Below are 57671 nucleotides of genomic sequence, written 5' to 3'. Positions count from 1 at the left end.
TCACCTACTAATACTCCCTTAGCTATTCGTGATTGCATGTTAGTAAAAACTTTATGATATGGTTCGTTTTCGATTAATACTAAATTTTCGAAATCATTAGTACCACCATCATCTAGAGATAGTTTATGGTGAACATTATAATTTAGAGGAACATTGCCCTTTCTCATTCTTAAAAGGTCTTCGGCGTTGAATCTTTCAGATGCTTCGGAGGTTTTTGCAAGTTTGATAAGAAAATTTTTTCTTACAGTTTTATTAAACTCCTTTCGTAAGTTAGCTAAGTCTTTTGAAGTTCTCTTAATGTATATTGTTTCTATTATGTCTATACCATCAAGAAGTTTTTGTTGACCTCTAAGTTTGCCTAAGTAACTATTTATTTCTGTATATGTATCAACATTAGAACGCTTTGTTAAAAGAATAGATGCTGTTGCTATCGCTATGCCCGCTGTTTTTTCATTTAGTATTTGATCATAGCCTTTTATTGCATCTCCACCCAGTTTTTCCGCAGTATCTCTGAATCCTTCAATGTTCCCATTGTATACGCCACCAGCAGCAAGTAGCCTGCCAATAGCTTTGCTGTTTAACGTTTTGAAACGATTATTTGTTTGGTTTTTTGAATTTGGTAAAAACAAACAGTTATAATTTTCAGGGAGTGCCAAATAGCTGAACTCGGTATTTGCGATAAGATGTTGACAGAGGATAAATTCATAACTAACAGTTAATGTTTCTGTATCCAGTTGATTTTCAATGATCTGATGATGAATAGCCGATAAAAAAGCGCCTCTTAGTTGTATATAATAATACTTTCCCCATCTACCAAATCTATTTATTCGATAGAAGTCAAATTCCATAAATAATTGTTCATTATTGTTAATGGAATTAATAAATAATGGAGTGCTTTTATCAATTAATTTACAAAATGTTATACCATGGAACTGTGAACCAAGCCCCGTATTAGTAATACTATTTAAGAATGAGAATGTAAATATTTCATCCTCATGCCCGCTCTGCCAGCGATTACCTGTAGACTCAGAAGTCCCACAACCTGCGGAGATGCTTCCTTGTTGTTCTCCCGTTACTGTCAGGTAAACAATATTACTCATCCATGAAAAGTCCTTTTATGGCATGCTATTTTATCAATGGCACTATTATGCTTGTTAATTGTTATTTATTTACTCCAGGAAATTGTAGGCGTATATATTAAAAAATAAAATATTACACTTTAGGACGTAATTATGAGGTAAATCTTATATATTTATTGGGAAAATAAATACATTAAAGGAAGGTATGCCGATTTTGAATGACACCCTTTTTCCATCTCAGAAAAAGGGCACTATCTTACTTCACCCGCGCCATATAATACGCATCGACATATTCACCATTACGTAATGCGTACTTCTTGCCAGTCCCTTCAATCTCAAATCCAAATTTTTTATAGACTTTAATTGCTGGCGCGTTATCGATGAACACCGTTAGCTCAATACGATCTACCCGCAACCAGTTGTCGCACATTTCAATCATCTCTCGCATCAGGGCGCTGGCGACGCCGCGATTCTTCCAACGGGAGTCGACACAAATACCAAAATCTGCAACATGACTGCGGCGTGGGCGCTGTTGCACGTCAATGGTGAGATGGCCCACGACGTCTCCATCAATACAGGCGACGAGTTGCTTGATGCCGGGACGATCGGCGAGTCGCTCCTGCCACATATGATCGGAAGGATGAGGCACCTGTAGCGTGTTGCAATACACCTCCGGCTGGGCGTGAATCTGCCTGATGGCCTCGTAATCGCGCGTTTCAGCATGGCGTATCACTATCTCACTCATTCCTTTGTCCTCTTTGGGGTAAATGTCCCTTTCAACATCATTGACTTTCAAATGCGAGTCAAATGCATTTTTTTTGCAAAAAGTGTTGGACAAGTGCGAATGAGAATGATTATTATTGTCTTGCGATCAGGAAGACCCTCGCGGAGAACCTGAAAGCACGACATTGCTCACATTGCTTCCAGTATTACTTAGCCAGCCGGGTGCTGGCTTTTTTTTTGATCTTTCGTTTTCAATTTATCCACGGGAAGTGCTTGTGTTCGTTATGCGCACTCCAGTAGGAACCACGTCCGCTTTGCGCTAAGGTGTAAATAATCACCTTAAAAAGGACGAAATCATGGTCATCAACTGCGCCTTTATTGGCTTCGGCAAAAGCACCACCCGTTACCATCTGCCGTATGTACTTAACCGCAAGGATAGCTGGCATGTCGCGCATATTTTTCGCCGCCATGCGAAGCCGGAAGAACAGGCCCCCATTTACTCTCATATCCATTTCACCAGCGATCTCGACGAAGTACTAAACGATCCCGATGTTAAGCTGGTTGTGGTCTGCACCCATGCAGACAGCCACTTCGAGTACGCGAAGCGCGCGCTGGAAGCCGGGAAAAATGTGCTGGTCGAAAAACCGTTCACCCCGACGCTTGCCCAGGCGAAGGAGCTGTTTGCGCTGGCGAAAAGCAAAGGACTGACCGTCACGCCGTATCAGAATCGTCGTTTTGATTCCTGCTTCCTGACAGCGAAAAAAGCGATTGAAAGTGGCAAGTTGGGAGAGATTGTCGAAGTGGAAAGCCATTTTGACTATTACCGCCCGGTGGCAGAAACCAAACCTGGGCTGCCGCAGGATGGCGCGTTCTATGGTCTTGGTGTGCATACGATGGACCAGATTATTTCTCTGTTCGGTCGCCCGGATCACGTCGCTTATGACATCCGCAGCCTGCGTAATAAAGCCAATCCTGACGACACCTTTGAAGCGCAGCTGTTTTATGGCGACCTGAAAGCCATCGTCAAAACCAGCCATCTGGTGAAAATCGATTATCCGAAATTTATCGTTCACGGTAAGAAAGGTTCGTTTATTAAATACGGTATCGACCAGCAGGAAACCAGCCTCAAGGCTAATATTATGCCGGGCGAACCGGGATTCGCAGCGGATGATTCGGTCGGTGTGCTGGAGTATGTCAATGACGAGGGTGTGACGGTCAGAGAAGAGATGAAGCCGGAGATGGGCGATTACGGGCGCGTTTATGATGCGTTGTATCAAACCATCACCAACGGTGCGCCAAATTACGTCAAGGAATCTGAAGTTCTTACCAATCTGGAAATCCTTGAACGAGGATTTGAGCAAGCCTCTCCCTCCACAGTGACTCTCGCGAAGTAAGTTTGATGGCCCCTCGAATAGTTCAATTTTTTTGAACAGAGGGGTCAATTTTCACCCTCTATCATCCTAGGCGGATCGGGTCCACACTAAGCCCATCGAAATCATTCAGGGGGCGAATAAAAATGATCTACTTACGCAAAGCAAATGAACGTGGTCATGCAAATCATGGCTGGCTGGACTCCTGGCATACTTTCTCTTTTGCCAACTATTACGATCCGAACTTTATGGGCTTCTCCGCGCTGCGCGTGATTAACGACGACGTGATTGAAGCAGGGCAGGGCTTCGGCACTCACCCGCATAAAGATATGGAAATTTTGACCTACGTGCTGGAAGGTACTGTTGAGCATCAGGACAGCATGGGCAATAAAGAGCAGGTTCCGGCGGGTGAGTTCCAGATTATGAGTGCGGGTACGGGTATTCGTCACTCAGAGTACAACCCAAGCAGCACCGAGCGTCTGCATCTGTATCAAATCTGGATCATGCCTGAAGAAAACGGTATTACGCCGCGTTATGAACAGCGTCGCTTCGATGCCGTACAGGGCAAACAGCTGGTGCTCTCGCCGGATGCGCGTGATGGTTCGCTGAAAGTGTATCAGGATATGGAACTGTACCGCTGGGCGCTGGTAAAAGATGAGCAGTCGGTGCATCAGATTGCCGCTGAACGCCGCGTCTGGATTCAGGTGGTGAAAGGCAATGTCACCATTAACGGCGTGAAAGCCTCGACCAGCGATGGTCTGGCAATCTGGGATGAGCAGGCAATCTCCATTCATGCGGATAGCGACAGCGAAGTGTTACTGTTCGATCTGCCGCCGGTTTAAAACTCAACGGCATCTTTGAAGCCTGCCTTTTTGCAGGCTTCCTCACTCGCTCCGGTCGCGTGCTGATGTACGCTTCCGGGGTTTTGCCGCGTCGTTAGCACAATGCGATGCAATTGATTTAGTGTATATCTAATAATTGTAAACAAGCACTGTTTTCCCCGGGAAGGTTCTGATGCGTCCGTGTTAAACTAAGAGAATCTATCTCTTTTGTACCTTCAGGACGATGAAAAAGAAAAGACCCGTACTTCAGGATGTGGCTGACCGTGTAGGCGTGACCAAAATGACGGTCAGCCGTTTTTTACGCAACCCGGAGCAGGTTTCCGTCGCTCTACGCGGCAAGATTGCCGCCGCTCTTGATGAACTGGGTTATATTCCCAATCGCGCGCCCGATATCCTCTCTAATGCCACCAGCCGGGCGATTGGCGTCCTGTTACCTTCTCTCACCAACCAGGTTTTCGCGGAAGTATTACGCGGAATCGAAAGCGTCACCGACGCGCACGGTTATCAAACTATGCTGGCGCACTACGGTTATAAACCGGAAATGGAGCAAGAACGCCTCGAATCAATGCTCTCATGGAATATCGATGGACTGATCCTCACCGAACGTACCCACACGCCACGCACCTTAAAGATGATTGAAGTGGCGGGGATTCCGGTGGTGGAGTTGATGGACAGCAAGTCGCCGTGCCTCGATATTGCCGTCGGTTTTGATAACTTTGAAGCGGCACGCCAGATGACCACCGCCATTATTGCTCGCGGGCATCGCCACATTGCCTATCTCGGCGCACGTCTCGACGAACGTACTATCATCAAACAGAAGGGATACGAACAGGCGATGCTGGATGCAGGCCTGGTGCCGTATAGCGTGATGGTTGAGCAATCTTCTTCTTACTCTTCCGGTATTGAACTGATTCGCCAGGCGAGGCGGGAATATCCGCAGCTGGATGGCGTGTTCTGTACTAATGATGACCTGGCGGTCGGCGCGGCGTTTGAATGCCAGCGTCTGGGGTTGAAAGTTCCTGACGATATGGCGATTGCCGGTTTCCATGGTCATGACATTGGTCAGGTGATGGAACCACGGTTGGCGAGCGTACTGACGCCGCGTGAGCGGATGGGCAGTATTGGCGCTGAACGCCTGCTGGCGCGTATTCGTGGCGAATCTGTGACACCGAAAATGTTAGATTTAGGTTTCACCTTGTCACCGGGCGGATCTATTTAAGCCCACAAATTTGAAGTAGCTCACACTTATACACTTAAGGCACGGATGGATATTGCTTCTGATATTGTCCGGCCGGACAATGTTACCGATAACAGTTACCCGTAACATTTTTATTTCTTGTATTGTGGGGGCACCACTTTGAGCACGACTAACCATGATCACCACATTTACGTCTTGATGGGCGTATCGGGCAGCGGCAAATCTGCGGTCGCCAGTGAAGTGGCGCATCAACTTCATGCCGCGTTTCTTGATGGCGATTTCCTCCATCCAAGGCGCAATATCGAAAAAATGGCGTCTGGTGAACCGCTGAATGACGACGATCGCAAACCGTGGTTGCAGGCGCTGAACGACGCCGCGTTTGCTATGCAGCGCACCAATAAAGTGTCGCTGATCGTCTGTTCTGCACTGAAAAAACACTATCGCGACTTGCTGCGTGAAGGTAATCCGAATCTCTCGTTCATCTACCTGAAAGGCGATTTTGATGTGATTGAAAGCCGCCTGAAAGCGCGCAAAGGCCATTTCTTTAAAACCCAAATGTTGGTGACGCAGTTTGAAACGCTGCAGGAGCCGGGTGCGGACGAAACCGATGTACTGGTGGTGGATATCGATCAACCGCTGGAAGGTGTTGTGGCAAGCACCATTGAGGTTATTAAAAAAGGCAAATAAGTAGTGACTACATTAACGCTTGTTTTAACAGCAGTAGGGTCTGTTTTACTGCTGCTGTTTTTAGTCATGAAGGCGCGTATGCACGCTTTCCTGGCTTTGATGGTGGTGTCCATGGGGGCTGGCCTTTTTTCCGGTATGCCGCTCGATAAAATCGCAGCGACGATGGAAAAAGGGATGGGAGGCACCCTCGGCTTCCTGGCGGTGGTTGTCGCCCTGGGAGCTATGTTTGGCAAGATCTTACATGAAACCGGCGCAGTCGATCAGATTGCCGTCAAAATGCTCAAATCCTTCGGTCACAGCCGCGCGCATTATGCCATCGGCCTTGCGGGGCTGGTCTGTGCGCTACCGCTGTTCTTTGAAGTGGCGATTGTTCTGCTGATTAGCGTTGCTTTCTCAATGGCGCGCCACACCGGTACGAACCTGGTGAAGCTGGTAATCCCATTATTCGCAGGCGTGGCGGCCGCGGCTGCGTTCCTGGTGCCTGGACCAGCGCCAATGCTGCTGGCATCGCAGATGAATGCCGACTTTGGCTGGATGATCCTGATTGGCCTGTGTGCGGCAATTCCGGGAATGATTATTGCCGGGCCGCTGTGGGGTAATTTCATCAGCCGCTACGTGGAGCTGCATATTCCTGACGACATCAGCGAACCACATCTCGGCGAAGGCAAAATGCCATCTTTCGGATTCAGCCTGTCGCTGATCCTGTTGCCGCTGGTGCTGGTAGGGCTGAAAACCATTGCCGCGCGTTTTGTGCCAGAAGGCTCTACCGCTTACGAATGGTTCGAGTTTATTGGTCATCCGTTTACCGCGATTCTGGTTGCTTGTCTGGTGGCGATTTATGGCCTGGCAATGCGTCAGGGCATGCCAAAAGACAAAGTGATGGAGATTTGCGGTCACGCGCTGCAACCGGCGGGGATCATTCTGCTGGTGATTGGTGCAGGCGGCGTGTTCAAACAGGTGCTGGTTGACTCTGGCGTAGGTCCGGCACTGGGCGAAGCGTTAACCGGCATGGGCCTGCCGATTGCCATCACCTGCTTCGTGCTGGCAGCTGCAGTGCGCATCATTCAGGGTTCTGCCACCGTTGCCTGTTTAACGGCGGTGGGACTGGTGATGCCGGTTATTGAACAACTGAACTACTCCGGTGCGCAAATGGCGGCGCTGTCGATTTGTATCGCCGGTGGTTCGATTGTTGTCAGCCACGTTAACGACGCCGGTTTCTGGTTGTTCGGTAAATTTACCGGCGCGACCGAAGCCGAAACGCTGAAAACCTGGACCATGATGGAAACCATACTCGGCACTGTTGGTGCCATCGTTGGGATGATTGCGTTCCAGCTGTTGAGTTAATTACTGCGACAAATTACTGCGAGCTTGCTCGCAGTAATTCATTTCTCTTATCTCCTCTCTTCATCTTTTTGATCTCTCTCGCAAATTTACCTGCTAATAATCCGTTCTAATCACTGCCTAAAGATCGCAGGAGATAAAGATGGAAAAGCACGGAGCTGAATTGCTTTTACAGCGGATGTTAGGAAATACCACCGCTACTTTCAGGGAAGGGCAATGGGAAGCCATAGATGCAGTGGTTAATCAGCGGCGAAAACTGCTGGTTGTACAGCGCACCGGCTGGGGGAAAAGTGCCGTGTACTTCATCGCCAGTAAAATCTTCCGCGATCGCGGCGCTGGCCCGACAATTATCATCTCTCCTTTGCTTGCCCTGATGCGTAACCAGGTTGCCGCCGCTGAACGGTTAGGTATTACGGCTGAAACGTTGAATTCTACAAACAGGGAAGAATGGCAGCGCATTAGCGATAAGTTGCTGCAAGGTGAGGTCGATTGCTTGCTGGTTTCCCCGGAACGTTTGGCAAACCAGGACTTTATCGAAACGGTTTTATATCCTATAGCCGATCGTATTGGCTTGCTTGTGGTCGACGAGGCGCACTGCATCTCTGATTGGGGCCACGATTTTCGCCCGGATTACCGACGTATATTAGATATTTTGCGCCAACTGCCTGCGAATACCCCTGTTCTGGGTACAACCGCGACAGCGAATAACCGTGTTGTTGAGGATATCCGTCAGCAATTGGGTGACATTGTGATTCAGCGTGGAACGCTGGCTCGCGAAAGTTTGGCGCTTGATGCCTTAGTCTTAGGAGAACAGTCATCCCGTCTGGCATGGTTAGCAACGGTTATCCCTCAGTTTTCCAAATCGGGAATTGTTTATACCCTGACGACTCGCGATGCTGAACTTGTCGCCGAGTGGTTAAGGAAAAATGGTATCAGTGCATTTGCTTACTACAGCGGCGTGACTTGTGAAGGCGCGGAAGATTCTAATACTGCCAGGGAATATCTGGAGCAGGCACTGCTGGCAAATAAAATCAAAGTGCTGGTCGCGACGACGGCATTAGGTATGGGGTTTGATAAACCTGATTTAGGTTTCGTCATTCATTATCAGATGCCGGGGTCTATTGTCGGTTACTACCAACAGGTGGGGCGTGCCGGGCGTGCTATAGATTCCGCAGTTGGCATATTGCTTTGTGGTGGTGAAGACCGCGCTATTCATCAATTCTTCCGTGAAAGCGCCTTTCCTGCGGAGGCGCAAATTCATGAAATACTCAACGTACTTAGCGAGAATGACGGTCTTACCCTACGAGGCATTGAACAACGGACGAATCTTCGTTATGGGCAAATAGAAAAAGCACTGAAATTATTGGTAGCGGAAAATCCATCGCCTGTGGTGTATACCGAGAAATTATGGCGCAGAACTATCGTCAGTTTTTCTCCTGATCATGAACGAATTAACCATTTGATGAATCAGAGAAAAAGTGAACTGGCAGACGTTGAAAGCTATATCACGACCAAGGAGTGCAAAATGCAATTTCTGCGCCGTGCACTCGATGAGCCAAGTGCCGAACGTTGTGGTAAATGTAGCAGTTGTCTTCAGCATCCGTTATTGTCGCCCGACATTGATAGCGGCTTACTCCATGCGGCAAATTTATTTATTAAACACGCTGACCTGCCGTTAAATCTCAATAAACAGGTGGCAGCTGGGGCTTTTACGCAATACGGATTTAAAGGGAACTTGCCTGCGGGTTTACAAGGATCTACGGGGCGAATCCTTTCTCGTTGGGGAGATTCCGGGTGGGGAAAGCAGGTAGCACAGGAGAAAAAAACGGGGCGCTTAAGTGATGAGCTGGTAGAAGCATGTGCGGAAATGGTTCGCCAACGCTGGAATCCGCATCCTGAACCAACCTGGGTATGCTGCGTTCCTTCATTAAGGCACCTCGACCTGGTTCCTGATTTTGCCCGGCGACTGGCGGCGAAACTTGGCTTACCTTTTATTGATGCCATTGAAAAAGTCGTGGACAATCCACCGCAGAAAATGCAGCAAAACCGTTTTCACCAGTGTCAAAATCTCGACGGGGCGTTTGTGATTACCCCTCCTTTGATGCCAGGTCCGGCGTTGCTGGTTGACGATATCGTGGATTCTGCATGGACGCTGACAGTTCTGACAGCACTGTTACGCCAGGCAGGTTGCCCGACGGTTTATCCTCTTGCCCTTGCTTCTACCTCGGTAAAAAATTGATGAATCTTTCAGCCAATGCACAAGCGACTCTCCTGCTAACCAGCGATTTTTCTCGCGCGGCGGCGAGTGAGTATAAACCTCTTAGTAATAGTGAATGGGGGAAGTTTGCATTATGGCTGAAGCACCAACGTATCAGTCCCGCCGATCTTCTGGTGCCGCAACCGCAAGAGAAACTTACAGGCTGGAGCGATCCGCGTATTTCTCAGGAGCGTATTCTTGGCTTGCTGGCGCGTGGTCATAGTCTGGCGTTGGCGGTAGATAAGTGGCAACGCGCCGGTTTATGGATCTTAACCCGCGGAGATGCCGATTATCCCGTTCGCTTGAAAAACCGATTGCGAACGGATGCACCTCCCGTTTTATTTGGCTGCGGGAATAAAGCATTACTGCAAGCGGAAGGTATGGCGATTGTTGGCTCGCGAGATGCTCCGACTGCCGATTTGCGCTATACCCAACAACTGGCAGCGAAACTGGCCCAACAGGGGATTTGCGTTATCTCTGGTGGTGCGCGAGGTATTGATGAATGTGCAATAGCGTCGGCGCTGGAGGCCGGAGGAACTGCCGTTGGCGTATTAGCTGATAGCTTGTTAAAAACGAGCACGTTAGTGAAATGGCGTGAAGGGCTTATAGCAGGCAACCTGGTGTTGATTTCACCGTTTTACCCAGAGGTACGTTTCACCGTCGGCAATGCGATGGCGCGGAATAAATATATTTATTGCCTTGCTGAAAGCGCAATGGTTGTACGTGCGGGAATGACCGGTGGAACGATAACCGGAGCGATGGAGGCGTTAAAACATCAGTGGCTGCCTGTTCTGGTTAAACCAAATCAGGATGTGCAATCAGCCAATTCACGATTAGTAGAAAATGGGGCGTCATGGAGTGCTGAACAGGCTGAGAATGTGACGATCAGACTGCCAGACGTTCCTGGGCTGATGTATGACAGAGCACTCCGTAACGCTCAACCAGAATTGTTTTCGCTGCACGAAGATGACGCAAATTACGCAGTGATGCCCTCGCATACCCCTGTCGATTTTTATCAACTTTTTGTGGCGGAACTGGCGATCCTTGCAAAGGAATCGATAAGTATTGAAAGGCTGGCGTCTTGTACTGGTTTAACCATCGAACAAATTAGTATGTGGCTGAACCGCGCAGAAGAAGAGGGAAGGGTTATCCGATTGGGCGAAGGTCATTATCAGTTCAGGTAATAAAACAGGTGCCGCCTCTGGTTGTGTGCAGCACCTGTTTGAACCTTACCCCTTCATCCACATTCGAATGCCGTCGAGGAACATCTGGGTTGCCATCATCACCAGAATCAATCCCATCAGGCGTTCAAGTGCGTTCACCCCTTTCTCGCCCAGCAGACGTAAAAATAGCGAAGACTGTAGCAGGATGACAAAGGTGCCACCCCAGGCCAGCAGCAGAGCAATTACCAAATGTCCCATCTGATTCGGGTACTGATGAGACAACAACATCAGCGTGGCGAGAATAGTCGGCCCGGCGACTAACGGAATTGCCAACGGCACGATAAACGGCTCTTCACCTGCCGGAAGCCCGCTGCTATTTCCTGAAGCACTGGGGAAAATCATCTTAATGGCGATCAGAAACAGAATGATGCCGCCAGAAATGGAGACGGTTTCTGCCCGCAGGCTAAGAAATGCCAGAATTTTCTCACCCGCAAACAGGAACACCAGCATCACCAGGAGAGCAATAAGCAACTCTCGCACCATGATTGCCCGCCGTCTTTTCGGTTCAGTATGTTTCAGTACGGACATGAAAATAGGTAGGTTTCCGAGCGGATCCATAATCAGGATCAATAAAACTGCTGCAGAAATGATTTCATTCATAACTCAAATTCCCTGATAATTGCCGCGGACTTTCTGCGTGCTAACAAAGCAGGATAAGTCGCATTACTGATGGCTTCGCTATCATTGATTAATTTCACTTGCGACTTTGGCTGCTTTTTGTATGGTGAAAGATGTGCCAAGAGGAGACCGGCACATTTATACAGCACACATCTTTGCAGGAAAAAACGCTTATGAAAAATGTTGGTTTTATCGGCTGGCGCGGTATGGTCGGCTCCGTTCTCATGCAACGCATGGTTGAAGAGCGCGACTTCGACGCCATTCGCCCTGTCTTCTTTTCTACTTCTCAGCTTGGTCAGGCTGCGCCGTCTTTTGGCGGAACCACTGGCACACTTCAGGATGCCTTTGATCTGGAGGCGCTAAAGGCCCTCGATATCATTGTGACCTGTCAGGGCGGCGATTATACCAACGAAATCTATCCAAAGCTTCGTGAAAGCGGATGGCAAGGTTACTGGATTGACGCAGCATCGTCTCTGCGCATGAAAGATGACGCCATCATCATTCTTGACCCCGTCAATCAGGACGTCATTACCGACGGATTAAATAATGGCATCAGGACTTTTGTTGGCGGTAACTGTACCGTAAGCCTGATGTTGATGTCGTTGGGTGGTTTATTCGCCAATGATCTTGTTGATTGGGTGTCCGTTGCAACCTACCAGGCCGCTTCCGGCGGTGGTGCGCGACATATGCGTGAGTTATTAACCCAGATGGGCCATCTGTATAGCCATGTGGCAGATGAACTCGCGACCCCGTCCTCTGCTATTCTCGATATCGAACGCAAAGTCACAACCTTAACCCGTAGCGGTGAGCTGCCGGTGGATAACTTTGGCGTGCCGCTGGCGGGTAGCCTGATTCCGTGGATCGACAAACAGCTTGATAACGGTCAGAGCCGCGAAGAGTGGAAAGGGCAGGCGGAAACCAACAAGATCCTCAACACATCTTCCGTAATTCCGGTAGATGGTTTATGTGTGCGTGTCGGGGCATTGCGCTGCCACAGCCAGGCATTCACTATTAAATTGAAAAAAGATGTGTCTATTCCGACCGTGGAAGAACTGCTGGCTGCGCACAATCCGTGGGCGAAAGTCGTTCCGAACGATCGGGAAATCACTATGCGTGAGCTAACCCCAGCTGCCGTTACCGGCACGCTGACCACGCCGGTAGGCCGCCTGCGTAAGCTGAATATGGGACCAGAGTTCCTGTCAGCCTTTACCGTGGGCGACCAGCTGCTGTGGGGGGCCGCGGAGCCGCTGCGTCGGATGCTTCGTCAACTGGCGTAATCTTTATTCATTAAATCTGGGGCGCGATGCCGCCCCTGCTAGTGCGTAATACAGGAGTAAGCGCAGATGTTTCATGATTTACCGGGAGTTAAATAGAGCATTGGCTATTCTTTAAGGGTGGCTGAATACATGAGTATTCACAGCCTTACCTGAAGTGAGGACGACGCAGAGAGGATGCACAGAGTGCTGCGCCGTTCAGGTCAAAAAAATGTCACAACCAGAAGTCAAAAATCCAGTTGGATGGGGTGACACAATAAAACAGGAAGACAAGCATGTCCGATCGTATCGATAGAGACGTGATTAACGCGCTAATTGCAGGCCATTTTGCGGATCCTTTTTCCGTACTGGGGATGCATAAAACCACCGCGGGACTGGAAGTCCGTGCCCTTTTACCCGACGCTACCGATGTGTGGGTGATTGAACCGAAAACCGGGCGCAAACTCGCAAAACTGGAGTGTCTCGACTCCCGTGGATTCTTTAGCGGTGTCATTCCGCGACGTAAGAATTTTTTCCGCTATCAGTTGGCTGTTGTCTGGCATGGTCAGCAAAACCTGATAGATGATCCTTACCGTTTTGGTCCGCTAATCCAGGAAATGGATGCCTGGCTATTATCTGAAGGTACTCACCTGCGCCCGTATGAAACCTTAGGCGCGCATGCAGATACTATGGATGGCGTCACAGGTACGCGTTTTTCTGTCTGGGCTCCAAACGCCCGTCGGGTCTCGGTGGTTGGGCAATTCAACTACTGGGACGGTCGCCGTCATCCGATGCGCCTGCGTAAAGAGAGCGGCATCTGGGAACTGTTTATCCCTGGGGCGCATAACGGTCAGCTCTATAAATATGAGATGATTGATGCCAATGGCAACTTGCGTCTGAAGTCCGACCCTTATGCCTTCGAAGCGCAAATGCGCCCGGAAACCGCGTCTCTTATTTGCGGTCTGCCGGAAAAGGTTGTGCAGACTGAAGAGCGCAAAAAAGCGAATCAGTTTGATGCGCCAATCTCTATTTATGAAGTTCACCTGGGCTCCTGGCGTCGCCACACCGACAACAATTTCTGGTTGAGCTACCGCGAGCTGGCCGATCAACTGGTGCCTTATGCTAAATGGATGGGCTTTACCCACCTCGAACTGCTGCCCATTAACGAGCATCCCTTCGATGGCAGTTGGGGTTATCAGCCAACCGGCCTGTATGCACCGACCCGCCGTTTTGGTACTCGCGACGACTTCCGTTATTTCATTGATGCCGCACACGCAGCTGGTCTGAACGTGATTCTCGACTGGGTGCCAGGCCACTTCCCGACCGATGACTTTGCGCTTGCCGAATTTGATGGCACGAACTTGTATGAACACAGCGATCCGCGCGAAGGCTATCATCAGGACTGGAATACGCTGATCTACAACTATGGTCGCCGTGAAGTCAGTAACTTCCTTGTCGGTAACGCGCTTTACTGGATTGAACGTTTTGGTATTGATGCGCTGCGCGTCGATGCGGTGGCGTCAATGATTTATCGCGACTACAGCCGTAAAGAGGGGGAGTGGATCCCGAACGAATTTGGCGGGCGCGAGAATCTTGAAGCGATTGAATTCTTGCGTAATACCAACCGTATTCTTGGTGAGCAGGTTTCCGGTGCGGTGACAATGGCGGAGGAGTCTACCGATTTCCCTGGCGTTTCTCGTCCGCAGGACATGGGCGGTCTGGGCTTCTGGTACAAGTGGAACCTGGGATGGATGCATGACACCCTGGACTACATGAAGCTCGACCCGGTTTATCGTCAGTATCATCACGATAAACTGACCTTCGGGATGCTCTACAACTACACTGAAAACTTCGTCCTGCCGTTGTCGCATGATGAAGTGGTCCACGGTAAAAAATCGATTCTCGACCGGATGCCGGGCGACGCATGGCAGAAATTCGCTAACCTGCGCGCCTACTACGGCTGGATGTGGGCATTCCCGGGCAAGAAACTGCTGTTCATGGGGAACGAATTTGCCCAGGGCCGCGAGTGGAACCATGACGCCAGCCTCGACTGGCATCTGTTGGAAGGCGGCGATAACTGGCACCACGGTGTCCAGCGTCTGGTGCGCGATCTGAACCTCACCTACCGCCACCATAAAGCAATGCATGAACTGGATTTTGACCCGTACGGCTTTGAATGGCTGGTGGTGGATGACAAAGAACGCTCGGTGCTGATCTTTGTGCGTCGCGATAAAGAGGGTAACGAAATCATCGTTGCCAGTAACTTTACTCCGGTGCCGCGTCATGATTATCGCTTCGGCATTAACCAGCCGGGCAAATGGCGTGAAATCCTTAATACCGATTCCATGCACTATCACGGCAGTAATGTCGGCAATGGCGGCACGGTACACAGCGATGAGATTGCCAGCCACGGTCGTCAGCATTCATTAAGCCTGACACTACCACCGCTGGCCACTATTTGGCTGGTTCGGGAGGCAGAATGACACAACTCGCCATTGGCAAACCCGCACCCCTCGGCGCGCATTACGACGGTCAGGGCGTCAACTTCACACTTTTCTCCGCTCATGCCGAGCGGGTAGAACTGTGTATCTTTGACGCCAATGGCCAGGAACATCGCTATGACTTGCCAGGGCACAGTGGCGACATTTGGCACGGTTATCTGCCGGATGCGCGTCCGGGTTTGCGTTATGGTTATCGCGTTCATGGCCCCTGGCAACCCGCCGAGGGGCATCGCTTTAACCCGGCGAAGTTGTTGATTGATCCTTGCGCGCGGCAAATTGACGGGGAATTTAAAGATAACCCGCTGCTGCACGCCGGTCATAATGAACCTGACTATCGCGACAACGCCGCCATTGCGCCGAAATGCGTAGTGGTGGTTGATCACTATGACTGGGAAGATGATGCCCCGCCGCGCACGCCGTGGGGCAGCACCATCATTTATGAAGCCCATGTCAAAGGATTAACGTACCTGCATCCGGAGATCCCGGTCGAGATCCGTGGCACTTATAAAGCCCTGGGGCATCCGGTGATGATCAACTATTTGAAACAGTTGGGCATTACCGCGCTGGAACTGCTGCCGGTGGCGCAGTTTGCCAGCGAACCACGCCTGCAACGTATGGGTCTAAGTAACTACTGGGGTTATAACCCGGTGGCGATGTTTGCGCTGCATCCGGCGTATGCCTGCTCCCCAGAAACGGCGCTGGATGAGTTTCGCGATGCAATCAAAGCACTGCATAAAGCGGGTATCGAAGTCATTCTTGATATCGTGCTCAACCATAGTGCGGAACTGGACCTCGACGGTCCGTTATTCTCTCTGCGTGGGATCGACAACCGTAGCTATTATTGGATAAGAGAAGACGGCGATTATCACAACTGGACCGGTTGTGGCAACACGCTCAATTTGAGTCATCCGGCGGTAGTGGATTATGCCAGCGCTTGCCTGCGTTATTGGGTAGAAACCTGCCACGTCGATGGTTTCCGCTTTGATCTGGCGGCAGTCATGGGCCGTACGCCAGAGTTCCGTCAGGATGCGCCGTTGTTTACCGCTATCCAGAACTGCCCGGTGCTCTCGCAGGTGAAGTTAATTGCTGAACCGTGGGATATTGCTCCTGGTGGTTATCAGGTGGGAAATTTCCCGCCGCTGTTTGCCGAGTGGAACGATCATTTCCGCGATGCTGCCCGTCGTTTCTGGCTTCATTATGATTTGCCTCTGGGGGCGTTTGCCGGGCGTTTTGCTGCCTCCAGCGATGTTTTTAAACGTAATGGTCGTCTGCCGAGTGCCGCGATTAATCTCGTCACCGCGCATGACGGTTTTACGCTTCGCGACTGCGTTTGCTTCAACCATAAACATAATGAAGCAAACGGAGAAGAAAATCGCGACGGGACCAACAACAATTATAGTAACAATCATGGTAAAGAAGGGTTAGGCGGTACTCTTGACCTGGTTGAACGGCGTCGCGACAGCATTCACGCCCTGTTAACAACGTTGTTGCTCTCCCAGGGTACGCCGATGTTACTGGCCGGTGACGAACATGGTCACAGCCAGCATGGCAATAACAATGCCTACTGTCAGGATAACCAATTAACCTGGTTGGACTGGTCGCAGGCAAGCAGTGGTTTAACCGCATTTACCGCCGCGTTAATCCATCTGCGCAAGCGCATTCCCGCTTTGGTGGAGAATCGCTGGTGGGAAGAAGGCGACGGCAATGTCCGTTGGCTAAATCGATATGCTCAACCTTTAAGCACGGATGAGTGGCAAAACGGGCCGAAACAGCTGCAAATTCTGCTCTCGGATCGCTTTTTGATCGCAATTAACGCCACGCTTGAGGTAACAGAGATTGTTTTACCTGCTGGGGAGTGGCACGCCATTCCCCCATTCGCTGGAGAGGATAACCCAGTGATTACGGCTGTCTGGCAGGGACCTGCACACGGATTGTGTGTGTTCCAGAGATGATAAAAAAGGAGTTAGTCATGGTTAGTTTAGAGAAGAACGATCACTTAATGTTGGCGCGCCAGCTGCCATTGAAATCTGTTGCCCTGATACTGGCGGGAGGACGTGGTACCCGCCTGAAGGATTTAACCAATAAGCGAGCAAAACCGGCCGTACACTTCGGCGGTAAGTTCCGCATTATCGACTTTGCGCTGTCTAACTGCATCAACTCCGGGATCCGTCGTATGGGCGTGATCACCCAGTACCAGTCCCACACTCTGGTGCAGCACATTCAGCGCGGCTGGTCATTCTTCAATGAAGAAATGAACGAGTTTGTCGATCTGCTGCCAGCACAGCAGAGAATGAAAGGGGAAAACTGGTATCGCGGCACCGCAGATGCAGTTACCCAAAACCTCGACATTATCCGCCGTTATAAAGCGGAATACGTGGTGATCCTGGCGGGCGACCATATCTACAAGCAAGACTACTCGCGTATGCTTATCGACCACGTCGAAAAAGGCGCACGTTGCACCGTTGCTTGTATGCCAGTACCGATTGAAGAAGCCTCCGCATTTGGCGTTATGGCGGTTGATGAGAACGATAAAATTATCGAATTCGTTGAAAAACCAGCTAACCCGCCGTCAATGCCGAACGATCCGAGCAAATCTCTGGCGAGTATGGGTATCTACGTCTTTGACGCCGACTATCTGTATGAACTGCTGGAAGAAGACGATCGCGATGAGAACTCCAGCCACGACTTTGGCAAAGATTTGATTCCCAAGATCACCGAAGCCGGTCTGGCCTATGCACACCCATTCCCGCTCTCTTGCGTACAATCCGACCCGGATGCCGAGCCGTACTGGCGCGATGTGGGTACGCTGGAAGCTTACTGGAAAGCGAACCTCGATCTGGCCTCTGTGGTGCCGGAACTGGATATGTACGATCGCAATTGGCCAATTCGCACCTACAATGAATCATTACCGCCAGCGAAATTCGTGCAGGATCGCTCCGGTAGCCACGGGATGACCCTTAACTCACTGGTATCCGGCGGTTGTGTGATCTCCGGTTCGGTGGTGGTGCAGTCCGTTCTGTTCTCGCGCGTTCGCGTGAATTCATTCTGCAACATTGATTCCGCCGTATTGTTACCGGAAGTATGGGTAGGTCGCTCGTGCCGTCTGCGCCGCTGCGTCATCGATCGTGCTTGTGTTATTCCGGAAGGCATGGTGATTGGTGAAAACGCAGAGGAAGATGCACGTCGTTTCTATCGTTCAGAAGAAGGCATCGTGCTGGTAACGCGCGAAATGCTACGGAAGTTAGGGCATAAACAGGAGCGATAATGCAGGTTTTACATGTATGTTCAGAGATGTTCCCGCTGCTTAAAACCGGCGGTCTGGCTGATGTTATTGGGGCATTACCCGCAGCACAAATCGCAGACGGCGTTGACGCTCGCGTACTGTTGCCTGCATTTCCCGATATTCGCCGTGGCGTGACCGATGCGCAGGTAGTATCCCGTCGTGATACCTTCGCCGGACATATCACGCTGTTGTTCGGTCATTACAACGGGGTTGGCATTTACCTGATTGACGCGCCGCATCTCTATGATCGTCCGGGAAGCCCGTATCACGATACCAACTTATTTGCCTATACCGACAACGTGTTGCGTTTTGCGCTGCTGGGGTGGGTTGGGGCAGAAATGGCCAGCGGGCTTGACCCATTCTGGCGTCCTGATGTGGTGCATGCGCACGACTGGCATGCAGGCCTTGCGCCTGCGTATCTGGCGGCGCGCGGGCGTCCGGCGAAGTCGGTGTTTACTGTGCACAACCTGGCCTATCAAGGCATGTTTTATGCACATCACATGAATGACATCCAATTGCCATGGTCGTTCTTTAATATTCATGGGCTGGAATTCAACGGACAAATCTCTTTCCTGAAGGCCGGTCTGTACTATGCCGATCACATTACGGCAGTCAGCCCAACCTACGCTCGCGAGATCACCGAACCGCAGTTTGCCTACGGTATGGAAGGTCTGTTGCAACAGCGTCACCGTGAAGGGCGTCTTTCCGGCGTACTGAACGGCGTGGACGAGAAAATCTGGAGTCCAGAGACGGACTTACTGTTGGCCTCGCGTTACACCCGCGATACGTTGGAAGATAAAGCGGAAAATAAGCGCCAGTTACAAATCGCAATGGGGCTTAAGGTTGACGATAAAGTGCCGCTTTTTGCAGTGGTGAGCCGTCTGACCAGCCAGAAAGGTCTCGACCTGGTGCTGGAGGCCTTACCGGGTCTTCTGGAGCAGGGCGGGCAACTGGCGCTACTCGGCGCGGGCGATCCGGTGCTGCAGGAAGGTTTCCTTGCGGCGGCAGCGGAATACCCCGGCCAGGTGGGCGTTCAGATTGGCTATCACGAAGCATTTTCGCATCGCATTATGGGCGGCGCGGACGTCATTCTGGTGCCCAGTCGTTTTGAACCGTGCGGCTTAACGCAACTTTATGGATTGAAGTACGGTACGCTGCCGTTAGTGCGGCGCACCGGTGGGCTTGCTGATACGGTTTCTGATTGTTCTCTTGAGAACCTTGCAGATGGCGTCGCCAGTGGGTTTGTCTTTGAAGATAGTAATGCCTGGTCGCTGTTACGGGCTATTCGACGTGCTTTTGTACTGTGGTCTCGTCCTTCACTGTGGCGGTTTGTGCAACGTCAGGCTATGGCAATGGATTTTAGCTGGCAGGTCGCGGCGAAGTCGTACCGTGAGCTTTACTATCGCTTGAAATAGTTTTCAGGAAACGCCTATATGAATGCTCCGTTTACATATTCATCGCCCACGCTTAGCGTAGAAGCTCTTAAGCACTCTATCGCTTACAAGCTGATGTTTACGATTGGAAAGGACCCGGTCGTCGCCAATAAACATGAATGGCTGAACGCAACGTTATTTGCTGTGCGCGATCGTCTCGTGGAGCGCTGGTTACGTTCAAACCGTGCCCAGTTGTCGCAAGAAACTCGTCAGGTTTACTACCTGTCGATGGAGTTTTTGATTGGCCGTACGCTTTCCAACGCCATGTTGTCGCTAGGAATTTACGAAGATGTACAGGGCGCACTGGAAGCGATGGGGTTAAATCTCGAAGAGCTGATTGATGAAGAAAATGACCCGGGCCTCGGTAACGGTGGCCTGGGACGTCTGGCGGCTTGCTTCCTTGATTCTCTGGCGACGTTAGGGTTGCCGGGGCGCGGTTACGGCATCCGCTATGACTACGGTATGTTCAAGCAGAACATCGTTAACGGTAGCCAGAAAGAGTCGCCTGACTACTGGCTGGAATACGGTAACCCGTGGGAATTCAAACGCCACAACACGCGCTATAAAGTCCGTTTTGGCGGTCGCATTCAGCAGGAAGGTAAAAAAACGCGCTGGATTGAAACCGAAGAGATTCTGGGCGTAGCTTACGATCAGATAATCCCAGGTTACGACACCGACGCGACCAACACGTTGCGTTTGTGGAGTGCCCAAGCCAGTAGCGAAATTAACCTCGGTAAATTCAACCAGGGCGACTACTTCGCGGCAGTGGAAGATAAAAACCACTCCGAGAACGTATCTCGCGTACTGTATCCGGACGACTCCACCTACTCCGGGCGTGAGCTGCGACTGCGTCAGGAATACTTCCTGGTTTCCTCGACCATTCAGGACATTTTAAGCCGCCATTATCAGTTGCATAAAACCTACGATAACCTGGCGGATAAAATTGCGATTCACCTCAACGATACCCATCCGGTGCTGTCGATTCCTGAGATGATGCGTCTGCTGATCGATGAGCACCAATTTAGCTGGGACGACGCGTTTGAAGTGTGTTGTCAGGTCTTCTCCTACACCAACCACACGCTAATGAGCGAGGCGCTGGAAACCTGGCCAGTCGATATGCTGGGTAAAATTCTGCCGCGTCACCTGCAGATCATCTTTGAAATCAACGACTATTTCCTTAAAACCTTGCAGGAACAGTATCCGAACGATACCGATCTGCTGGGACGGGCGTCGATCATTGATGAATCCAACGGTCGTCGTGTGCGTATGGCCTGGCTGGCGGTTGTGGTGAGCCACAAAGTTAACGGTGTATCGGAACTGCACTCTAACCTGATGGTGCAATCGTTGTTTGCCGACTTTGCGAAAATCTTCCCGGGTCGTTTCACCAACGTTACCAACGGTGTGACCCCGCGTCGCTGGCTGGCGGTAGCGAACCCATCGCTTTCAGCTGTGCTGGACGAACACCTGGGCCGTAACTGGCGCACCGACCTTAGCCTGCTTAATGAGCTGCAACAACACTGTGATTTCCCAATGGTTAATCACGCGGTGCATCAGGCGAAGCTGGAGAACAAAAAGCGTCTGGCGGAGTATATCGCCCAGCAGCTGAATGTGGTGGTAAATCCGAAAGCGCTGTTCGATGTGCAAATTAAACGTATTCACGAATACAAACGTCAATTGATGAATGTGTTGCACGTGATCACCCGCTATAACCGCATCAAGGCCGACCCGGATGCGAAGTGGGTACCGCGCGTGAATATTTTTGGCGGTAAGGCGGCTTCGGCCTATTACATGGCGAAGCACATTATTCATTTGATCAATGACGTAGCGAAAGTGATCAACAACGATCCGCAGATTGGCGACAAGCTGAAAGTCGTGTTCATCCCGAACTACAGTGTTAGCCTGGCGCAGTTGATCATTCCGGCGGCCGATCTATCTGAACAGATTTCGCTGGCGGGGACGGAAGCTTCCGGCACCAGTAACATGAAGTTTGCGCTTAACGGCGCGCTGACTATCGGTACGCTGGACGGTGCGAATGTCGAGATGCTGGATCATGTCGGTGCTGACAATATCTTTATCTTTGGTAACACAGCGGAAGAAGTGGAAGAACTGCGTCGTCAGGGCTACAAACCGCGTGAATACTACGAGAAAGATGAGGAGCTGCATCAGGTGCTGACGCAAATCGGCAGCGGTGTATTCAGTCCGGAAGATCCGGGTCGCTATCGCGATCTGGTCGATTCGCTGATCAACTTCGGCGATCACTACCAGGTACTGGCGGATTATCGCAGCTATGTCGATTGTCAGGATAAAGTCGACGAACTCTACGAGCGTCAGGAAGAGTGGACCGCAAAAGCGATGCTGAACATTGCCAATATGGGCTACTTCTCTTCTGACCGTACGATCAAAGAGTACGCCGATCATATCTGGCATATTGATCCGGTGAGATTGTAAGTTCGCTAAAAAACAGAACGGGGCCAAAAGGTCCCGTTTTTTTTCGCCTTTATTTAGGAAAAGTGTCCAGAGGGGGCGAGGGTTATCGGGGAGTATAATTTCGCCATTCAGCAAGAATGGAAAGAATAATGCAAAACGGAAAATGGATTTTGACCTCGCTGGTAATGACTTTTTTTGGCATCCCCATACTGGCGCAATTTTTGGCAGCGGTTGTTGCCATGCTGGGGGCCGGGCTTGCCGCTATTCTTGAGTTTTGCAATTTACTCTTTACACCAACAATTTATCTTCTACTCAACGTCTTTATGCTGACGCTGGGCGCATTACTGCTATTTTTCTCTGGGCGAGTGTGGGCGGGCGATAGCGCACCAGAAAACAGAGAAATAGCCGCCTGGCGACAATGTCTTTTTTTAGTTCCCGCTTTATTAACCCTGGTTGGCTGGATAATCACGCTACATCTGGCAGATTATCAATTTCGCCAGATGGGAGCCGGTTGGTTGGCAAACCTTATGCTTCCCTGGTTGGGCGTTTTTACAGTCTCATTCGTCGGTGGTGAGTACTGGTGGATAGTCATTATTCCCGTTGGCGCGCATATCAGTTTTTCACTGGGATACGGCTGGCCGACCAGACACCCTTTAACCGGCACCTCCGGTCTACGTTGCCGTAATTTACTTCTGTTCATTCTTCTCTTACTGGGTATTGTCGCTGGTTATCAGGCTTATTTATATAAACAGCTTAATCCCGGCGTCGGTGTGCGTGAAAATATTGATACCTGGGCCTGGCGACCCGATAAACTTAATAATCAACTGACGCCACTGCGTGGTAAACCACAAATTCAATTTACGCAAAACTGGCCGCGACTCGATGGCGCTACGGCGGCGTACCCCATTTATGCCTCTGCATTTTATGCATTAAGTGTAATACCAGAGGATTTTCACGTTTGGGATTATCTGGATAACTCTCGTACGCAAGAAGCATATAACAAAATCGTTAACGGTGATGCCGATATTATTTTCGTGGCGCAACCTTCCGATGGGCAAAAAAAACGCGCTGAGAAATCGGGCGTCACTTTGCTGTACACGCCATTTGCCCGTGAAGCGTTTGTTTTCATCGTCAATGCGGATAATCCGGTTAATTCCCTGACTGAACAACAAGTGCGTGACATTTTTAGTGGCGCAATTACCAACTGGCGCACGGTTGGCGGTAACGATCAGGAGATCCAGACCTGGCAACGCCCGGAAGACTCTGGCAGCCAGACAGTGATGCAATCGCAGGTCATGAAAAATGTCCGCATGATCTCGCCGCAGGAAACCGAAGTGGCAAGCATGATGGAGGGAATGATTAAAGTCGTTGCCGAATACCGTAATACAAACAACGCAATAGGCTACACCTTCCGCTATTACGCAACACAAATGAATGCCGATAAAAATATAAAACTGCTAGCGATTAACGGTATTGCACCGACTGCAGAAAATATTCGCAATGGCAAATATCCCTATGTCGTCGATGCATTTATGGTAACGCGGGACAATATGACGTCAGAAACACAAAAACTGGTTGAATGGTTTTTAACGCCGCAGGGGCAGAGTCTGGTGGAAGATGTGGGCTATGTGCCGCTGTATCCAACAATGAAATAACGCTCGAGAGAAAGGAATCAGCGCAATGAATAAATTCACCTGTGTTTTACTATTAGGTACGGCGCTACTGGCGGGATGTGTCGACCGGGAAGGGTACTATAACAGCGTCAGGGAAGAAGACAGCCATGGACTGACGTCTCTGCGGGGGCAACCTGAATTACGTTACAACGATGATTGGTCAAGATGGCCGAGAGTGTACGGCGCTACAGCCTTATACCCGCTGTATGCCTCCGCGTATTATGAATTAGTACCCGAGCCAAAAGATAAGGATCGAACCTCGCTGGCCTGGCAGGCGTATGGTTTGCAACAAACCCGAACAGCTGAAGCCTACGATAGTCTGATTAAGGGTACCGCGACGGTTATTTTTGTTGCACAACCGTCGGAAGGACAGAAAAAACGTGCAGAAGAAGCAGGTGTTAAACTCAAATATACCGCTTTCGCCCGCGAAGCCTTTGTCTTTATCGTTGATATCAAAAACCCGGTTAATTCACTTAGCGAACAGCAGGTCAAAGACATTTTTAGCGGTAAAGTGAGTCGCTGGAATAAAGTGGGCGGCGGTGACGAAGGTATAAAAATCTGGCAGCGGCCAGAAGATTCTGGAAGCCAAACGGTTATGAAGGGACTGGTTATGCAAGATACTCCAATGCTGCCAGCCAAAAAATCCACTGTTATCGATCTTATGGGCGGTTTAATTACCGAAGTCGCCGACTACCAAAATACACCATCTTCTATTGGATACACCTTCCACTATTACGTCACACGTATGAATGACAATATGCTCAAAATGCGCAAACAGATCAAACTGCTGGCTATAAATGGCGTTGCACCTACAGAGGAAAATATCCGTAACGGCACTTATCCGTACATAATTCATGCTTATATGGTGACGCACGAAAACCCTACGCTGGAAACGCAGAAATTCGTCGACTGGTTTTTAAGCCCGCAGGGACAGCAATTGGTAGAGGATGTGGGCTATGTGCCGATTTATGACGCATCATCCGAATCATCAGGACAATAAAGATGAATAAAATCAGACTTTATATTCCTCCGTTAATTCTTGGTTTTGTTATTGTGCCGTTGTTGGTGTGGCCGACGGTGGTTGCGCTGGCTGCTTGTGTTATCACGCTGAGTTTTATGGGAGAAATACTGTTCTCTATCCCGCTCATGTTCAGGCGTATTTCACTTCTGGAATTCCAACTTGGGTTATTGGCTGAATATGCACTTTTTTTTTCTGTGCCATGTGTTGCGTTGGTTGGCAATTTTCTTGCAGAGCTCAATCTGAACTGAAAAGCAGACTCCATTGTTGGTTGGTATTTGCACCAGTTTATTTCTGGTTGCTCCTGTGGAATATCATTTTCTATGTCGCGCCAGCGCAAATTGCTTTGCTGGAAAATATGCGCAATTTCTTTCTGACCATTGTCTGGTTACCCCTGAATTTTTTCAATTTGGGTCTCAGCCGTGGACTGACTTTATCGGTCCGATAAGCGCCCAGCTTGGTTTTGCATTGGGATATTATTGCCAGTGGCGTAGCAAAAATAGAAGTCAGAGGAAGAAGTGGGGCGAGTGGGTAATGTGTCTGAGTTTTGTTACGTTGGGTATGATTGCGTGGGCTTTGCGGTAATTCCTTGAATCAAAAAGTAGGTCAGATTGTTGACGAAGTGCGCTTTGTTTATGCCGGATGCTGCGTGAACGCCTTATTTTGTCTACAAAATCATGCAAATTCAATATATTGCATAAACCACGTAGGCCTGATAAGCGTAGCGCATCAGGCAGTTTTTTTGTTTATCATCAGTCTCAGGTCAGATTGAAATCTGACCTGACCACCTTACGTTAAATCACGAAGCCAGCGATAACCTCTGCTGCGTATACTCCACTAGCCACTGACTCACACGAGATTGTTGATCCGCATTCAGCCACATGCCTTGTTTTGTGCGACGCCACAGGGCATCGTCGGCACGGCGGACCCATTCGTGATCCACCAGGTATTTCAGTTCCGCTTCGTAGAACTCATGACCGAAATCTTCCCCGAGATCGCCTATCGCCCCCGCATTGCAGAGCAGCAGCTCGCTGTTGCTGCCGTAAGTGCGCGCGTAGTGACGTGCCAGCGATTCGGTCAGGAATGGGTAACGACGGCGCAGACGAGCTGAGTAATCGTCGCGGTCGCCTTCAATGGCACCACCCGGCAGCACGCTCTCTTTCGTCCATGCCGGGCCAATGCCCTGATAATACGGCGTCAGTTTTTCCAGCGCATGTTCCGCCAGTTTGCGGTAGGTGGTCAACTTACCGCCGAATACCGACAGCAGCGGCGCTTTGCCGTTTTCATCATGGATATCAAGGGTGTAATCACGAGTGATAGCCTGCGGCGAATCGGACTCATCATCACACAGCGGACGCACGCCGGAGTAGGTCCAGACGATATCGTCCCGGCTTAACTGCTTTTTAAAGTGCGTGTTATACACTTTCAGCAGGTAATTGATTTCACTCTCTTCAATTTTTACTGCTTTTGGATCACCTTTGTATTCCACATCGGTGGTGCCGATGATGGAAAACTCGTCCATCCACGGGATCACGAAGACAATACGTTTATCTTCGTTTTGCAGAATGTAGGCCTGCTTTTGTGTATGCACACGCGGCACCACAATATGGCTGCCTTTGATCAGGCGAATGCCATAAGGTGAGGGTAGATGCATCCCGTCGTCGAAGAACTGCTTCACCCACGGGCCGGTGGCGTTCACGAGGCCGCGCGCTTGCCAGCTATATTTTTTGCCGGTATCGATATCTTCTGCTTCCACAATCCACAGGCCGTTTTCGCGGCGAGCAGAAGTGGCACGAGTCCGGGTAAGCACTTCACCGCCTTTACGTACCACCATCTGGGCGTTGGCGAGCACCAGACGGGCGTCATCTACCCAACAGTCGGAATATTCGAATCCGCGCTTAATTTCCGGTTTTAATACTGAATTTGCGCCAAAACGCAAACCGGTTGATCCCGGTAGGCTGGTGCGTTTACCCAGATGATCGTACATAAACAGACCAATCCGAATCATCCACGCCGGGCGCAGATGCGGACGATGCGGCAGGCGAAAACGCATCGGGAAGGCGATATGCGGGGCCATTTTCAGTAGCACTTCACGTTCAGCCAGCGCCTCGCTGACCAGGCGGAATTCATAGTGCTCAAGGTAGCGCAGGCCACCGTGAATGAGTTTTGAACTGGCGGAAGAGGTCGCACAAGCGAGATCCTGCGCCTCCAGCATCAGCACGGATAAACCGCGTCCAGCGGCGTCTGCCGCGATACCAGCACCATTGATGCCGCCACCTATCACAATCAGATCTTTGGTTTCCATGCTGCCCTCATTCACTTTCGTTAAAGCTCATAAATGTTCGTTATCGAACATATTAGCAAAGAATCGCGCTTTAGGTAACATTGAAAAAACATTTTAGAGTGATATGTATAACATTATGGCGTTTATCTGCCGCTTCGACGTAAACTGTGCGGTAAATTTGCCCACTTGTTTGTAAAGAAAGAGAGACGCATGGATCAGTTCGAATGTATTAACGTTGCCGACGCGCACCAGAAGTTGCAGGAAAAAGAGGCGGTGCTGGTCGATATTCGCGATCCACAGAGTTTCGCAATGGGGCATGCGGTGCAGGCTTTCCATTTAACCAACGACACACTGGGCGCGTTTATGCGTGATAACGACTTTGACACTCCGGTGATGGTGATGTGTTATCACGGCAATAGCAGCAAAGGGGCGGCGCAGTATCTGCTGCAACAGGGCTACGATGTGGTCTATAGCATTGACGGCGGCTTTGAAGCCTGGCAGCGACAGTTTCCCGCAGAGGTGGCGTACGGCGCGTAACGCTTTATACTGTCCCCTTTTGTGTGGAATAAGCGACAGCAACAATGTTGATGATTACCTCTTTTGCTAACCCCCGCGTGGCGCAGGCGTTTGTTGATTACATGGCGACGCAGGGTGTTATCCTCACGATTCAACAACATAACCAAAGCGACGTCTGGCTGGCGGATGAGTCCCAGGCCGAGCGCGTACGGGCGGAGCTGGCGCGTTTTCTCGAAAACCCGGCAGATTCGCGTTATCTGGCGGCCAGCTGGCAGGCGGGCCATACCGGCAGTGGCCTGCATTATCGCCGTTATCCTTTCTTTGCTGCCTTGCGTGAACGCGCAGGTCCGGTAACCTGGGTGATGATGATCGCCTGCGTGGTGGTGTTTATTGCCATGCAAATTCTCGGCGATCAGGAAGTGATGTTATGGCTGGCCTGGCCATTCGATCCAACACTGAAATTTGAGTTCTGGCGTTACTTCACCCACGCGTTAATGCACTTCTCGCTGATGCATATCCTCTTTAACCTGCTCTGGTGGTGGTATCTCGGCGGTGCGGTGGAAAAACGCCTCGGTAGCGGTAAGCTAATTGTCATTACTCTCATTAGCGCCCTGTTAAGCGGCTATGTGCAGCAAAAATTCAGCGGGCCGTGGTTTGGCGGGCTTTCTGGCGTGGTGTATGCGCTGATGGGCTACGTCTGGCTACGTGGCGAACGCGATCCGCAAAGTGGCATTTACCTGCAACGTGGGTTAATTATCTTTGCGCTGATCTGGATTGTCGCCGGATGGTTTGATTTGTTTGGGATGTCGATGGCGAACGGAGCACACATCGCCGGGTTAGCCGTGGGTTTAGCGATGGCTTTTGTTGATTCGCTCAATGCGCGAAAACGAAAATAATTCCAGGGATTTATAAATGAAACAAACACAACGTCACAACGGTATTATCGAACTGGTTAAACAGCAAGGTTATGTCAGTACCGAGGAACTGGTGGAGCACTTCTCCGTCAGCCCGCAGACTATTCGTCGTGACCTCAATGAGCTGGCAGAGCAAAACCTGATCCTGCGCCATCATGGCGGCGCGGCGCTGCCTTCCAGTTCGGTTAACACCCCGTGGCACGATCGCAAGGCCACCCAGACCGAAGAAAAAGAGCGCATCGCCCGCAAAGTGGCGGAGCAAATCCCCAACGGCTCGACGCTGTTTATCGATATCGGCACCACCCCGGAAGCGGTGGCGCACGCGCTGCTTAATCACAGCAATTTGCGCATTGTCACCAACAATCTCAACGTCGCTAACACGTTGATGGTAAAAGAAGATTTCCGTATTATTCTCGCCGGTGGCGAATTACGTAGCCGCGATGGTGGGATCATAGGCGAAGCGACGCTCGATTTTATCTCCCAGTTCCGCCTTGATTTCGGCATTCTGGGGATCAGCGGCATCGATAGCGACGGCTCGTTGCTGGAATTCGATTACCACGAAGTTCGCACCAAACGCGCTATTATTGAGAACTCGCGCCACGTTATGCTGGTTGTCGATCACTCGAAATTTGGCCGTAATGCGATGGTCAATATGGGGAGCATCAGCATGGTTGATGCTGTCTACACCGACGCCCCGCCGCCAGTAAGCGTCATGCAGGTGCTGACGGACCATCATATTCAACTGGAGCTGTGCTGATCCTGCAAGGCTTCCCACGTCAGACCAAAACGCGCCAGGTATTTGCGTAGCCGATCTGCGTCGTTGACGCTGGCTTTGCCCTGGCGCGAAACGTCAAAAAGCTGGCGTCCGGCAGCAGAAAGCGACTTTGCCTGGCGGCAGATAGCGATAACGTGTTCCAGTTGCATACGGTCGAAGAGATCGATGTTTTCTGCCTCTGCGCCCAGCAGTTGTGTAAGCGCGGAGGGACGGCTCTCCTGCCAGTTATAGCGCAGACGGTTTATCTCATCTTCAACCACGTCCAGAGTGATGCGTCCGCTAGTGGCAAAGGTGGCCATCCGCGTGACGCTGGCAGAAAGTTCGCGAAAGTTACCGCGCCATGTTGCCTGGGGAGATGTCGCAAAGGCCAGCCAGGCGCGCCGCGCTTCGGTGTTAAAACGCACGCTGTCACCAGTGAGTGAGGCGTGGCGCTCCACTTCATAATCCAGGTTCGGTTCAATATCTTCCTGGCGCTGGAGTAGACCCGGCAGGGTGAAGGTCCAGAGATTGATCCGCGCGTACAGATCTTCGCGGAATTTGCCTTCGGCAACCAGCTGACGCAAATCGCGCACCGTTCCGGCGATAAGCTGAAAGTCGCTACTCACCTGGCGATCGCTGCCAAACGGATAAAAGGTTTTCTCTTCAATGGCTTTCAGCAGCATTGCCTGTTCGTCTGCGCCCAATTCGCCAATCTCATCAAGAAATAACATCCCGCCGTTGGCGCTGCGTAATAATCCTTCCCGCGACTCCCGCGCCCCGGTAAACGCGCCTTTCACATGACCAAACAGCGTCGACATGGCGGTATCGCCACGCAGGGTGGCGCAGTTCATTTCCACAAACGCGCCGCTAAACTGATGCCGCGCCTGTTTCAATTCAAAGATGCGTCGCGCCAGAAATGACTTACCCGCCCCGGTCGGGCCGTTAAGCAGGATCGGTGCGCGGGATTTGATCGCCACTTTTTCGATCTGCTCAATCATGCGGTTGAAGTGTGGGTTACGCGTGGCGATGCCTGATTTGAGGAAATCGAGCGTTTGTTGGCGTTCCTCGGCAAAGCGGCTGGCGATAGCGTTATAACGGCTTAAATCGAGATCGATAATCGTCACTTCACCTGCGCCGCGCGGTTGTTCTTTTTTGCGCGGTGGTGAAGATTGTATCAACCGGGCGGGCAGGTAACGCGCTTCTGCCAGTAGAAACCAGCAAATCTGCGCGACGTGGGTGCCGGTGGTGATGTGAATTAAATAATCTTCATTTTCTGGCTGGAACGCGTAACCACGGGCGAAATCATGCAGGCAGGCGTAAACCTCTTCGAAATCCCACGGGTTATGCAGTTCTATCTCAACGCCCACCACTTCTGTTTCTGGCGAAACGCTGGCGATATCGCGTTTAAGCGTTTCGAATAGCGAGCGCGAGCGGGCGTCGTGCAATAATTCCAGCCGATCGATAACTAACGATTCTTGCTGGCATAGACAGAGTGTCGGACGCCATTTTGACCAGCGCTGACTGCCGCGCCCGGCATAATCCAGCACCGTTCCGACAAAACCAAAAGCCACTGTTTTACGCATCTTAGATATCCTTATAAAAGACGATATTTCATTATCGGTAAATTGGCTTTGCGGGAAATCTCCGTTTACGGACGTAAAGGTATAATTTTTTTAAAAACAATGAATTAAAAAATTAAGCTGCTTATTTAATTTTCTGGTACGACGGTTGCAATTATCAGGACATACCAACGAAAAGAGAAAAACAAAATGAATTACGAATTACTGACCACTGAAAATGCCCCGGTAAAAATGTGGACCAAAGGCGTGCCGGTAGAGGCCGATGCGCGTCAGCAACTTATTAATACGGCGAAGATGCCGTTTATTTTCAAACATATTGCGGTAATGCCTGATGTACACCTGGGTAAAGGTTCCACCATTGGTAGCGTGATCCCAACCAAAGGGGCGATTATTCCGGCGGCGGTGGGCGTGGATATCGGTTGTGGAATGAACGCGCTGCGTACCGCGTTAACGGCGGCAGACCTGCCTGAAAACCTGGCGGAGCTGCGTCAGGCGATTGAAACAGCCGTGCCGCACGGACGTACTACCGGACGTTGTAAACGTGATAAAGGCGCATGGGAAAATCCGCCTGTTAACGTCGATGCGAAATGGGCTGAGCTGGAAGCCGGTTATCAGTGGTTAACGCAAAAATATCCCCGTTTCCTGAATACCAATAACTATAAACACCTGGGAACGCTGGGAACGGGTAACCACTTTATTGAAATCTGCCTTGATGAGTCGGACCAGGTGTGGATTATGCTGCACTCCGGTTCACGCGGAATTGGTAACGCCATCGGGACTTACTTTATCGATCTGGCGCAAAAAGAGATGCAGGACCAACTTGAGACGTTGCCGTCGCGTGATCTGGCGTACTTTATGGAAGGTACGGAATACTTTGATGATTACCTGAAAGCCGTGGCCTGGGCGCAGCTTTTTGCCAGCCTTAACCGCGATGCGATGATGGAAAACGTGGTAACGGCGTTGCAGAGCGTTACGCAGAAAACGGTAAGACAGCCACAAACGCTGGCGATGGAAGAGATCAACTGTCATCACAACTATGTGCAAAAAGAACAGCACTTTGGTGAAGAGATCTACGTGACGCGTAAAGGCGCGGTGTCTGCGCGTGCGGGTCAATATGGAATTATTCCAGGGTCGATGGGAGCGAAAAGCTTTATCGTCCGTGGGCTGGGAAATGAAGAATCGTTCTGTTCGTGCAGCCACGGTGCCGGGCGGGTAATGAGCCGTACCAAAGCGAAAAAACTGTTCAGCGTGGAAGATCAAATTCGTGCCACCGCGCATGTGGAATGCCGTAAAGATGCCGAAGTGATCGACGAAATCCCGATGGCGTATAAAGATATTGATGCGGTGATGGCGGCACAAAGCGATCTGGTGGAAGTTATCTATACCCTGCGTCAGGTGGTGTGCGTAAAAGGATAAATGATGAAAAGGATGATTGCGCTGGATGGCGCACAGGGCGAAGGCGGCGGGCAGATCCTGCGCTCGGCGCTGAGCCTGTCGATGATAACTGGCCAGCCATTTACCATCACTGGCATTCGTGCCGGGCGGGCGAAACCGGGGCTGTTGCGCCAGCATCTGACCGCGGTAAAAGCGGCTGCGGAAATTTGTAGGGCAACGGTGGAAGGCGCGGAGCTAGGGTCGCAGCGTCTGGTCTTCCGGCCAGGTACCGTGCACGGCGGCGATTACCGCTTTGCTATCGGTAGCGCCGGAAGTTGTACGCTGGTACTGCAAACGGTGCTGCCCGCGCTGTGGTTTGCTGATGGACCTTCGCGTGTTGAAGTGAGCGGTGGCACCGATAACCCGTCGGCACCGCCTGCGGATTTTATCTGTCGGGTGCTGGAGCCGCTGCTGGCGAAAATGGGCATTCATCAGCAAACCACATTATTACGCCACGGTTTTTATCCTGCTGGAGGCGGGGTGGTGGCAGCGGAAGTCTCGCCCGTGGCATTGTTTAACACCTTGCAACTTGGCGAGCGCGGGAACATTGTGCAGATGCGTGGAGAGGTGCTATTAGCTGGCGTGCCGAGGCATGTTGCTGAGCGTGAAATCGCTACGCTGGTGGCAAGTTTTTCCCTGCATGAGCAGAATATTCATAGCCTGCCGCGCGACCAGGGGCCGGGTAATACCGTCTCGCTGGAAGTCGAAAGTGAAAATATCACTGAACGCTTTTTCGTCGTCGGTGAAAAGCGCGTCAGTGCCGAAGTGGTAGCCGCGCAGTTAGTGAAAGAGGTGAAACGCTACCTGGCAAGCCCGGCGGCAGTGGGGGAATATCTCGCCGACCAGCTGGTGCTACCGATGGCGCTGGCGGGCGCGGGAGAATTTACGGTCGCCCATCCCTCATGCCATCTGCTGACCAATATCGCGGTGGTGGAGCGTTTCTTGCCAGTGCGGTTTAGTCTGGTGGAGGCTGATGGCGTAACGCGGGTGAGCATTGAATGATATAAAGATGTAAGCCGGATCCGACGTAATATCCGGCTGAACTCATACCCCATATCCCATCATCTTCAGCAGTTTCTGCGCGTGTTGTACCGCGGCCTGACGGTGGGCGACACCGAGTTTTTGGTACAGATTGCGGATATGCGTTTTGATGGTGGTTGCCGCCACTTCCAGCTCGCCTGCAATTTGCTCGTTGCTGTAACCGGAGTAAATCAGCCCCAGTACCTGCCATTCACGTTGGGTCAACGGGCTGGTGCGGATCAGTTCTGGCACTTCCGGATGATTTAGCAGACGTTCAACGAAATTCTCATCGAAATGGGCGAATTTATGCCGATGATGTTGATTGATTTCTCGCAGAATACGCTGCGCACGATGCTGTTCCAGTTCCGGCAGCGTATTGAGTTGAATCAGCTGGCGCAGTTGTTGCGCCATCGCTTCGCCTTCGATGACAAAATGACTGATAAATCCGGTGCGATTCGCCAGTTTTAATGCGTCCAGCAACACACGCTGGGCGTCACTTTTACGTCCGGCCTGCCAGTACAGTTGATTAAGCAGCAACAGGTTACGGTTGAGATCGCTCATCAACCGCAGACTGCGGGCGTTTTCATTGAGTTCTTCGAGAACAATTTCTGCCGGTTCAAACTCGCCCAGCAAGATTTGTGCACGGGCAATGTTGCGCCATTGACCTTGCAGGAAGTGGTTGTTCGCAAACTCTGGTTTAGCCGTATGACGCAACCAGTTGGCAGCGGCGGCTTTATCGCCGGTCATTTGCCAGTAAATCACCCGGACTTTGTTGGCGTTAGAGATCCAGTCGCTGTGATATTTGCCATTTCCCAGCAGGTTTTCCAGACGGTTCAGCTGGCTACGGGCGTTATCTAAATCACCACGGGCCAGCGAGCATTGAATCAACATTGCCAGGCACTGAAGCTGTTGCTGTGGCTGATAAGACGACAAGACTTCAATCCCGCTACGCGCCGACGCTTCGGCTTCATCCAGCCGCGCCCAGGCCCATAACAGCTGCGCACGAATGCGCACCAGAAACTCATGCATTGGCAGCTGTTCCAGATGCTGCTCGTTGATCAGCTGGAACGCTTTTTCCTGCGTTTCCCACGCGGTTTGCAGGAACCCTTGGGCAAACAGAATTTCACTTTGCTGGATTAAACTCCATAAGGCGTAGTGCCAGACATCGTGCTGGCGCGCCATCTGTTCGGTTTGCTGCATTAACGCCAGTGAGCGGGTCAATTCGCCTTTGCAGTGCAATACTTCACCCAGCACTGAGGTTGCTACAATGCGGCTATAGAACCAGCCCGGAGGCAGTTCTTCCAGTGCCAGTTTTGCCAGCCGTTCCGCTTCATCCGGATTACCATCGTTAATCGCTACCTGGGCGCGCAGAGCGTTAAATTCTGCGTGCATGGTGCCTTCTCTGATGTCCTTGATTTCATGTTCAGCACGGGCTAGCAGGGTGTTAACTTCGCCGTAGCGATGTTGGCTTTGCATCAGCCACGCCTGCAATAACACTAACTGCGGATTTTCCAGCAAACTGTCCCACGGCAGGGCCTTAAGCGACTCTTCCAGCAGCGACAGTTCGCTATGGTTGAACAGACTCCAGGCGTGATTAAGCAGAATATCGCGCAGCATCAGCGCATCGCCTGCCGCCAGCGCATGATGAATCGCTTCGCTGGGAAATCCCTGGGCCATCCAGCTTTCTGCGGCAGCACGGTGAATTTCCGGCAGCTCCGCCGCCAGTTCCCACTGGCAGCGCTGACGCAGGAAGTTACCAAACAGCGGGTGATAGCAGAACCACTCGCCGGTATCATCCATCCGCTGTAAAAACAGCCCCTGGCGCTCAATCTCTTCGAGGCGCATTTGCCCGTTTTCTTCGCCGGTCACACGGTTGATGAGTGCATCGTTCATTGAGCGCAAAATAGCGCTTTTCAACAGAAAATGGCGCGTTGCGAGATCGACGTTATCCAAAACCTCATCGACCAGATAATCCGAAAGATGGCTGGCATTGATTCCCGCCAGGCGGCGTGCCGACTTATGGGCTGAGTGGGTATTCTGCCGGGCGGAGAGGGCGATTAGCTGTAGTGCCGTCGCCCAACCGGAAACGTCATCGCAAATCCGACTGCTTTCTGCGGCTTCAATCGGCGATGACAGACGGCAATCAAAAAACTGCTTCGCTTCCTGATGGGTAAATGCCAGTTGCTGACTGCCAATTTCCAGCAGTTGATCACGAACACGCAGATTGGCAATGCCCAGTTGCGGAAGGTTGCGTGACAACACCACCAGGGTGAGATTTTCTGGTTGATGGCGAATAAAGAAGCGCATTGACTCGTGGATCACTGGATTAGTGATCAGATGATAGTCATCGATGACCAGATAAAGTGGGCTATGCCATTCCGCCAGCTCAATGAAAAGCTGGGCGAAGAGTGACGTCAGGCTGGCATATTGCCGTTTTTGCGCCATCGTCTCACATATCGCACAGTGACCGTTGGTTGCCTGCTGCACGGCGGCAATGAGATAGCTGGCGAAACGCTCTTGCTGGTTATCACCTTCATCCAGCGAGTACCAGCCGATATCGTTTTTGCCTGCCGCCCACTGGGAAATGAGCGTGGTCTTTCCGTAGCCCGCAGGACTTGTGATCAGCGCCAGCCGGAAGTTGTTCGCGCCGGAAAGTTTAGCCAGCAGGCGCTCACGAACCACGGTATGGTCGAGTCGAACCGGACGACTTAATTTTGACGGAATCAGCATAGTTAATCACTTCACTGTGGAAAATGAGGAAATATTATTTTTTTTGCGCTTCGTAATTAATGGTTATAAGGTCGGCCAGAAACCTTTCTAATGCAAGCGATGACGTTTTTTTATGTGTCTGAATTTGCACTCTGTCACAATTCCAAATCTTTATTAATGACTCACCTAAAACGACGCTGATACAGCGTGAATGCTGGGTTGTACGGTATTTCCCTTATGTTCATCAGATTCATTTAAGCAAGGGTTTCTTCTTCATTCCTGATGAAAGTGCTATCTAAAAAGATGATCTTAATAAATCTATTAAGAATGAGATGGAGCACACTGGATATTTTACTTGTGAAACTGTTTCACTCCTTTACTTAATTTATAGAGTTACCTTCCGCTTTTTGAAAATACGCAACGGCCATTTTTTGCACTTAGATACAGATTTTCTGCGCTGTATGGCATTGATTTGCTGCTAATCCTGTGGTTTGCACTAGCTTTAAGTGGTCGAGATCACATTTCCTTGCTCATCCCCGCAACTCCTCCCTGCCTAATCCCCCGCAGGATGAGGAAGGTCAACATCGAGCCTGGCAAACTAGCGATAACGTTGTGTTGAAAATCTAAGAAAAGTGGAACTCCTATGTCACAACCTATTTTTAACGATAAGCAATTTCAGGAAGCGCTTTCACGTCAGTGGCAGCGTTATGGCTTAAATTCTGCGGCTGAAATGACTCCTCGCCAGTGGTGGCTGGCTGTGAGTGAAGCACTGGCCGAAATGCTGCGTGCTCAGCCATTTGCCAAACCGGTGGCGAATCAGCGACATGTTAACTACATCTCAATGGAGTTTTTGATTGGTCGTCTGACGGGCAACAACCTGTTGAATCTCGGCTGGTATCAGGATGTACAGGATTCGTTGAAGGCTTATGACATCAACCTGACTGACTTGCTGGAAGAAGAGATCGACCCGGCGCTGGGTAACGGTGGTCTGGGACGTCTGGCGGCGTGCTTCCTCGACTCAATGGCAACTGTCGGGCAGTCAGCTACTGGCTACGGCCTTAATTATCAATATGGCTTGTTCCGCCAGTCATTTGTCGATGGCAAACAGGTTGAAGCGCCGGATGACTGGCATCGTGGTAACTATCCGTGGTTCCGCCACAATGAAGCACTGGATGTGCAGGTTGGAATTGGCGGTAAAGTGACGAAAGACGGACGCTGGGAGCCGGAATTTACCATTACTGGTCAAGCGTGGGATCTCCCCGTTGTCGGCTATCGTAATGGCGTGGCGCAGCCACTGCGTCTGTGGCAGGCGACGCATGCGCATCCGTTTGATCTGACTAAATTTAACGATGGTGATTTCCTGCGTGCCGAACAGCAGGGCATCAACGCGGAAAAACTGACCAAAGTTCTCTATCCAAACGACAACCATACTGCCGGTAAAAAGCTGCGCCTGATGCAGCAATACTTCCAGTGTGCCTGTTCGGTAGCGGATATTTTGCGTCGCCATCATCTGGCGGGGCGTAAACTGCACGAACTGGCGGATTATGAAGTTATTCAGCTGAACGATACCCACCCAACTATCGCGATTCCAGAACTGCTGCGCGTGCTGATCGATGAGCACCAGATGAGCTGGGATGACGCCTGGGCCATTACCAGCAAAACATTCGCTTACACCAACCATACCCTGATGCCAGAAGCGCTGGAACGCTGGGATGTGAAACTGGTGAAAGGCTTACTGCCGCGCCACATGCAGATTATTAACGAAATTAATACACGCTTTAAAACGCTGGTGGAAAATACCTGGCCGGGCGATGAAAAAGTGTGGGCCAAACTGGCGGTGGTGCACGACAAACAAGTGCATATGGCGAACCTGTGTGTGGTTGGCGGTTTCGCGGTGAACGGTGTTGCGGCGCTGCACTCGGATCTGGTGGTGAAAGATCTGTTCCCGGAATATCACCAGCTATGGCCGAACAAATTCCATAACGTCACCAACGGTATTACCCCACGTCGCTGGATCAAACAGTGCAACCCGGCACTGGCGGCTCTGTTGGATAAATCACTGAAAAAAGAGTGGGCTAACGATCTCGATCAGCTGATCAATCTGGAAAAATTCGCTGATGATGCGAAATTCCGTCAGCAATATCGCGAGATCAAGCAGGCGAATAAAGTCCGTCTGGCAGAGTTTGTGAAAGTTCGTACCGGTATTGAGATCAATCCACAGGCGATTTTCGATATTCAGATCAAACGTCTGCATGAGTACAAACGCCAGCACCTGAATCTGCTGCATATTCTGGCGTTGTACAAAGAAATTCGTGAAAACCCGCAGGCTGATCGCGTACCGCGCGTCTTCCTCTTCGGCGCGAAAGCAGCACCAGGCTACTACCTGGCGAAAAACATTATCTTTGCGATCAACAAAGTGGCTGACGTGATCAACAACGATCCGCTGGTTGGCGACAAGTTGAAGGTGGTGTTCTTGCCGGATTATTGTGTTTCGGCGGCGGAAAAACTGATCCCGGCGGCGGATATCTCCGAACAAATTTCGACGGCAGGTAAAGAAGCTTCCGGTACCGGCAATATGAAACTGGCGCTCAATGGTGCGCTTACTGTCGGTACGCTGGATGGTGCGAACGTTGAAATCGCTGAGAAAGTCGGTGAAGAAAATATCTTTATTTTTGGTCATACCGTGGAACAAGTGAAGGCAATTCTGGCCAAAGGCTACGACCCGGTGAAATGGCGGAAGAAAGATAAGGTGCTGGACGCAGTATTGAAAGAGCTGGAAAGCGGTAAATACAGCGACGGCGATAAGCATGCCTTCGACCAGATGCTGCACAGTATCGGCAAACAGGGCGGCGATCCGTATCTGGTGATGGCAGATTTCGCCGCTTATGTAGAGGCACAAAAGCAGGTGGATGTGCTGTACCGCGACCAGGAGGCCTGGACCCGCGCGGCGATCCTCAATACCGCCCGCTGCGGTATGTTTAGCTCGGATCGCTCTATTCGCGATTATCAGGCTCGTATCTGGCAGGCAAAACGCTAAGGAAGCTCGATGGAAAGCAAACGTCTGGATAATGCCGCGCTGGCGGCGGGGATTAGCCCCAATTACATCAATGCCCACGGTAAACCGCAGTCGATTAGCGCCGAAACCAAACGGCGTTTGCTTGACGCGATGCATCAACGTACCGCCACGAAAGTGGCGGTAACGCCAGTCCCGAATGTCATGGTTTATACCAGCGGCAAAAAAATGCCGATGGTGGTGGAGGGCAGCGGCGAATATAGCTGGCTGCTGACCACCGAAGAAGGAACGCAGTACAAAGGCCATGTAACGGGGGGCAAAGCGTTCAATCTACCGACGAAGCTGCCGGAAGGTTATCACACGCTGACACTCACCCAGGACGACCAGCGCGCGCATTGCCGGGTGATTGTGGCACCGAAACGCTGTTACGAACCGCAGGCGTTGCTGAATAAACAAAAGCTGTGGGGTGCCTGCGTTCAGCTTTATACGCTGCGATCGGAAAAAAACTGGGGTATTGGGGATTTTGGCGATCTCAAAGCGATGCTTGAGGATGTGGCAAAACGTGGCGGGTCGTTCATCGGTCTGAACCCGATTCATGCGCTCTATCCGGCAAATCCGGAAAGTGCCAGCCCGTATAGCCCGTCTTCTCGCCGTTGGCTGAATGTGATTTATATCGACGTTAACGCCGTCGAAGATTTCCATCTTAGCGAAGAGGCTCAGGCCTGGTGGAAGTTGCCGACCACGCAACAGACGCTGCAACAGGCGCGGGATGCCGACTGGGTTGATTACTCCACGGTTACCGCCCTAAAAATGACAGCATTACGAATGGCGTGGAAAGGTTTCGCGCAACGTGATGATGAACAGATGACCGCGTTTCGCCAGTTTGTTGCCGAGCAAGGCGACAGCCTGTTCTGGCAGGCGGCGTTTGACGCACTACATGCCCAGCAAGTGAAAGAGGACGAAATGCGCTGGGGCTGGCCTGCATGGCCAGAGATGTATCAGAACGTGGATTCACCAGAAGTGCGCCAGTTCTGCGAAGAACATCGTGATGACGTCGATTTTTATCTCTGGTTGCAGTGGCTGGCTTACAGCCAGTTTGCCGACTGCTGGGAGATAAGCCAGGGCTATGAAATGCCGATTGGCTTGTATCGTGATCTGGCGGTTGGCGTAGCGGAAGGTGGGGCGGAAACCTGGTGCGACCGTGAACTGTATTGCCTGAAAGCGTCGGTAGGCGCACCGCCGGATATCCTCGGCCCGTTGGGGCAGAACTGGGGATTGCCGCCAATGGACCCGCATATCATCACCGCGCGTGCCTATGAACCGTTTATCGAGCTGTTGCGTGCCAATATGCAAAACTGCGGCGCATTACGAATTGACCATGTGATGTCGATGCTGCGTTTGTGGTGGATACCGTATGGCGAGACGGCGGATCAGGGCGCGTATGTACACTATCCGGTGGATGATCTGCTCTCGATTCTGGCACTCGAAAGTAAACGTCATCGCTGCATGGTGATTGGTGAAGATCTCGGTACCGTACCGGTAGAGATTGTCGGTAAGCTGCGCAGCAGCGGTGTGTACTCCTACAAAGTGCTCTATTTCGAAAACGACCACGAGAAGACATTCCGCTCACCGAAAGCGTACCCAGAGCAGTCGATGGCGGTTGCGGCGACACACGACCTGCCTACGCTACGCGGCTACTGGGAGAGCGGGGATCTAACGCTGGGCAAAACGCTGGGGTTGTATCCGGATGAAGTGGTACTGCGCGGTCTGTATCAGGATCGCGAACTGGCGAAGCAAGGACTGCTGGATGCTCTGCATAAATATGGTTGCCTGCCAAAACGTGCCGGGCATAAGGCATCGTTGATGTCGATGACGCCGACGCTGAATCGTGGTTTGCAACGTTATATCGCTGACAGTAACAGTGCCCTGTTAGGGCTACAGCCAGAAGACTGGCTGGATATGGCGGAACCGGTAAATATTCCCGGCACCAGTTACCAGTATAAAAACTGGCGGCGCAAGCTCTCTGCAACGCTTGAGGCGATGTTTGCCGATGATGGCGTGAACAAGTTGCTGAAGGATTTGGACAGACGGCGCAGAGCGGCAGCGAAGAAGTAGTAGGGTGCGGTTGATGCCGGATGCGATGCATCCGGCAGTCGGTGTTATCAAATCACCATATTCAGCAGCAGACAGCCTACCAGACCGCACACCGAGATAATGGTTTCCAGCATCGACCAGGACTTGATGGTCTCGCCGATAGTCAGGTTAAAGTACTCTTTGAACAGCCAGAAGCCCGGATCGTTCACGTGAGAGAAAATCACACTACCGGAACCAACCGCAATAACCATCAGCTCCGGGCTAACACCCGTCGTTGCAATCAGCGGTGCCGCGATACCACCCGCAGTGATTGCCGCAACGGTTGCGGAACCCAGCGCGATACGCAGTACGGCAGCAATCGACCAGGCCATCAGCAGCGGAGAAATGTTGGTTTCGTGCATCATGGAAGCAATGTATTTGTCCACGCCGCTGTCTACCAGCACCTGCTTGAACGCACCGCCACCACCGATAATCAACAGCATCATCGCAATGATTTTGATGGAAGAAACCAGCGTGTCGTTAATCTGATCCATTGAACGACCACGGTTCAGACCAAAGGTGAACATCGCAATCAGTACGGCAATCAGCGTAGCCATTACCGGGTCACCGAGGAACTCCGCTACCGGCAGGAAAGCGTGACCTTTCGGCAGGATCATTTCGGCAATCGCACGCATCGCCATCAGCACAACCGGGACCAGAGAGGTCCAGACGCTTACGCCAAAACTCGGCATCTCTTCTTCGCTGAAGGTTTTCGCGCTGTACAGACCTTCCGGGATCGGCTTATCGATACCTTTCAGCACGCGAGCGTAAACCGGACCGGCGAGAATCACGGTCGGGATTGCCAGAATAGTACCGTACAGCAGAGTTTTACCCATATCGGCATTGAAAATGGTGGCAATCGCAGTCGGACCCGGATGCGGTGGCAGGAAGCCGTGGGTCACAGACAGTGCAGCCGCCATTGGTACACCAACATACAGCAGTGGAATATTCGCGGAAGCCGCGATGGTAAACACCAGCGGCAGCATCAGCACGAAACCCACTTCATAGAACAGGGCAAAACCAACGGTAAAACCGGTCAGTACCACCGCCCACTGGATGTGTTTTTTACCAAATTTAGCAATCAGCGTGGTGGCGATACGTTGTGCGCCACCACAGTCTGCCAGCATTTTGCCCAGCATTGCGCCAAAACCCATGATCAGGGCAAGGCTACCGAGCGTCCCGCCGACACCGGCTTTGATGGAGCCAATAACTTTATCCAGCGGCATTCCTTGCATTAATCCAACAGCAAGCGCCACGAGGACGAGAGCGATGAAGCCGTTCATTTTGAAGCGGATCATCAGGAGCAACAACAAGATTACACCGATAGCAACAATGACTAATGGCATGATTTACCTGGCCTTTCATTTGTTATGGGTAACGTCAATTTTCTGACGACAAACTCTAATTATCCCAATCGGGAACAGAGATATTGCGGCACCACGACTGATACCCACCAAAACTAATTATTGTAGTCAGATGTCAGGAGTATGTTTGGTACCCACGTGAATGATACGGGTAACATCCGGCGTTTGAGAATCACCAGAGCGGGGTAAATTTAAATTATGAGAGGTTGGTCATATTATCGCGAGGAAACGAAGGGAGGGATTTGCCAAAGCAATGCTGCGCCAACGTCTGGCACATGTTCAACGTAGGCCCGAAATGACGCTTTAGCGTCGCATCGGGCAATCTACAAAAGAGGGGATAACTTAGTAGTAGGAGTGCTCGCCGCGCTGGTGTTCGGTGAGATCGCGCACACCTTTCAGCTCCGGGAATTCGTTCAGCAGCTGCTTCTCGATCCCTTCTTTCAGCGTCACATCTACCATGGAACAACCGTTACAGCCGCCGCCAAATTGCAGAATGGCGTAACCGTCTTCGGTGATTTCCATCAGCGAAACGCGACCACCGTGACCAGCAAGCTGTGGGTTGATCTGCGACTGCAGCATATACTCCACGCGCTCCATCAGCGGTGCATCGTCTGCGACTTTACGCATTTTGGCGTTAGGCGCTTTCAGCGTTAACTGGGAACCCAACTGGTCTGTAACAAAGTCGATCTCTGCATCTTCCAGGTAAGGAGCGCTTAACTCATCAACATACGCGGTCAGCAGGTCAAATTTCAGGGCAGTGTCGGTGGCTTCTACAGCGTCCGGCGGACAATAAGAAACGCCACATTCAGCGTTAGGCGTGCCAGGGTTAATCACAAATACGCGGATTTGTGTCCCTTCTTCCTGATTTGCCAGCAGTTTGGCAAAGTGCGCTTGTGCAGCATCGGAAATACGGATCATAGTAATGGCCTAATAGTTGACTATTTTAGTTGGTTATAATACGCCCATCATCGAGGCTCTACAAGGTTCGACAAAGGCACCAGACCTGGACAGTCGCCGCACCATTGCGTAAAAGCAGCTGCGCAATCTCTGCGACGGTACTTCCGGTGGTGACGACATCATCCACTATCACCATATGGCGACCTTGCACAGGCAATTCAAGGCGAAAGGCATTTTTCAGGTTGCGCTTGCGCAGCCGGGCACTGAGAAAATGCTGGGTCGCAGTGGCCCGTGTTCGTGTGACGGCTTCGCTATCCCATCGGCAGTGCAACAAGCGTGATAACGGCTGACACAGCAAATCGCTCTGATTAAATCCCCGACGCCAGTGACGTCGCTGCCATAACGGAACGCTGATGATGCGATCCGGCAGTTGCAAGCCAGTGGTGCGACGAGCGTGTAAGACTTCCAATAGTAACAGACGTGCCAGGGCGCTGGCGATTTCGCTGCGCCGGGAAAACTTAAGCTGGTGGATAAGCGGACTTAACGGCGGCGCATAGTCGGCAACCGTGACCAGTCTTTGCCAGGGCGGCGGTTTTTGCAGGCAGCGGCCGCAGGGAAGATGGGCGTGTGTAGCGGGTAATCCACATTGTGGGCATAACGTTTTATCGCTACGGGCGGCGCGTGAGCAGACCGAACAAATCCCCCAATGACCTAACGCCAGCGGCATTCGGCATAGCCAGCATAATCCCGGTACTGTTAGCATATGTTCATCCTTGTAAGTCAAAAGAGAACAATAACGGATGAATAACATCTGGTGGCAGACCAAAGGTCAGGGGAATGTTCATCTTGTGCTGTTGCACGGATGGGGACTGAATGCCGAAGTGTGGCGTTGCATTGACGAGGAACTTAGCTCGCATTTTACGCTGCACCTTGTTGACCTGCCCGGCTTCGGGCGTAGCCGGGGATTTGGTGCGATGTCACTTGCTGATATGGCCGAAGCCGTGCTGCGACAGGCACCTGATAAAGCCATTTGGTTAGGCTGGAGTCTGGGCGGGCTGGTGGCAAGCCAGATTGCGTTAACCCATCCCGAGCGTGTTCAGGCGCTGGTCACCGTGGCGTCGTCACCTTGTTTTAGTGCTCGTGACGAGTGGCCGGGGATAAAACCGGACGTGCTGGCGGGATTTCAGCAGCAACTCAGTGATGATTTTCAGCGTACAGTGGAGCGGTTCCTGGCGTTACAAACCATGGGTACTGAAACGGCCCGCCAGGATGCGCGGGCGCTGAAGAAAACCGTTCTGGCGTTACCGATGCCGGAGGTTGACGTGCTTAATGGCGGGCTGGAAATCCTGAAAACGGTCGATCTCCGTCAGTCGCTGCAAAACGTGTCCATGCCGTTTTTGCGATTGTATGGCTATCTCGACGGTCTGGTGCCGCGCAAAGTGGTGCCGATGCTGGATAAACTTTGGCCTCACAGCGAATCATACATCTTCGCCAAAGCGGCCCATGCGCCGTTTATTTCGCATCCGGCCGAGTTTTGTCGCATGTTGGTGGCGTTGAAGCAGAGGGTGTAGGTGGCTTTTGAAATGGCGAGACAGAACTTTACTGACTCGCCGCAGCCAACTCTTCTTCTGACACCCCGGTAAAACGCAGGGTGTCTGCAAGATGGACTCCGGATTACAGCATTCTTTTGGCGATATCCAGGGCTTCCAGGCGTCGATCCAATAAATAACCAATCAGGTAACTAATAAGATATTCTCTTTCTGCATCTGTCATTAAAACCATCCTTTACGTTATTGATGATTTATTTCAGCAAGGTCTTCAACCGTCAGGCTGGTAAATCGCAGAACGTCCTCAAGAGAGACTCCGGCATCCAGCATGGTTTTGGCAATATTTAGGGCGTTGGTACGTATACCTTTCTGAAACCCCTCCTGCCGCAATCTTTCCGCAATAGTCATTAAACTCTCCTTGTGTTTCGGTGAACGTTCGGCCACACCGTCGATAAAATCGTTAAAACGTACCGCATCGCCAGTTTGCAGTATGTAATTAAACAGCCCTTTGATTTGTCTGTCATTAGCGTATCCACTACTTAATAAGCAGGCCATTTGCTCTACCAGCCCCATCAGGTCGCGTTGACGAATATGTTTTTGAATTAACTCCAGCAGTGCCATACGTCGGTGCTGCATGATTTCATCATCAGGCATGACGGTGACATCAATCAGCGGAAATGCAGAGGCATAAAGCTGCCTTGCCAGGTTGGGATCGGCGAAACAATCAAGCCAACACAGCGAATAGGGATAGGGGCTTTCAATACCGTGGTAAAACAACAATGGCACCACCATCGGCAAGGTTTTGTATCCGGCATCCAGGTGATTTTGCATTGCGGCAATGGCGTAGCGCATCATGCGAAATGCGATCAGTTTGTTTGAGGTGCTTTGATGTTCAATCAGACAATAGATGTATCCTGGCCCTTGTTCCGTTTTCACCGACCACAGCACGTCGGAATAGCTTTCACGCAGATCGTCATCAATAAAGCTGCTCGACTCCAGCTTGAGGGTTTTCATATCACAGAGCGCGTGAATGGGTGCCGGTAAATGAAACGCAAGAAAATCGCGTGCCGTCTCCGGTTGGCGTAAAAAGAGTTTGAACAGCGCATCGTGTGGGGTGGAACTCTGCTTTTTGCTCATGGCGTTCCTTCACCTGTTATTTGAATGCCGCGACTCTACGCGCCACTCCACACCTGTGCATTAGCCAGTTTTCATCCCTGCGAGACGCTTTCAGAGGAACTTACGTCGCGCTGCAAGAATTGCATTTTTATGGAAAGCCGCACGCAAAAAAGCCCGGATGCAAACGCATACCGGGCTTTTCAAAACAGGCGATGGAGTATGGTTAACGCAGCGCCCACCACTCGCGCAGACAGACTTTGCCTTCCGGGCAGCTTTTACAACTGCCAGAGAGGCAGCCGTCAGGTTCTTCCTGAATCCGCACGGCTTTGCCCATGCTTTCCAGCTGTTGCAGCATGGCGTTAATCATTGGCTGCGGCGTATTCAATGCCTGGCTTATCTGGGCCGCTTCCATACGGCCCCGTAACGCCAGCAAATCACGTACCTGAATAAGTGAAGCCATTAATGGCAATCACCGGTGGTGCTGGCTGCGCAGCAACTGCTTACCGATTTGCGCGTTGCCAGCAGTTCGATATTCACCCGGCTACGCGCGCGGCGCAGCAGACCGATAACCACGATGTTAAACAGGATAACCGCCAGAATGCACACCAGGCTGTAAGTTGGATGCTGGCTGTAGCTGGCGACTTGATAGAACAATGTTGCCAGCGAGTAAGCGATATTCAGCCCCCACAGGATGGAGAAGCCCATCCAGCCACGGCTTGATTCACGGGCGATAGCACCCATCACCGAGATGCACGGTACGTACAGCAGGACGAAAATCAGGTAGCTGTATGCGGCAGCTGCGCTACCGAATTTCTGATCCATCACACCCATCGCCCCGGTACCCATTTCGCCGTCGCCTTTGCTCGCTTCAATCGGGTTCATCAGTACGCTAAGGCTGAAGGTGTCTTTCAGGCTCTGCCAGGTTTCATCTACCGCACTGAACAGCTCTTCACCGAGGTTAAATTCCGCCGGATTGAACTCTTCGTCCTGAATATTTTCTGCGGTGTAGAGGGTGTTGAGCGTACCCACCACCACTTCTTTCGCCATTGCGCCTGTAAACAGGCCAACCGTTGCCTGCCAGTTATCTTCATGCACGCCAATCGGCTTGAAGACTGGGGTGATCACCCGGCTGACGGAAGCCAGCGCCGAGTCGTTGATGTTATCGACGATTTTCCCGCTCAGAGAGAAGCTGTTGAAAGCACTCAGGAAAATGCTGACGATGATAATCACTTTACCAGCACGCAGAACGAAGCCTTTCAGACGCTGCCAGGTCTGGATAATCAGGCTTTTAACGTGTGGTACATGGTAGACCGGCAGCTCCATGACAAACGGCGTCGCTTCACCGCGCATGATGGTGTACTTGAGCATCAGGCCCGTCAGCACCGCCATTACGATACCGAGCATATACAGCGAGAAGACCGCCAGCGCACCGTTCTGCCCGAAGAAGGCAGCCGCAAATACTGCGAAGATAGCCAGACGCGCGCCGCAGGACATAAACGGTGCCATCATGATGGTCATCAGACGTTCACGCGGTGCATCAAGCGTACGTGCGCCCATTACCGACGGTACGTTACAACCGAAACCAACGATCAGCGGTACAAAGGATTTCCCCGGCAAGCCCAGCGCCTGCATCAGACGGTCCATCACAAACGCCGCACGCGCCATATAGCCGGAGTCCTCAAGGAAGGAGAGGAACAGGTACATCATGCCGATCTGCGGCACCAGTGGCAGCACGGTGTTAATACCGCCACCCAGGCCCTGGGCGAGGAAGATAGTCAGCCAGTCCGGGAAGTGGAGCGTGTAGCCAATCCATTGAATACCATGCACAAATAGCGCCACGGAGCCGACGTCAAACAGCGGCTGTAACGCCCCGCCGATGTTGATAGCCAGCAGGAACATCAGGTACATCACAAAGAGGAAAATCGGCAGACCGAGGAAACGGTTGAGCACGATTTTATCTACCGCAGTGGTGAAACGGCTGGGTTCTGCCGTCAGGGTGTTGCTTACCACATCACAGATGGCAGCAATGCACTGGTAACGCGCATCGGCAATGTGCAGCGCCGGATCATCCATCTCATTACGCAGACGGGCGAGGGCGGCATCAAGATGCTGCGACGCTTCACCGGCGTAGGCGCGGCTGTAGATATCGCCTTCCAGCATTTGCAGGCCCAGCCAGCGACGTTGTTTCAGCGGGATGTCGGAAGGCATCACTTTTGCCAGTGAATCTGCTTCGTTGAGTAGCGGCTGTGCGTAATGCACCAGTTCCACATTCTCGTTAGCTTTATAGCGATCAATCGCCAGCTTGAGCGCTTCAATACCGCGACCACGGGTTGAAACCAGCGGGATCACCGGGCAGCCAAGACGCGCCGACAGAGCATCAATTTCAATACGAATATTTTGCTTCTCGGCAATGTCGAGCATGTTCAGTGCCACGATGCAGGGAATGCCGAGTTCCAGCAGTTGCAGCGTCAGGTACAGGTTACGCTCAAGGTTAGACGCATCCACCACGTTAATCAGCAGGTCGGCGTCGCCACTCAGAATATAGTGACAGGCGATTTGCTCATCGAGCGAGGTCTGCGATGAGATGGTGGTCAGAGAATAGGTGCCGGGCAGGTCCACCAGCGTGACCTGATGATCGGTGGTGGAGAATTGCCCTTCTTTACGTTCGACGGTAACACCAGCCCAGTTACCTACACGCTGACGTGCGCCAGTGAGCTGGTTAAATAAGGTTGTCTTGCCAGAATTTGGATTACCAATTAAGCCAATGGTTAATTTTTTCATTGTTGTTATCACCGTATTAACAGGAAACCGCTTCCACTTCTAATAAGGCCAGATCTTTTTTGCGTAATACCAGGCTCACACGACGGGTTTCGATATGAATGGGGTCGCCGAGTGGAGCGACGCGCACCACATTAAAAGAGGAGCCAGGTAACATGCCTAGAGAAAGCAGTTTTTGGCGATATGCCGGGCTGATTTCACGGGAAAAGCCAGTGATTTTCCACGCAGTATCTGGAGTGTATTGCATAGGTGCCTACTTGTTTCTCATTAACTGGATAACTACCTCATGGGGCGTTTGACAGCGACATGAGACCAGATGATTTGCCAACGAAGGAGAGATTAAATAATCAACAACACAATGATAATGAGAATGGTTTCTATCAGCAATACTTAAAATGTGTGCGAATGTTGGTTTGAATAATAATCTGACTCAATGTTGATGTGGCTCAAGGTTATATCGCAGCGAAAATATAATTCGAATAGCGAATTACCAGGACTGGTTAATGTTTAATTAAGGTTTCAGTTGTTAATGAAGTGATAAATATTAACGGGATATATTGAGAGTTTGGTTGTGGAATAAAAAGGCCGGAGATATTCTCCGGCACTTTTATGTCAGGCAAGGCGTTCGTTGCCAGATGCGGCGTGAACGCTTTATCTGGCAGGTTTACGTTTGTCTATCAGGGCGTTTAACGTTTTTTGCCCATTGCCGCCGCCAGCGCATCCATCATCGCGCTGTTACCGGCAGGCTGCGCTTCACGCCCACGCGGTTTGGCTGCCGGGCGGTTGTTTTGCGGGCGTTCATTACCGCCGCCGCGACGGGCGTTGGTTTCGCCAGGCTGCTCGTCCAGACGCATAGTCAGGGCGATACGTTTACGCTGAAGATCGACTTCGAGCACTTTCACCTTCACAATGTCGCCCGCTTTCACCACGGTATGCGGATCTTCCACAAACTTGTTCGACAATGAAGAGATGTGAACCAGGCCGTCCTGATGCACGCCAATATCGACAAACGCGCCAAAGTTGGTGACGTTGGTCACCGCGCCTTCGAGGATCATACCCGGTTGCAGGTCGTTCATTGTCTCGACGCCATCGGCAAACTGAGCGGTTTTAAATTCCGGACGCGGATCGCGACCTGGTTTTTCCAGCTCTTTGATGATGTCAGTTACTGTCGGCACACCGAATTTCTCATCAGTAAAGTCAGACGCTTTCAGGTTACGCAGCTCGCTGCTGTTACCCATCAGATCTTTCAGTGCCTGCTGCGTCGCCGCCAGAATGCGTTCCACCACCGGATAGGCTTCCGGGTGAACGGTAGAGGCGTCCAGCGGGTTATCACCATGGTTAATGCGCAAGAAGCCCGCACACTGTTCGAAGGCTTTCGGCCCCAGACGGCTCACTTTTAACAGTTGCTGACGGTTCTGGAACTGCCCGTTCTCATCGCGCCAGGCAACGATGTTTTGCGCCATCATGCGCGTCAGGCCCGCCACGCGAGTTAACAGCGGAACAGAAGCAGTGTTGAGATCGACGCCAACGGCGTTTACGCAGTCTTCTACTACTGCATCCAGTTTGCGGGCCAGCTGCGTCTGGCTGACGTCATGCTGATACTGACCTACGCCGATAGATTTCGGATCGATTTTCACCAGCTCCGCTAGCGGATCCTGCAAACGACGGGCGATAGACACCGCGCCACGCAGCGAAACGTCGAGATCCGGGAACTCCTGCGCTGCCAGCTCGGAAGCCGAGTAAACCGACGCGCCAGCTTCGCTGACGATCACTTTCTGCGCGGTCACTTTCGGGAACTGCTTCTGCACGTCGAGATAGAAACGCTCAGTTTCGCGGGAAGCTGTACCGTTGCCGATCGCCACCAGTTCAACATTATGCTTTTCACACAGGGCAGCAACGGTCATCGCTGCTTTTGCGGCTTGTCCGGTGTGCGGGTAAATGGTATCGGTCGCCACCAGTTTGCCAGTTGCATCGACCACCGCTACTTTTACCCCGGTACGCAGACCCGGATCGAGGCCCATCGTTGCACGCAGTCCGGCTGGGGCCGCCATCAGCAGATCGTGCAGGTTACGGGCAAAGACGTTGATTGCTTCATCTTCCGCGCGTTCGCGCACGGTGCCCATCAGTTCGGTTTCCAGATGCATCAGCACCTTGATGCGCCACGTCCAGCTCACCACGCCTTTGCGCCAGCTATCCGCCGGGGCATTGTTCAGGCGCAGGCCGAGATGATCCATAATGATTTGCTCGCAATAGCTCTCTTTTGGCGGCTCATCGAACTGCGGATCGGCATTCAGCGAAAGCTGAAGTACGCCTTCGTTACGACCACGGAACATCGCCAGCGCGCGGTGAGAAGGCACCGTTGACAGCGGTTCGTGATGATCGAAATAGTCGCGGAATTTCGCCCCTTCCTCTTCTTTACCACTCACCACCGTAGAAACTAAATGCGCGTTCTTCCACAGATAATCACGTACTTTTGCCAGCAGCGCGGCATCTTCGGCAAACCGTTCCATCAGGATATAGCGCGCGCCGTCCAGCGCGGCTTTGGTATCTGCCACGCCTTTATCGGCATCAATATATTGTGCAGCGGCGACTTCTGGCGTGTGTGACGGATCGCTCCACAGCAGATCGGCCAACGGCTCAAGCCCTGCTTCAATGGCGATTTGCCCGCGGGTGCGGCGTTTAGGTTTGTAGGGCAGGTAGAGGTCTTCGAGTTCGGTTTTGCTTAAGGTGGCGTTGATGGCATTCGCCAGCTCGTCAGTGAGTTTGCCTTGCTCGGAAATGGATTTGAGGATCGCCTGACGTCTCTCTTCCAGCTCGCGCAGATAGCTCAGACGCGTTTCCAGATTACGCAGCTGCGTGTCATCCAGACCGCCGGTGATTTCCTTACGATAACGTGCGATAAACGGCACGGTATTCCCTTCGTCAAGCAGGCGAACGGCAGCGTCAACCTGTTCCGGGCGCGCCTGAATTTCACCCGCAATAATGCGGCAGAACGAATCATTCATCATGGTTTGAGTTCATCTTTTCGGATCAAAAATCAGGGGATAGTTATACGGACTGGCTGGCAAAAATGCCAGCCATCGGCAGGAGGTTAAGACTCTTCCTTACGGTTTCACGTACTCGATAGCATTAACATACCAGCTCGCTTCCCCGGCAGGGGTATTCACCACCGCCAAATCGCCCACCTCTTTTTTCAACAATGCGCGAGCCATCGGGGAATCGATAGAGATGTAATCTTTACGACCAAAAATTTCATCGTAGCCGACAATACGGAAACGGTGAGTCACGCCATCGTCGTTTTCAATCTCCACCCACGCACCAAAAAAGACTTTGCCTTCCTGCTGCGGGGAGTAATCGACGATTTTGAGATTTTCCATGCATTTAGTGAGATAGCGCACGCGACGGTCGATTTCACGCAGGCGCTTTTTATTATACTGATAGTCAGCATTTTCGCTGCGGTCGCCCAGACTTGCGGCCCAGGTCACCTTTTTTGTGACCTCCGGGCGTTCTTCACGCCAGAGATAATTAAGCTCTTGTTTGAGTTTTTCATACCCTTCCCGGGTAACCAGGGGCGTTTTCATCTCGTTGATTCCCTTTGTCTGTTTGATAATGCGCACATTGGGTATAACGTGATCATATCAACAGAATCAATAATGTTTCGCCGAATAAATTGTATACTTAAGCTGCTGTTTAATATGCTTTGTAACAATTTAGGCTGAAATTCATACCAGATTTAGCTGGTGACGAACGTGAGCTTTTTTAAGAATACACGCTTACAAATTGTTGCGAACCTTTGGGAGTACAAACAATGCAAGAGAACTACAAGATTCTGGTGGTCGATGACGATATGCGCCTGCGCGCGCTGCTGGAACGTTATCTCACCGAACAAGGCTTCCAGGTTCGAAGCGTCGCTAATGCAGAACAGATGGATCGCCTGCTGACTCGTGAATCTTTCCATCTTATGGTACTGGATTTGATGTTACCTGGTGAAGATGGCTTGTCGATTTGCCGACGTCTTCGTAGCCAGAGCAACCCGATGCCGATCATTATGGTGACGGCGAAAGGGGAAGAAGTGGACCGTATCGTTGGCCTGGAGATTGGCGCTGACGACTACATTCCAAAACCGTTTAACCCGCGTGAATTGCTGGCCCGCATTCGTGCGGTGCTGCGTCGTCAGGCCAACGAACTGCCGGGCGCGCCGTCACAGGAAGAGGCGGTAATTGCTTTCGGTAAGTTCAAACTTAACCTCGGTACGCGTGAAATGTTCCGCGAAGATGAGCCGATGCCGCTCACCAGCGGTGAGTTTGCGGTACTGAAGGCATTGGTCAGCCATCCGCGTGAGCCGCTCTCCCGCGATAAGCTGATGAACCTTGCCCGTGGCCGTGAATACTCCGCAATGGAACGCTCCATCGACGTGCAGATTTCGCGTCTACGCCGCATGGTGGAAGAAGATCCGGCGCATCCGCGTTACATTCAGACCGTCTGGGGTCTGGGCTACGTCTTTGTACCGGACGGTTCTAAAGCATGAGGCGATTGCGCTTCTCGCCACGAAGTTCATTTGCCCGTACGTTATTGCTCATCGTCACCTTGCTGTTCGTCAGCCTGGTGACGACTTATCTGGTGGTGCTGAACTTCGCGATTTTGCCGAGCCTCCAGCAGTTTAATAAAGTCCTCGCGTACGAAGTGCGTATGTTGATGACCGACAAACTGCAACTGGAGGACGGTACGCAGTTGGTTGTGCCTCCCGCTTTCCGTCGGGAGATCTACCGTGAGCTGGGGATCTCTCTCTACTCCAACGAAGCTGCTGAAGAGGCAGGTCTGCGTTGGGCACAACACTATGAATTCTTAAGCCATCAGATGGCGCAGCAACTGGGCGGCCCGACGGAAGTACGCGTTGAGGTCAACAAAAGTTCGCCTGTCGTCTGGCTGAAAACCTGGCTGTCGCCCAATATCTGGGTGCGCGTGCCGCTGACCGAAATTCATCAGGGCGATTTTTCTCCGCTGTTCCGCTATACGCTGGCGATTATGCTATTGGCGATAGGCGGGGCGTGGTTGTTTATTCGTATCCAGAACCGACCGTTGGTTGATCTCGAACATGCTGCTTTGCAGGTCGGTAAAGGGATTATACCGCCACCGCTGCGTGAATATGGCGCTTCGGAGGTGCGTTCCGTTACCCGCGCCTTTAACCATATGGCGGCTGGTGTTAAGCAACTGGCGGATGATCGCACGCTGCTGATGGCGGGGGTAAGTCATGATCTGCGCACGCCGCTGACGCGCATTCGTCTGGCTACCGAGATGATGAGCGAACAGGATGGCTACCTGGCAGAATCGATCAATAAAGATATCGAAGAGTGCAACGCCATCATTGAGCAGTTTATCGACTACCTGCGCACCGGGCAGGAGATGCCGATGGAAATGGCGGATCTCAACGCAGTGCTCGGTGAGGTGATTGCCGCCGAAAGTGGCTATGAGCGGGAAATTGAAACCGCGCTTTACCCCGGCAGCATTGAGGTGAAAATGCACCCGCTGTCGATCAAACGTGCGGTGGCGAATATGGTGGTCAACGCCGCCCGTTACGGCAATGGCTGGATCAAAGTCAGCAGCGGAACGGAGCCGAATCGCGCCTGGTTCCAGGTGGAAGATGACGGTCCGGGAATTGCGCCGGAACAACGTAAGCACCTGTTCCAGCCGTTTGTTCGCGGCGACAGTGCGCGCACCATTAGCGGCACGGGATTAGGGCTGGCGATTGTGCAGCGTATCGTGGATAACCATAACGGGATGCTGGAGCTTGGCACCAGCGAACGGGGCGGGCTTTCCATTCGCGCCTGGCTGCCTGTGCCGGTAACGCGGGCGCAGGGTGCGACAAAAGAAGGGTAAATAAAACGGGAGGCGAAGGTGCCTCCTGTTTTTAGATTGTTTTCAATTGATTGATAATGAAAGGATTCGCTTGCAAAAGCAGGAGCAATTTTCGGGGTGCTCCGGTAGGTTGACGGCGTTTGGTTTCCCAGCTTTTGACCAGGTCATAACTTACCCCTACGGCGACAGCAAAATCTTGCTGACGTAAACCCGTTGCTTCACGGATCGCTTTTACATCGATTTCGCTAAAAGTATGGACGTGCTCTGGTTCAGGCGCTTCTTCACCCTTTTCGATGCGTACCATTTCTTCTGCGCTGGCAAGAAGATCAGCAAATAATTCGTCTTTCATCTGTTTTCAATGCCTCCGTTGGCATTTCGGCCATGGTGGAATTTGTGGAGCTTCAACATTAAAGCAGCTTCTCGGACAATAGTTTCAATGCCTTTCTTTGTTCTTCTGTTAAATCATCCTGTTCATTTTTAGGATAAATCAACGCCAGATAAATTCGGCCATTGCGTGTTACGTTGTAATAAATTATCCGAATGCCACCCCGTTTCCCCATTCCAGAACGGTTCCAGCGAATTTTTCTAAAACTGCCTGTGCCTGCGATAATGTCACCGGCAGTGGGATCTTGAATGAGTAGTTCCTGAAAAGCCCGGAACTCATCATCAGGTAACAATAACTGGCGGCGTTTGCTAAATCCTTGTAGTTCAATAAACGTGAACATAATGCATCCTGCGGTCTATTGATAATTATAAGTGTACCGTGTACATGTTGGTAGCTAATTAGATATAAAAAAACCCCTTATCCGTTTGGATAAGGGGTCAATGAGATTTCAGCTGATTACAGCTTCGGACCAGCCGCTACCAGCGCGGCACCCGCAGGGGTGTCGGTGTATTTATCGAAGTTGTCGATAAACAGTTTCGCCAGCGTTTCAGCTTTTTCCTGCCACTGTTCCGGAGAGGCGTAGGTGTTACGCGGATCGAGAATCTTCGTGTCTACGCCCGGCAGTTCTGTTGGGATCGCCAGGTTAAACATCGGCAGAGTGAAGGTTTCTGCGTTATCCAGCGAACCGTTGAGGATGGCGTCGATAATGGCGCGGGTATCTTTAATGGAGATACGTTTGCCAGTGCCGTTCCAGCCGGTGTTAACCAGATACGCCTGCGCGCCTGCCGCCTGCATACGTTTCACCAGCACTTCTGCGTACTGAGTCGGGTGCAGCGACAGGAATGCCGCGCCGAAGCAGGCGGAGAAAGTTGGCGTCGGTTCGGTGATGCCGCGCTCTGTACCAGCCAGTTTGGCGGTGAAGCCAGAGAGGAAGTGGTACTGGGTTTGATCGGCAGTCAGACGAGAAACCGGCGGCAGCACACCAAAGGCGTCTGCGGTCAGGAAGATAACTTTAGTTGCGTGGCCCGCTTTGGAAACCGGCTTAACGATGTTTTCGATGTGATAGATCGGATAAGAAACGCGGGTGTTCTCGGTTTTTGAACCATCATCAAAGTCGATAGTGCCATCTTCACGCACGGTGACGTTTTCCAGCAGCGCATCACGACGGATAGCGTTGTAGATTTCAGGTTCCGCTTCTTTCGACAGCTTGATAGTTTTTGCGTAGCAGCCGCCTTCGAAGTTAAATACGCCGTCATCGTCCCAGCCGTGCTCGTCATCGCCAATCAGGCGGCGTTTTGGGTCGGTGGAAAGGGTGGTTTTACCGGTGCCGGAAAGGCCGAAGAACACCGCAACATCGCCTTTCTCGCCAACGTTGGCGGAGCAGTGCATAGAAGCGATACCTTTCAGCGGCAGCAGGTAGTTCATCATCGAGAACATCCCTTTCTTCATTTCGCCGCCGTACCAGGTGCCGCCAATCAGCTGCATGCGCTCGGTCAGGTTAAACGCCACGAAGTTTTCGGAATTCAGACCCTGTTCTTTCCACTGCGGGTTAGTGCACTTCGCGCCGTTCATAACGATAAAGTCTGGTTTGAAACCTGCCAGCTCTTCATCGCTCGGGCGAATAAACATGTTTTTGACAAAATGCGCCTGCCAGGCCACTTCGGTGATGAAACGGACGGAAAGACGAGTATCCGGGTTCGCACCACAGAAAGCATCGACAACGAACAGACGTTTGCCGGAAAGCTGTTTGGTCACCAGGCTTTTAAGATGCTGCCAGGTTTCCGGAGAGAGAGGTTTGTTGTCGTTCTTACCTTTGCCTTTGTCTGCCCACCAGAAAGTATCGCGAGTGGTATCGTCACGGACGATATACTTATCTTTTGGTGAACGACCGGTGAAGATCCCGGTATCGACGGCAACGGCACCCAGATTAGTTAACACCCCGCGCTCATAACCTGTCAGGCTCGGATCGAGCTCTTCCTGATACAGCAGGTCGTAGCTTGGGTTGTAAACGATATCATGTACGTCACTGATACCATAAGCCTCGAGTTCTTGCGGGGTCAAACCATTGTTAACGCGCATTTCACTGCTCCTTAGCCAATATGTATTGCCTGAATAGTAAAGTCTTTTTGGGGGTGTTAACCGCGACAAGGCTCATAGATTTACGTATCTGGAGAAATTCATATTTGACAAAAAACTCCGTGATTCCTGTCACGAAACGGTTGCTATTATCGCAGAAATAGCATTTTAGGTGTGGAAAATGTTCTCAAAAGGTTAAATCTTGGTTTATGTGGCGGGAATATTGTGAGTGGAATCGCATTCCTGAATGAAATTGATGCAAATTCAATCGGTAAAGTATCGATTCACCACGCTAACTTTTTTGATTATTTTCTGAAAAAAGCAAAATACTACGGCCCGGATGCGATAATTAACCCACTTTTTGATTCT

At 51.5% G+C, this 57671-nt stretch carries 44 protein-coding genes and 1 pseudogene (2 of these 45 only partly in view); 27 read left to right on the top strand and 18 right to left on the bottom strand.

All coding sequences use genetic code 11. The annotated features are described in order from the left end of the window. Together tssD and yhhY are read right to left on the bottom strand one after the other, a co-directional pair. Positions 1–1100: the 5' portion of an Hcp1 family type VI secretion system effector gene (tssD, locus tag ACJHYD_RS16450; protein WP_001596269.1), read on the bottom strand. The gene continues 79 nt to the left of window position 1, outside the view; 1100 of the gene's 1179 nt are visible here — the first part of the coding sequence; the start codon lies at positions 1098–1100; the stop codon falls past the left edge of the window. Positions 1101–1335: 235 nt separating this feature from the next. Further along, on the bottom strand, positions 1336–1824 hold the full coding sequence (yhhY, locus tag ACJHYD_RS16445) for an N-acetyltransferase (RefSeq protein WP_001445779.1): 489 nt from the start codon (positions 1822–1824) through the stop codon (positions 1336–1338). A gap of 334 nt (positions 1825–2158) precedes the next feature. On the opposite strand from yhhY, the gene ACJHYD_RS16440 reads away from it, so the two are divergent. The 7 genes from ACJHYD_RS16440 (at position 2159) to ACJHYD_RS16410 (ending at position 10681) form a co-directional block, all read left to right on the top strand. After that, positions 2159–3196 (top strand): oxidoreductase, encoded by a 1038-nt coding sequence (locus tag ACJHYD_RS16440; protein ID WP_000236295.1) that lies wholly within the window; start codon positions 2159–2161, stop codon positions 3194–3196. Positions 3197–3318: 122 nt separating this feature from the next. Continuing rightward, complete coding sequence (gene yhhW, locus ACJHYD_RS16435) at positions 3319–4014, top strand: quercetin 2,3-dioxygenase (RefSeq protein WP_000639821.1); 696 nt, start codon at positions 3319–3321, stop codon at positions 4012–4014. 223 nt (positions 4015–4237) lie between these two features. After that, positions 4238–5233, top strand: a complete 996-nt coding sequence (gntR, locus tag ACJHYD_RS16430; protein ID WP_000730252.1) for a gluconate operon transcriptional repressor GntR — start codon at positions 4238–4240, stop codon at positions 5231–5233. A 138-nt stretch (positions 5234–5371) separates the two neighbouring features. Further along, the gene (gntK, locus tag ACJHYD_RS16425; RefSeq protein WP_000108330.1) at positions 5372–5899 is read left to right on the top strand and encodes a gluconokinase; all 528 of its coding nucleotides are present in this window, start codon (positions 5372–5374) and stop codon (positions 5897–5899) included. A 3-nt stretch (positions 5900–5902) separates the two neighbouring features. After that, positions 5903–7243, top strand: a complete 1341-nt coding sequence (gntU, locus tag ACJHYD_RS16420; protein WP_000210111.1) for a gluconate transporter — start codon at positions 5903–5905, stop codon at positions 7241–7243. A gap of 139 nt (positions 7244–7382) precedes the next feature. Further along, positions 7383–9479 (top strand): RecQ family ATP-dependent DNA helicase, encoded by a 2097-nt coding sequence (locus ACJHYD_RS16415; protein ID WP_001551777.1) that lies wholly within the window; start codon positions 7383–7385, stop codon positions 9477–9479. Next, positions 9386–10681 (top strand): DNA-processing protein DprA, encoded by a 1296-nt coding sequence (locus ACJHYD_RS16410; protein ID WP_019842341.1) that lies wholly within the window; start codon positions 9386–9388, stop codon positions 10679–10681. Before ACJHYD_RS16415 ends, ACJHYD_RS16410 begins: the two co-directional genes overlap by 94 nt. Positions 10682–10726: 45 nt before the next feature. On the opposite strand, the gene yhgN is transcribed toward ACJHYD_RS16410, so the two are convergent. Continuing rightward, a complete protein-coding gene (gene yhgN / locus ACJHYD_RS16405; protein WP_001002544.1) occupies positions 10727–11320 on the bottom strand; it encodes an NAAT family transporter YhgN in 594 nt (197 codons plus the stop codon). 191 nt (positions 11321–11511) lie between these two features. Between yhgN and asd the strand changes: the two genes are divergently transcribed. The 9 genes and pseudogenes from asd to ACJHYD_RS16360 all read left to right on the top strand — a co-directional run bounded on the left by asd (position 11512) and on the right by ACJHYD_RS16360 (position 25511). Further along, positions 11512–12615: an aspartate-semialdehyde dehydrogenase gene (gene asd / locus ACJHYD_RS16400; RefSeq protein WP_000799961.1), complete on the top strand. Its 1104-nt coding sequence runs from the start codon at positions 11512–11514 to the stop codon at positions 12613–12615. Positions 12616–12887: 272 nt separating this feature from the next. Then, positions 12888–15074 carry a 1,4-alpha-glucan branching enzyme gene (gene glgB, locus ACJHYD_RS16395; protein WP_001283727.1) on the top strand — a complete coding sequence of 729 codons (2187 nt, stop codon included), beginning with the start codon at positions 12888–12890 and terminating at the stop codon, positions 15072–15074. Beyond that, entirely contained in the window at positions 15071–17044 is a 1974-nt protein-coding gene (glgX, locus tag ACJHYD_RS16390; RefSeq protein ID WP_000192508.1) for a glycogen debranching protein GlgX, read from the top strand. Before glgB ends, glgX begins: the two co-directional genes overlap by 4 nt. Before the next feature lie 17 nt (positions 17045–17061). Then, on the top strand, positions 17062–18357 hold the full coding sequence (glgC, locus tag ACJHYD_RS16385) for a glucose-1-phosphate adenylyltransferase (protein WP_000253975.1): 1296 nt from the start codon (positions 17062–17064) through the stop codon (positions 18355–18357). After that, a complete protein-coding gene (gene glgA / locus ACJHYD_RS16380) occupies positions 18357–19790 on the top strand; it encodes a glycogen synthase GlgA (RefSeq protein ID WP_001197646.1) in 1434 nt (477 codons plus the stop codon). The genes glgC and glgA overlap by 1 nt, the downstream gene beginning before the upstream one ends. Before the next feature lie 18 nt (positions 19791–19808). Further along, the gene (gene glgP, locus ACJHYD_RS16375; protein WP_000993450.1) at positions 19809–22256 is read left to right on the top strand and encodes a glycogen phosphorylase; all 2448 of its coding nucleotides are present in this window, start codon (positions 19809–19811) and stop codon (positions 22254–22256) included. A gap of 125 nt (positions 22257–22381) precedes the next feature. Then, positions 22382–23890 (top strand): PstS family phosphate ABC transporter substrate-binding protein, encoded by a 1509-nt coding sequence (locus tag ACJHYD_RS16370; RefSeq protein ID WP_122989436.1) that lies wholly within the window; start codon positions 22382–22384, stop codon positions 23888–23890. A 25-nt stretch (positions 23891–23915) separates the two neighbouring features. Further along, complete coding sequence (locus ACJHYD_RS16365; protein ID WP_001032207.1) at positions 23916–24908, top strand: PstS family phosphate ABC transporter substrate-binding protein; 993 nt, start codon at positions 23916–23918, stop codon at positions 24906–24908. Positions 24909–24910: 2 nt separating this feature from the next. Next, a pseudogene (locus ACJHYD_RS16360) lies at positions 24911–25511 on the top strand (hypothetical protein). A gap of 214 nt (positions 25512–25725) precedes the next feature. Here ACJHYD_RS16360 and glpD read toward each other — a convergent pair. After that, a complete protein-coding gene (gene glpD, locus ACJHYD_RS16355) occupies positions 25726–27231 on the bottom strand; it encodes a glycerol-3-phosphate dehydrogenase (RefSeq protein ID WP_001551774.1) in 1506 nt (501 codons plus the stop codon). Between the two features lie 189 nt (positions 27232–27420). Between glpD and glpE the strand changes: the two genes are divergently transcribed. Genes glpE through ACJHYD_RS16340 form a run of 3 tightly spaced genes read left to right on the top strand, consistent with a single transcriptional unit; the run spans position 27421 to position 29397 of the window. Further along, on the top strand, positions 27421–27747 hold the full coding sequence (gene glpE, locus ACJHYD_RS16350; RefSeq protein WP_000371928.1) for a thiosulfate sulfurtransferase GlpE: 327 nt from the start codon (positions 27421–27423) through the stop codon (positions 27745–27747). Positions 27748–27791: 44 nt separating this feature from the next. Next, positions 27792–28622: a rhomboid family intramembrane serine protease GlpG gene (gene glpG, locus ACJHYD_RS16345; protein WP_001551773.1), complete on the top strand. Its 831-nt coding sequence runs from the start codon at positions 27792–27794 to the stop codon at positions 28620–28622. 16 nt (positions 28623–28638) lie between these two features. Beyond that, the gene (locus ACJHYD_RS16340; RefSeq protein ID WP_000815099.1) at positions 28639–29397 is read left to right on the top strand and encodes a DeoR/GlpR family transcriptional regulator; all 759 of its coding nucleotides are present in this window, start codon (positions 28639–28641) and stop codon (positions 29395–29397) included. On the opposite strand, the gene rtcR is transcribed toward ACJHYD_RS16340, so the two are convergent. Next, positions 29379–30977 carry a DNA-binding transcriptional regulator RtcR gene (gene rtcR, locus ACJHYD_RS16335; RefSeq protein ID WP_001551771.1) on the bottom strand — a complete coding sequence of 533 codons (1599 nt, stop codon included), beginning with the start codon at positions 30975–30977 and terminating at the stop codon, positions 29379–29381. The two genes, ACJHYD_RS16340 and rtcR, sit on opposite strands and share 19 nt — an antisense overlap. Before the next feature lie 186 nt (positions 30978–31163). Here rtcR and rtcB point away from each other — a divergent pair, with 186 nt between their 5' ends. Both rtcB and rtcA read left to right on the top strand, forming a co-directional pair. Further along, positions 31164–32390 (top strand): RNA-splicing ligase RtcB, encoded by a 1227-nt coding sequence (gene rtcB, locus ACJHYD_RS16330; protein ID WP_001551770.1) that lies wholly within the window; start codon positions 31164–31166, stop codon positions 32388–32390. A 3-nt stretch (positions 32391–32393) separates the two neighbouring features. Next, positions 32394–33410 carry an RNA 3'-terminal phosphate cyclase gene (gene rtcA / locus ACJHYD_RS16325; protein WP_001521479.1) on the top strand — a complete coding sequence of 339 codons (1017 nt, stop codon included), beginning with the start codon at positions 32394–32396 and terminating at the stop codon, positions 33408–33410. A 42-nt stretch (positions 33411–33452) separates the two neighbouring features. On the opposite strand, the gene malT is transcribed toward rtcA, so the two are convergent. Beyond that, positions 33453–36158, bottom strand: a complete 2706-nt coding sequence (malT, locus tag ACJHYD_RS16320) for an HTH-type transcriptional regulator MalT (protein ID WP_000906949.1) — start codon at positions 36156–36158, stop codon at positions 33453–33455. A 622-nt stretch (positions 36159–36780) separates the two neighbouring features. On the opposite strand from malT, the gene malP reads away from it, so the two are divergent. Together malP and malQ are read left to right on the top strand one after the other, a co-directional pair. Next, positions 36781–39174, top strand: a complete 2394-nt coding sequence (gene malP, locus ACJHYD_RS16315) for a maltodextrin phosphorylase (RefSeq protein ID WP_001551766.1) — start codon at positions 36781–36783, stop codon at positions 39172–39174. A 9-nt stretch (positions 39175–39183) separates the two neighbouring features. Next, a complete protein-coding gene (gene malQ, locus ACJHYD_RS16310; protein ID WP_001521477.1) occupies positions 39184–41265 on the top strand; it encodes a 4-alpha-glucanotransferase in 2082 nt (693 codons plus the stop codon). A 47-nt stretch (positions 41266–41312) separates the two neighbouring features. Here the strand turns inward: malQ and gntT are convergent, their stop codons facing one another. The 3 genes from gntT to gntX all read right to left on the bottom strand — a co-directional run bounded on the left by gntT (position 41313) and on the right by gntX (position 44307). Next, positions 41313–42629, bottom strand: coding sequence for a gluconate transporter (gene gntT / locus ACJHYD_RS16305; protein WP_001131758.1), 1317 nt, complete (start codon positions 42627–42629; stop codon positions 41313–41315). Between the two features lie 360 nt (positions 42630–42989). Continuing rightward, positions 42990–43565 (bottom strand): Fe-S biogenesis protein NfuA, encoded by a 576-nt coding sequence (gene nfuA, locus ACJHYD_RS16300; RefSeq protein WP_000619389.1) that lies wholly within the window; start codon positions 43563–43565, stop codon positions 42990–42992. 58 nt (positions 43566–43623) lie between these two features. Then, the gene (gene gntX, locus ACJHYD_RS16295; protein WP_001551765.1) at positions 43624–44307 is read right to left on the bottom strand and encodes a DNA utilization protein GntX; all 684 of its coding nucleotides are present in this window, start codon (positions 44305–44307) and stop codon (positions 43624–43626) included. A gap of 37 nt (positions 44308–44344) precedes the next feature. Between gntX and bioH the strand changes: the two genes are divergently transcribed. Then, on the top strand, positions 44345–45115 hold the full coding sequence (bioH, locus tag ACJHYD_RS16290; protein ID WP_001060099.1) for a pimeloyl-ACP methyl ester esterase BioH: 771 nt from the start codon (positions 44345–44347) through the stop codon (positions 45113–45115). Positions 45116–45334: 219 nt separating this feature from the next. Here bioH and rpnA read toward each other — a convergent pair whose 3' ends face one another. The 6 genes from rpnA to greB all read right to left on the bottom strand — a co-directional run bounded on the left by rpnA (position 45335) and on the right by greB (position 52566). Further along, positions 45335–46228, bottom strand: coding sequence for a recombination-promoting nuclease RpnA (gene rpnA / locus ACJHYD_RS16285; protein WP_000039100.1), 894 nt, complete (start codon positions 46226–46228; stop codon positions 45335–45337). A gap of 202 nt (positions 46229–46430) precedes the next feature. Further along, the gene (gene feoC, locus ACJHYD_RS16280) at positions 46431–46667 is read right to left on the bottom strand and encodes a [Fe-S]-dependent transcriptional repressor FeoC (protein ID WP_001551764.1); all 237 of its coding nucleotides are present in this window, start codon (positions 46665–46667) and stop codon (positions 46431–46433) included. After that, the gene (gene feoB, locus ACJHYD_RS16275) at positions 46667–48988 is read right to left on the bottom strand and encodes a Fe(2+) transporter permease subunit FeoB (protein WP_000737015.1); all 2322 of its coding nucleotides are present in this window, start codon (positions 48986–48988) and stop codon (positions 46667–46669) included. Before feoB ends, feoC begins: the two co-directional genes overlap by 1 nt. 16 nt (positions 48989–49004) lie before the next feature. Beyond that, the gene (gene feoA / locus ACJHYD_RS16270; RefSeq protein WP_001200455.1) at positions 49005–49232 is read right to left on the bottom strand and encodes a ferrous iron transporter A; all 228 of its coding nucleotides are present in this window, start codon (positions 49230–49232) and stop codon (positions 49005–49007) included. 439 nt (positions 49233–49671) lie between these two features. Beyond that, positions 49672–51993 (bottom strand): Tex family protein, encoded by a 2322-nt coding sequence (locus ACJHYD_RS16265; RefSeq protein WP_001551763.1) that lies wholly within the window; start codon positions 51991–51993, stop codon positions 49672–49674. Between the two features lie 96 nt (positions 51994–52089). Continuing rightward, entirely contained in the window at positions 52090–52566 is a 477-nt protein-coding gene (gene greB, locus ACJHYD_RS16260) for a transcription elongation factor GreB (protein ID WP_000856744.1), read from the bottom strand. Positions 52567–52793: 227 nt separating this feature from the next. Here greB and ompR point away from each other — a divergent pair, with 227 nt between their 5' ends. Then, a complete protein-coding gene (ompR, locus tag ACJHYD_RS16255) occupies positions 52794–53513 on the top strand; it encodes a two-component system response regulator OmpR (RefSeq protein ID WP_001157751.1) in 720 nt (239 codons plus the stop codon). Further along, positions 53510–54862 carry a two-component system sensor histidine kinase EnvZ gene (gene envZ, locus ACJHYD_RS16250; RefSeq protein ID WP_001253707.1) on the top strand — a complete coding sequence of 451 codons (1353 nt, stop codon included), beginning with the start codon at positions 53510–53512 and terminating at the stop codon, positions 54860–54862. The genes ompR and envZ overlap by 4 nt, the downstream gene beginning before the upstream one ends. Positions 54863–54893: 31 nt before the next feature. Here envZ and nadS read toward each other — a convergent pair whose 3' ends face one another. From nadS to pckA, 3 genes are all read right to left on the bottom strand, one after another. Beyond that, positions 54894–55190, bottom strand: a complete 297-nt coding sequence (nadS, locus tag ACJHYD_RS16245) for a NadS family protein (protein ID WP_000650973.1) — start codon at positions 55188–55190, stop codon at positions 54894–54896. Between the two features lie 58 nt (positions 55191–55248). Beyond that, the gene (locus ACJHYD_RS16240) at positions 55249–55566 is read right to left on the bottom strand and encodes a type II toxin-antitoxin system RelE/ParE family toxin (protein WP_000493756.1); all 318 of its coding nucleotides are present in this window, start codon (positions 55564–55566) and stop codon (positions 55249–55251) included. Positions 55567–55682: 116 nt separating this feature from the next. Beyond that, positions 55683–57305 (bottom strand): phosphoenolpyruvate carboxykinase (ATP), encoded by a 1623-nt coding sequence (gene pckA / locus ACJHYD_RS16235; protein WP_001551762.1) that lies wholly within the window; start codon positions 57303–57305, stop codon positions 55683–55685. Between the two features lie 222 nt (positions 57306–57527). Between pckA and ACJHYD_RS16230 the strand changes: the two genes are divergently transcribed. After that, positions 57528–57671: the 5' portion of a hypothetical protein gene (locus tag ACJHYD_RS16230; protein WP_153302632.1), read on the top strand. 6 nt of this gene lie beyond the right edge of the window; 144 of the gene's 150 nt are visible here — the first part of the coding sequence; its start codon is at positions 57528–57530; its stop codon lies off the right edge, out of view.

This window comes from Escherichia sp. WS1368 (assembly GCF_046487485.1).
Classification (GTDB): domain Bacteria; phylum Pseudomonadota; class Gammaproteobacteria; order Enterobacterales; family Enterobacteriaceae; genus Escherichia; species Escherichia coli.
Note: the sequence above shows the minus strand (reverse complement) of the source record. Positions and strands in the feature narration are given on the sequence as shown.

Bases quoted from the DNA above. Each gene is read 5' to 3' on its own strand.
- yhhY (WP_001445779.1), bottom strand. From the start codon at position 1,824: ATGAGTGAGATAGTGATACGCCATGCTGAAACGCGCGATTACGAGGCC.
- ACJHYD_RS16440 (WP_000236295.1), top strand. From the start codon at position 2,159: ATGGTCATCAACTGCGCCTTTATTGGCTTCGGCAAAAGCACCACCCGT.
- yhhW (WP_000639821.1), top strand. From the start codon at position 3,319: ATGATCTACTTACGCAAAGCAAATGAACGTGGTCATGCAAATCATGGC.
- gntR (WP_000730252.1), top strand. From the start codon at position 4,238: ATGAAAAAGAAAAGACCCGTACTTCAGGATGTGGCTGACCGTGTAGGC.
- ACJHYD_RS16415 (WP_001551777.1), top strand. From the start codon at position 7,383: ATGGAAAAGCACGGAGCTGAATTGCTTTTACAGCGGATGTTAGGAAAT.
- ACJHYD_RS16410 (WP_019842341.1), top strand. From the start codon at position 9,386: ATGGACGCTGACAGTTCTGACAGCACTGTTACGCCAGGCAGGTTGCCC.
- yhgN (WP_001002544.1), bottom strand. From the start codon at position 11,320: ATGAATGAAATCATTTCTGCAGCAGTTTTATTGATCCTGATTATGGAT.
- asd (WP_000799961.1), top strand. From the start codon at position 11,512: ATGAAAAATGTTGGTTTTATCGGCTGGCGCGGTATGGTCGGCTCCGTT.
- glgB (WP_001283727.1), top strand. From the start codon at position 12,888: ATGTCCGATCGTATCGATAGAGACGTGATTAACGCGCTAATTGCAGGC.
- glgX (WP_000192508.1), top strand. From the start codon at position 15,071: ATGACACAACTCGCCATTGGCAAACCCGCACCCCTCGGCGCGCATTAC.
- glgC (WP_000253975.1), top strand. From the start codon at position 17,062: ATGGTTAGTTTAGAGAAGAACGATCACTTAATGTTGGCGCGCCAGCTG.
- glgA (WP_001197646.1), top strand. From the start codon at position 18,357: ATGCAGGTTTTACATGTATGTTCAGAGATGTTCCCGCTGCTTAAAACC.
- glgP (WP_000993450.1), top strand. From the start codon at position 19,809: ATGAATGCTCCGTTTACATATTCATCGCCCACGCTTAGCGTAGAAGCT.
- ACJHYD_RS16365 (WP_001032207.1), top strand. From the start codon at position 23,916: ATGAATAAATTCACCTGTGTTTTACTATTAGGTACGGCGCTACTGGCG.
- glpD (WP_001551774.1), bottom strand. From the start codon at position 27,231: ATGGAAACCAAAGATCTGATTGTGATAGGTGGCGGCATCAATGGTGCT.
- glpE (WP_000371928.1), top strand. From the start codon at position 27,421: ATGGATCAGTTCGAATGTATTAACGTTGCCGACGCGCACCAGAAGTTG.
- glpG (WP_001551773.1), top strand. From the start codon at position 27,792: ATGTTGATGATTACCTCTTTTGCTAACCCCCGCGTGGCGCAGGCGTTT.
- ACJHYD_RS16340 (WP_000815099.1), top strand. From the start codon at position 28,639: ATGAAACAAACACAACGTCACAACGGTATTATCGAACTGGTTAAACAG.
- rtcR (WP_001551771.1), bottom strand. From the start codon at position 30,977: ATGCGTAAAACAGTGGCTTTTGGTTTTGTCGGAACGGTGCTGGATTAT.
- rtcB (WP_001551770.1), top strand. From the start codon at position 31,164: ATGAATTACGAATTACTGACCACTGAAAATGCCCCGGTAAAAATGTGG.
- rtcA (WP_001521479.1), top strand. From the start codon at position 32,394: ATGAAAAGGATGATTGCGCTGGATGGCGCACAGGGCGAAGGCGGCGGG.
- malT (WP_000906949.1), bottom strand. From the start codon at position 36,158: ATGCTGATTCCGTCAAAATTAAGTCGTCCGGTTCGACTCGACCATACC.
- malP (WP_001551766.1), top strand. From the start codon at position 36,781: ATGTCACAACCTATTTTTAACGATAAGCAATTTCAGGAAGCGCTTTCA.
- malQ (WP_001521477.1), top strand. From the start codon at position 39,184: ATGGAAAGCAAACGTCTGGATAATGCCGCGCTGGCGGCGGGGATTAGC.
- gntT (WP_001131758.1), bottom strand. From the start codon at position 42,629: ATGCCATTAGTCATTGTTGCTATCGGTGTAATCTTGTTGTTGCTCCTG.
- nfuA (WP_000619389.1), bottom strand. From the start codon at position 43,565: ATGATCCGTATTTCCGATGCTGCACAAGCGCACTTTGCCAAACTGCTG.
- gntX (WP_001551765.1), bottom strand. From the start codon at position 44,307: ATGCTAACAGTACCGGGATTATGCTGGCTATGCCGAATGCCGCTGGCG.
- bioH (WP_001060099.1), top strand. From the start codon at position 44,345: ATGAATAACATCTGGTGGCAGACCAAAGGTCAGGGGAATGTTCATCTT.
- rpnA (WP_000039100.1), bottom strand. From the start codon at position 46,228: ATGAGCAAAAAGCAGAGTTCCACCCCACACGATGCGCTGTTCAAACTC.
- feoC (WP_001551764.1), bottom strand. From the start codon at position 46,667: ATGGCTTCACTTATTCAGGTACGTGATTTGCTGGCGTTACGGGGCCGT.
- feoB (WP_000737015.1), bottom strand. From the start codon at position 48,988: ATGAAAAAATTAACCATTGGCTTAATTGGTAATCCAAATTCTGGCAAG.
- feoA (WP_001200455.1), bottom strand. From the start codon at position 49,232: ATGCAATACACTCCAGATACTGCGTGGAAAATCACTGGCTTTTCCCGT.
- ACJHYD_RS16265 (WP_001551763.1), bottom strand. From the start codon at position 51,993: ATGATGAATGATTCGTTCTGCCGCATTATTGCGGGTGAAATTCAGGCG.
- greB (WP_000856744.1), bottom strand. From the start codon at position 52,566: ATGAAAACGCCCCTGGTTACCCGGGAAGGGTATGAAAAACTCAAACAA.
- ompR (WP_001157751.1), top strand. From the start codon at position 52,794: ATGCAAGAGAACTACAAGATTCTGGTGGTCGATGACGATATGCGCCTG.
- envZ (WP_001253707.1), top strand. From the start codon at position 53,510: ATGAGGCGATTGCGCTTCTCGCCACGAAGTTCATTTGCCCGTACGTTA.
- nadS (WP_000650973.1), bottom strand. From the start codon at position 55,190: ATGAAAGACGAATTATTTGCTGATCTTCTTGCCAGCGCAGAAGAAATG.
- ACJHYD_RS16240 (WP_000493756.1), bottom strand. From the start codon at position 55,566: ATGTTCACGTTTATTGAACTACAAGGATTTAGCAAACGCCGCCAGTTA.
- pckA (WP_001551762.1), bottom strand. From the start codon at position 57,305: ATGCGCGTTAACAATGGTTTGACCCCGCAAGAACTCGAGGCTTATGGT.